Origin of the sequence: Geomesophilobacter sediminis (genome assembly GCF_016458275.1) — a bacterium.
GTDB classification, from domain to species: domain Bacteria; phylum Desulfobacterota; class Desulfuromonadia; order Geobacterales; family Geobacteraceae; genus Geomesophilobacter; species Geomesophilobacter sediminis.
This window is the reverse complement of sequence record NZ_JAEMHM010000007.1, coordinates 172,552-230,222: the sequence shown is the minus strand read 5'-3', so window position 1 is coordinate 230,222 and position 57,671 is coordinate 172,552. Positions and strand designations below refer to the sequence as shown.

The window sequence follows — 57,671 nt, the reverse complement described above, 5'->3', positions numbered from 1 at the left end:
GACCCCGCCTGAAGGTCTATCCCTGCGGCGGCCACCTGGGAAACATGGAATACCGCGACAACATGGCCTTTCTCATCGACCGTCTGCGGTCGTCGACGTGGTAGGAGGCAAGACATGCGTGACCGCGTGATCAAAACGATCCTGATCCTGGTGCTGGCCCTGAACTTCTCCGGCTGCGCCGCGCGCCCAGCGCTCCTCCCCGGTGAGGAGCGGCCGATGCACACGGTGGACGAATTCCGCGACGACGAGATGGTGTCGCGGACCCCCGACCCGTGGGAAGGGTTCAACCGGAGCATGTACAAGTTCAACTACGAGGCGGACCGCTACGTCCTCCTCCCGGTGGTGGGCGCCTACGAGACGGCGGTCCCCGGTTTCGCCCGGACCGGCGTCAGCAACTTTTTCGCCAACCTCCGCGAGATCCGGACCTTCTACAACTGCGTGCTGCAGGCGAAGGGAAAGAAATCGCTGGTGACCTTGGGGCGCTTCGTGACCAACGCGACCATCGGTATCGGCGGTCTATTCGACCCCGCTACCTCCTTGGGCATGCGGCGCGAAAACGAGGACTTCGACCACACCCTCGAAACGTGGGGGGTGGGGACTGGGCCCTACTTGGTGTTGCCGATCCTGGGGCCCAACACGGTCCGCAGTGCAACAGGCTTTGCGGCCGATGGCGCGGTGCGTTGGGCGATCGCCAATGCCGCCGATCCGTTCGGCGGGACTGGTGCTCGAACCGAGATCGAGGCGGGTACGACCGGCTTGGAGACCATAGATCTCCGTTACCGGGAAAGCTTCCGCTATTTCGAAAGCGACTACCCGTTCGAATACTACATGGTCCGCTATCTCTCCAGTCAGCAGCGGGAGTTGAGAACTATCAGGTGAGACGTTCCCGTCCCCCTCCATTGGCAGTCGAAGGTAGTTTCAGTTTGGAAACGCTCGACTTCTACCTCGTTAATAATGATGAAGATCGAGCACCCGGTCTGATTCAACGTTTCCTGGGTGCTTGGCGGGGAAAGGGAATGCCCAGCTTTTCCATCCGCGTGCGGAGCGTGTTGGCGTTGATGCCCATCAGTTCCGCCGCACCTCCCGGCCCGTGGATCTTCCCCTGGGTCACCTTGAGTACCTCGGTGATGTGCACCGCCATCGCCTCGTCCAGGTTGAACGGATAGAGTGAACCCGCGCCGGGGGCGGGGGCGGAGCAGCTCTTTTGCTCCTGACGCGGCAGGGCCAGGTCGAAGGTCAACGGCCCGCGATGGTGCAGGATCAGCTCGCGCTCCACCAGGTTCTCCAACTCCCGGACGTTTCCGGGCCAGTCGTACTCGGTCAGCCGCAAAAGCGCCCCCGGTGCGATGGTTGGGGGGGCCAGGATACCCAGTTCCCGGCTCTTGACCTCGACGAAGTGGCGCGTCAGCGCGGGGACGTCCTCCTTGCGCAGCCGCAGCGGCGGGACCATGATCGGGAAGCTGCTCAGCCGGTACCAGAGGTCCTCGCGAAACCTACCCTCGGCCACCATATCCCGCAGGTTGCGATGCGTCGCCGCGACGACACGAAGGTCGACCGGGATGGTCCGTTTTCCCCCGACCCGCTCGATCTCGTGGGTCTGCAGCACGCGCAGCAGCCGTACCTGTGCCGTCGGCGGGAGCTCACCGATCTCATCGAGGAAGATGGTCCCCCCGTTCGCCCGCTCGAACCGCCCCCTGCTTTCGGCGTGGGCCCCCGTGAAAGCCCCCTTTTCGTGCCCAAACAACTCGCTGTCGATCAGGTTCTCCGGAAGGGCGCCGCAGTTCACCTTGATGAACGGGCCGTTTTTGCGCGACGAGGAGAAGTGGATGGCGTTGGCGATCACCTCCTTGCCGGTCCCGGTTTCCCCCAACAAAAGGATCGTGTTGTTGAGCGGTGCCACCTGGCTCACCATCTCCATCACGTTGCGCAGCCCGGTGCTGCCGCCGATGATCTGGTCCGAATCGGCCGGGTTGAGCTCCCGGTTCAGGAAGCGCTTGTCGTCCAAAAGGACCGCCTGATACCGGAGCACCTCCTCGTGGGCCAGCGCATTGCCCAGGGCTACCGCGAAGGGCTGGGCGAGGCTTCCCACCAGCGCCCGGTGCTCACTGCGGTACTGGTCCTCACCTTGGGCACGCAGGATCAATCCCCCGACCAGCTTCCCGTTGATGCGCAGCGGCACCAGCAGATCGGTAATCCCCTCCGGCTGGACCTTCGGTGCCAGAGCCCGGAATAGGTCATCCCGATAATCGATGACCAGAGGGTTGGAAAAATTGCGCGCAGCGAGCTTTTCCAGCATCCCTTCCGGCAACGGGAGAATCTCGTCCGGCGGGGGTTGGCCGGTGTCGAACGCTTCACCGATCCGCCGCAACGCCCCGAGCCGCTCGTCGACGAAGATGAGGCTGAGCAAGTCGAGGGGAACGAGCTCCTTCAGGTAATTGAACGCGCTCCGCAGCGACTCCTTTATGTCAAGGCTGGAGCAGATCCTGAGCGAGACCTCCCGGACGAAGTCCTCATGACTTACCATCGCCTCCTCTCCAGCCCCCCTCCGTTTCTCTCCTGCTTTCTCTTGCGTTTCCATCAGTTGCAGCTCCCCCTTCCCCGCCATTACGGCATGCCGTAGCATACTCCAGTTTACCGGCATACCACAATCGAAAATTACGTAATACAGTACCACACACGACGCCAGCCCCCTAACATGCTTAATTTACAGGCAATAGAGCGGTGGCACGGATGTCGCTATAAGGAAGGCAAGATCGCTCTTGAGGAGGATTTCGATGACCAATTTACTCTATGTCACCTGCAATCTCAGCTCCCAAAACCGATCCTGCACCCTCTCTCTCGGTCAGGAGTTCCTGGACGAATACCTGAGCTGGCATCCCCAGGACGAGGTGCAAGTGCTCGACCTGTACCGCGACATCGTGCAGCGGACCGACGAGGACGTGATGAACGTCTGGAGGCGGACCTTGCGGGAGGAGGAATCGGTCGCCCTTTCGGACGAGGAGCGGCGGAAGGTCACGCGGATCTGGCGCCTGGCGGACCAGTTCGCCCGGTGCGAGAAGTACGTCTTTGTCACCCACAGCATCAACCTCTGGTTTCCGGCGGAATTCAAGATGTACGTCGACGCGGTCTGCGTTCCCAACCGTACCTACCGTCACACCCCCGAAGGGATGGAAGGCATCCTTCCGAAGCTGCAGCGTCGGTCACTGCACCTGCATGCGGGTCCGCCGGTTCCCTTCGGCAGCGAGCAGGACCTAAGCGTTCCGTACCTCCGCGCCATCCTGAAAGTTCTCGGAGTGACGGACCAGGAGACGGTGCTTCTCCATGACGACGCCCCCGAGAAAGGCCCGGAAGCCGAACAGGAAGCGGCCCGCCAGAGGCTGTTGAAACTGGCACGCAGTTTTTGAAGGGAGAGGACACCATGGAATTTTTAGTTGCGGCTACCGTGGTCGTTTGGGTCGTGGTTGCGGTCGTCGCACTGACACCCAGGAAAAAGTGAGCGCGGCGCGCGGCGTCACTCAATGACCCTCAAAACCATTTTCGAAGCGCCACCGCCGGGCACAGGACATAAAGCCAAGACGCCAACTAACAGAAAAGGAGTATCTGCAATGTCAAAGAGCTTCCGATCCGCAATCCGGGCCGCGTGCCTTTCCGTACTGGGAATGGCACTGGCCGCCTGCAGCGAGTCTCAGAAGAAGGCATCGAACAGCGATCCCGTCCCCGTGACGGTAGGAAGGGTGCAGAAGGCCCAGGAGCAGGAAACCATTTCGGTGAGCGGCACCGTCACCACCCCCAACGCGCCGGCCAACGTCTCCTTCCTGGTTTCCGGGAAGGTGGTCTTCGTCGGCCCCCGCGAGGGGGACTTCGTGAAGAAGGGAGAGGTCCTGGCGCGCATTGACCCCACCGACTTCAACCTGTCGGTGCAGGGTGCGGCGGCACAGGTGGCTAACGCGCAGGCGGCCATGGGAAAAGCCGTCCATTCGGCGCGGCCGGAGCTTTTGGAACAGGCCCGGATCGTCTTCGAGCGCGCCGAGGACGAGTACCGCCGCATGAAGATGCTCTACGACTCGAAGAGCATGGCGCCCAACGACTTCCTGAAATACAAGGCGGCCTACGAGCGAGCCAAACAGGAGTACGAGCAGGCCAAGATGGGGGGGCAGCAGGAGGACAAGGAGCTGGCGCGGGCGGCCTACAGCGGAGCGATGGCCCACCTCCAGGTCGCCCGGAAGGCCCTCTCCGACGCCACCCTGGTCGCCCCTACCAGCGGGTACATCGCCAAGCGGGCGATCGAGCCGGGTGACACCGCCGCCGCCGGTCGGCCGGTCTTCGAGATCGTCCAGATGGACCCGGTGGAGGTGAACGTAGGGGTGCCCGAGACTGACGTGCACCGGGTTCGGGTGGGGCAGCAGGCGGACGTGGCGGTCCCGGCCCTCCCTCAGAAATCGTTCTCCGGCAAGCTCCGGGTCATCAACGTTTCCGCCGACCCGAGCACCCGCACCTACATGACCAGGATCGTCGTGCCCAACCCCGACCACGCCCTGCGGGTGGGTATGGTGGCCGAGGCGACCATACGCGGCGACCGGACGGTAAACATGGTGACCCTCCCCGGGGATGCGGTGATCCGCGATCCGCAAGGGGCGACCCAGGTGTTCGTCTACTATCCCGACCAAAAGCGCGTCTACGCGAAGCGGGTCGAGGTGGGAGCGGTGGTCAACCGGAACGTCGAGATCAAAAGCGGCCTCTCCGGCAACGAGTCCATCGTCCTGGCCGGGCAATCCAAGCTGAGAAACGGGCTGATCGTGTCGGCAACGGAACAGCAGACCGACCGCAAATGACGGCCGTTTAACGAGAGGAAGATCCCATGTCACCAATAAAGTTTTCCCTGCGCTATCCCCCCGTCACCCTCATCCTTACGGCAATGGTCGTACTCATCGGGATCCATGCCTTCCTGAAGATGCAGCGGACCGAGGACCCGACCATCACCATCCGGACCGGCCTGGTGGCCGCGCTCTATCCCGGAGCGACCTCGGAGCAGGTCGAAAAGCAGGTAACCAAGACCCTGGAGAAGCACATCTTCAAGTTTCCCGAAGTGCGCAAGGAAAAGACCTATTCCACGAGCCGCCCCGGCCTGGTCATCATCAATGTGGAACTGGAGGACAGCGTCAAGAACGCGGACGTTTTCTGGGCCAAGCTCCGCCATGAGCTGAATCTGGTGAAGGCGACCGAGCTCCCCGAGGGAGTCCGAGGCCCGGTGGTCGATTCCGATTTCGGCGATACCGTCGCCATGCTGCTCGCCGTCCACGGAAAACGATACGGCTACCGCGAACTGAGGGACTACGCCGACAAGATCCACGACGAGATGCGCACCGTCCGCGAGGTCGGCAAGCTCTCCACCTACGGGAACCAGCAGGAAGAGATCTGGATCACCAGCAGCCTGGAAAGGATGGCGCAGTACTTCGCGGAACCGCGCCAGGTGGCGAACGCGCTCAGGGAACGCAACGTCATCCAGAGCGGGGGGAATTTCGACGGCGACCAATCCAAGATACCCATGAGAAGCACGGGGATCTTCAATACCGAAAACGACATCCGCAACGTGCTCGTGGACGTCTCCAAGGACGGCCACCCCGCCTACATCAAGGACTTCGCCAACGTGGAGCGCCGCTACCAGGATCCCTCCTTTATGGTGCGCTACGACGGGGACCCGTGCCTGCTCCTGTCGGTGGAGATGCAGAAGGGGAAGAACATCGTCGAGCTGGGCGAGAAGCTGGACAAGGTGATGCAGCGCCTCAAGGTGCTCCTCCCCCCTGACGTGCAGTTGGACCTGGTCGCCAACCAGCCGGGAGTGGTCAAGGAGCGGGTGGAGAAGCTCTCCCACGAGTTTCTCCTCGCCATCATCTCGGTCGTCCTGGTGACCATCGTGCTCCTCCCCTTGCGGGTGGCGCTCATCGCCGCCCTGGCGATACCGGTGACCCTGTGTGGCACGCTGGGGGTCATGGACGCGATGGGGATTGCCCTGCACCAGGTCTCCATCGCCGGGCTGATCATGGTCTTGGGGATCGTCGTCGACGACGCCATCGTCATCGCCGACAACTACGTCGAGCTTCTGGACCACAAGGTACCCAAGACGGAGGCCGCCTGGCGGTGCGCCAGCGACGTCCTGGTCCCGGTGCTCACCGCGACCATCACCATCATCGCCTCGTTCCTGCCGCTTTTGATCATCACCGGTTCGGTCGGCGAATTCATCATGGCGCTGCCGGTCACCGTGGCCATCGCGCTGGCCGTCTCTTTCGTGGTGGCGGTCATGCTGACCCCGATGCTCTGCCGGTTCTTCATCAAGAAAGGGCTGCACGATCACGACGCAGCCGCGGAGGCCCACGGCAAGAAGAAACGGAGTCTTTTGGACCTGCTCCAGGACCAGTACGGAGTCGCGATCGCCCGGTTCATGAAACGCAAGTGGCTCGCCTACGCCCTCGGCGGAGCGGCCTTTGTCTTCGGCGTGCTCCTCTTCGCCGTAGTGCCGCAGCAGTTCTTCCCCTCCGCCGAGCGCAACCAGTTCGTGATCGACGTCTGGATGCCCCAGGGAACCAGGATCGAGGCGACCGACTCCGTCATGGGGCGGATCGAAAAATCCCTCGCCTCCCGCAAGGGGGTCGCCCACTACGCCACCTTTGTCGGCCAGAGCGCACCGAGGTTCTACTACAACGTCAACCCCCAGCAGCCCGACGGCGCCTACGGCCAGTTCATCGTCAACACGACCTCCATCGCGGAGACCTCGCGGCTGGTGAAGGAGCTCCGCCCGTCCCTGGCCGCACTGGCGCCCGAGGCGACGGTGATCGTGAAGGAGCTCCAGCAGGGAGCCCAGATGGAGGCCCCGGTCGAGGTGCGGATCTCCGGCGACGACGTGACGGAGCTGAAACGCCTTGGGGAAAAGGTTCAGGCAATCCTGGAGAACGTCCCGTACTCCCAGTACGTCTACCGGGATTACTTCAACGACTCGTACATGGTGGACGTGAAGGTGAACGACGAGCTCTCCAACCGTCTCGGCATCACCGACGCCGCGGTCTCCCAGACCCTCGCCGGCGCCTTCGACGGCGCCTCGGTCTCCACTTTCTGGGAAGGGGACCGTCCGGTCAACATCAAGCTGCGGCTGGATCAGTCCTCGCGCTCGCATTTTGCCGACATCGGCAACACCTATCTAAGCTCCGGGCTGACCCAGGCACGGGTACCGCTCCGGGCGGTCGCCACCCTGGCGCCGGAGTGGCAGACCAGCAGGATCGTGCGCAGAAACGGGGTGCGGACCCTTACCATCCGCTCCTTCGTGAAGCCCGGCCACTACGCCTCGGAGCTCCTGGAGCAGGTGAAGCCCAAGATCAAGGCGCTGGAGCTGCCGGCCGGATACCGGATCGACTACGGTGGCGAATTTGAGAACCAGGGGGAGACCTTCCCGCAGATGCTCGTTGCGCTGGGGATCAGCCTCGTGGCGATCTTTCTGGTCCTCCTCGTGCAGTTCCGGAGCATCTTCGAGCCGCTGGTGGTCATGGCCTCGATCCCGCTCACCCTCTTCGGGGCGATCCTGGGGCTGGTCATCACCCACAACCCCTTCGGCTTTACCGCCTTCATGGGGCTGATCAGCCTGTGCGGCATCGTGGTGAGAAATGGCATCATCCTGGTTGACTACTGCAACGAACGGCTCGCCGAAGGCTCGTCCCTGGAAGATGCGGCGTGCGAAGCAGGAGCACGGCGGCTGCGTCCGATTTTCCTCACCACCATGGCCGCCGCCGTCGGGGTCACCCCGATGATCCTCTCCGGGTCGAGCCTGTGGAGCCCGCTGGCGAGCGTCATCGCCTTCGGCCTCATCTTCTCGATGTTCTTCACCCTGCTCGTCGTCCCGGTCCTCTTCGTGGTCGTCAAGGGGCGCTCTTTGAAGGGCTCGCTCAAGGAGGCCTCCGGTAATCCGAAGGTGGCCCTGGCCGCCGGGGTTGCGGTACTGCTTTTTGCCGGAGGGAAAAACGCGTCCGCGGAGCCGGTTACCTACCGACTCACCCTCTCCGAGGCGGTGGAAACCGCCCTGAAGCAGAACCCCGGGCTCAAAATCGCCCGGAGCAGAGTTGGGGAGAATGAGCAGAGGATGCTCTCGGCGCGCTCCCAGTACTTCCCGCAACTTTCCAACAGCACCAAGTACCTGGCGCTCTCCGACCGGCAACTGGTCACCATACCGGGGGGAAGCCTGGGGAACATCGGCGGAGGCCCCTTCCCCGACCACGACGTCAAGATCAACCAGAGCTCCTCCACCGTCCTGTACAGCGAGACGACGCTGGCCCAACCCGTGACGCAGCTACTCAAGATCCGGGAAGCCAACGAGATCGCCCGGAGCGAGCGGGGGATCGCCCAGGCGGAGGTAAACCGCTCCGAGAACGACACCGTCATTGCCGTGCACCAGCTCTACTACGCGCTCCTTATCTCGTACCAGGAGCGTGAGGCCGCCCAGGCAGCGCTCAAGGCGGCCCAGGAGAACCTGCACGAAAGCGAGGAAGGGGTGAAGAGCGGCAACGTCCTCGACGTCGCGGTCACCGGGGCGCGGGCGAAGCTCCTCCAGGGGCGCCACGCCCTGCTCGCCGCGGAAACCCACGTCTCGGACGTCACCTCGGAGCTCGACGACCTCCTCGGCCTCCCCAGCGACTCGATCATCGAGGTGAGCGAGGCCGGGTTTCCGAACCTGGCCGAAACGCCCAAGGAGGAGTCCTATGACGAAGCCCGGGCCCGAAACGGCGAACTGATCGCGGCCCGGGTGACGGTGGAGAAGTCCCGGCACGCGGTGCAAGCCGCCCGGTACGACTACATCCCCGACCTCACCCTTTTCGCCAAGCACGGCTACCAGGACGGCGCGCCGCTTTTGCCCAGGAACGTCGGTATCTTCGGCGCAGAGCTGACCTGGAACATCTTCGACTGGGGCAAACGCAAAGGGGAGATCGGAGCGCGGGCTGCGCAGCAGTCGCAGGCCGAGGAGAACCTGGCCCGGATCGACAAGCGAATCGGGATCGACCTGGACAAGGCGTACCGCAAGCTGGAGCGGTGCCGAAAGATGGTGGAAGTGGCATGCGAGGCGCTGCTCCTTGCCAGGGAGAACGCGCGGCTCAGCGAAAACGGCCTGAAGGCAGGAACGGTGACCGCGGCGAAGCACGCCGACACCGTTGCCGCCCTGAAGAGGGCGGAGATGGAGGAACTGCAGGCATCGCTGGAGTTCCGGCTGGCCCGGGACGAGATCGACCGGCTCCGCGGGGTCCTTTCGTCGAGCCGGTAAGGGAGAAAAGAATGGCCAACCTGCTGTACATAACCTGCAGTATCGCCCCCCCAGAGGCGTCGCGCACCCAGACACTCGGGCAGGAGTTTTTGAACGAGTATCTGCGCTGGAATCCCCGGGACGTGGTGCGCGTTCTCGGCCTCTACCGCGACCCGATCCCGCGCCTCGACTTGGACGTGCACAACGCCTTTCACCGGATGGCGCGCGGCGACGACCTGATCGACCTGAGCGACGACGAAAGACGCAAGGTAATCCGGCTCTGGCGACTGGCAGACCAGTTCGAGGCCTGCGACAAGTACGTCTTCGTGACGCAAAGCCTCAACCTCTGGTTCCCGGCAGAATTTAAGATGTACGTCGATGCTATCTGGGTCCCCAACCGTAGCTACCGCCTCGCCACTGGCCGGCGTCCGGAGACTCTGCCTGGCGAGACCAAGCGATCGCTTCATATTCACGCCCCCTCTTACCGCCACGGCAAAAGCACCGATTTCAGCGTGAACTACCTCAGTACCGTGCTCGGCAATCTGGGGGTGGCTGACCAGGAAGTGGCGCTTCTGGATCAAGACGAGGTGGAAGAGGGGCACGATGCGCAGTACGAAAAAGTCCTCCGCAAACTGATGGACCTCGCCCTCCGCTTCTAAGGGATGAGAGAAATCACCATAGAGATCGCGATAGGCATCCTGACCGTGGTTACTGTCGCGGCGTGGCTTTTGGCCGCCTGCATCGCTTTTGGGCCCGGGAAATCCGGCCGGGAGGAGACAGGTTGCGACAAGGGAGAGGCCGGAGCGACGCAGCAGCGGACCCGACGCGGATAAAACAGCGATCAGCGCCAATCGGGCCATCTTGCTGGTCCGGACGACCCGATTCGCCTGAACCCACAAAACGTGAAGGAGGCAGAGGTATCCCATGACAGGAAACGTCCTACCGTCGACACAGTGGAAACGAGGGCTGCTGGGATCCAACGAGAAACATCTGGTGGCATTGGTGAAGGCGTCGCCTTTGGGAATCATCGCTTTCGATCTTGAGGGGAAGATCATCCTTTGGAACCACGCCGCGGAGGACATCACCGGATGGCTGGAAGCAGAGGTGCTGGACCTGCCGATTCAGATTCTTGCCGGTCCCAACTGGGAGGAGTACGAGGCCCTGCGCCGGCGTACCCTGAACCGGGAGGTCTTTCATTCCCTCCCGATGGAGGCTGCGACAAAAGACGGCCGGACCATGGTTATCAGCTATTCCTCGGCTCCCGTCTTCGACAGTAAAAACCGGGTCGTGGCAACCATGGCAGTCATTTACGACATGACGGAGAAGATAGCGAAGATGAAGTTGGAGTCGCAGCTCAAGGAGAGCCTGGGGAAGATGAACCGCATCCTGGGCGAGACCGTCCAGGCACTGAGCTACGCGGTGGAGAAACGGGATCCCTACACTGCGGGGCACCAGCACCGGGTGGCGCAGCTTGCCTGCGCCCTGGCGGAAGAGCTCGGCGGGGAGGCGGTCCAGAGCCTGGACGCCATTTGGACCGCGGCGATTCTCCACGATGTCGGGAAGTTGTACGTGCCGGCGGAGATCCTCACCCGGCCGGGGCAACTCACCCGGATCGAGATGGAGTTGATTAAGAGCCACGCCGAGGTCGGCTACGAGATGTTGAAGAACATCGAATTCCCTTGGCCGGTTCCCCTCATCGTCCACCAGCATCACGAGCGCCTGGACGGCAGCGGCTACCCCGCCGGTGTCATGGCGAGCCAGATCCTGCTTGAGTCACGGATTCTGGCGGTCGCCGACGTCGTCGAGGCGATGTCGTCGCACCGTCCCTACCGACTTGGGAAGGGACTGGCATCCGCCCGGGATGAGATATGGCAAGCCCGCGGGACGGCATACGATCCCGCCGTGGTAGATGCCTGTATCCGACTCATCGACACAGGATTCGTCTTTTGCGACCACAATCCCCGCAACACCGCAGACAACGACTCCCCCAACTACATTTGAGGATAAGAAGCATGATCACCCATGAAAGCATCGACACCTTTTTCAAGAAACACGTCACTATCCCGGGGGGAACTGTCCTTTCTCAGGACGGATTCACCGCCCTTGCCGACTGGAGCGAACGCCAAACGTGGTGGCGGGACTTTTCCGAGGCCCATTCCCTTTCCCCCGAATGGCGCTCCACCGTCAATGGCGACAGCCACCTGTTTGCAGTGAACCTTTTCGCCTTTCTCAACTTCCGGCTACGCTCCCGCTCGTACGCCCCCTCTGTCGCCCCGGCCCCCTGATGATGACACGCAAGCAGGCACTGCCGGCAGCCCCCCCCCTAAAAATGCCCCGTCTTCACGGGTTCTTCCTACATCCGGAACTAGCGATTAGATGTTGAGTGCCACGACATCGTGGACGAAATTTTGTGCCAGAACATCGTAGACTAGCAGCATTTCTGCACCATGAGGCCAAGGAGACAGGTGAGGCCGTAAGGGAGTCAACGTGCTGGAAAAGTGATGCTATTCCTCGGCCGGCGACATCCGCCATTCGCTGATTCTCACTAGCCCGTCCACGATGTCGTGGCACTCAAAACTGTCCACGATGTGCTGGCACTTAACAATTAGACAACTGGACATTTCGCCAAATTTTCTTCATCATCAGCCTATTTTTGGTCACTTTTGGGGACAAGACCAACCAGACTTCAGAACCTAACCAAAAGTTTTTACGTTACATTCTCTCAAGGAACCAGATTTATCTTCTACTTACACCCACGGATTCGATTCCCATGTGCTTCAGCCAACCCTTCTCCGACAATTCCCGAACGTAATCCTGTGTAATCCTGCCAGCAGCGTAATCCCCCCTTCCCTTTTCGCTAACCTTTTTTTGATACCGGGGCCGGAGGCACGACCTTTCCGACCGGTGCGGCGGAACCAAGGTGCCGATCCTTCGGAGATCCCGTCCTGAATAACGTGCGGCTCCTCCGGCGCAACCGGGCATCGCCCTGGAACGGGAGGCCCCTCCGGTTGACCGGCTTCGAGTCTGAATGAAGGCGGAACAACCGTCCGGATACTCTGCACGCGGACCTGGCATAGCACCATTTTTAACTTGAAAGCAAATTGACCAGGGCAGTTTGCCTGATAGTATTCCGAAGTTCGATCGTCAGTGGGCGCGGGGTTGTGCTCGTAGCGTAAGGCTCCCATGGAACGTCCGCTTCATCCAGTAACCAACGTCTTTTGAGACATTACTGGCTTACTCTTGTCGTCATCTTATCTCGTGTCTGCCGGGCCGAAGAGCCGGGAATCCGGCGCGCGGTCCTCCTCACTTTGCCGGGGAGGCTTTTTCCGCGCGGCAGCGACTTCATCACCTTATGCAGGAGGTTCAATGCCATTTCCAGCAGCCGATTCCCTTACCGTCGCCGGTTCCACCTACCGCTACTTCCCCCTTGCCGGCGTCGCCGGCAGCGAGCGGCTCCCCTATTCCCTGAAGGTTCTCCTGGAAAACCTGCTCCGGCACGGAAACGAGGAAGGGGTGGTAGCCCTTCAGAACTGGGACCCCGCCGAGGAGCCCACGACGGAGATCTCCTTCACCCCGGCACGGGTTCTGATGCAGGATTTCACCGGGGTCCCCTGCATGGTCGACCTGGCCACCATGCGTGACGCGATGCAGGCCTGGGGCGGGGATCCGGGGGTGGTGAACCCTTTGGCGCCGGTGGAGCTGATCATCGACCATTCCATCATCGCGGAACGGTTCGGCACTCCCGACGCCTTCCGCATCAATGCCGACATCGAGTTTGACCGGAACCAGGAGCGCTACCGGTTTCTGCGCTGGGCGCAACAGGCGTTCGCCAACGTCGTGGTGGTCCCCCCCAATACCGGGATCTGTCATCAGGTGAACCTGGAGTACCTGGCGCGCGGGGTCATGGTAAAGGATGGGGTTGCCTTTCCCGACACCCTGGTCGGAACCGATAGCCACACCACCATGATCAACGGGCTGGGGGTGCTCGGTTGGGGGGTGGGGGGCATCGAGGCGGAAGCGGCGATGCTGGGCCAGCCCGTGGCGATGCTCATCCCCAAGGTGGTCGGCTTCAAACTGCACGGCGCCCTTCCCGCCGGCACCACCGCGACCGATCTCGTGCTCACGGTGACCGAGATGCTGCGCCGGCACGGGGTGGTAGGAAAGTTCGTGGAATTCTACGGCCCCGGCATCGCCTCGATAGCGGTCGCCGATCGCGCCACCATCGGCAACATGAGCCCCGAATACGGCTCCACCGCGGCCATCTTCCCGGTCGACGAGGAGACCACCAAGTACCTGAGGCTCACCGGGCGCAGCGAGGAGCAGATCCGGCTGGTGGAGGCCTACTACCGGGCCCAGGGGATGTGGCACGACCCGGCGCGGGAGCCTCTTTTCACCGAGAAGCTCGAACTGGACCTGGCATCGGTGCAACCGGCCCTGGCCGGGCCGAGGCGGCCCCAGGACCGCGTCCCCCTGGCTGAGAGCAAGAAAGCCTGGCGCTGTGCCATCTCCTCGTACGTGGCGCCTCCGCCGCCCGAGACGGCGCCGGCCGCAGAACTCGAGCCGGGGGGGATCGACGAGGCGAGCGCGGAGTCCTTTCCGGCCTCGGATGCGGCAGCCGCCATCGGGGAGAAGCGATCGGACCTGCCGCATCCCGCGCTCGAGCCGGCGGAGGGGCTCTGGCCGCACCAGCGGGTCCGGGCCCGTATCGACGGGACCGAGGTCGAGCTCGACCACGGCAGCGTGGTCATCGCCGCCATCACCTCCTGCACCAACACCTCCAATCCGGACGTGATGCTGGCGGCGGCCCTGCTGGCCCGCAATGCGGTGCGCCGGGGGCTGCAGCGGAAACCCTGGGTGAAGACCACGCTCGCTCCCGGTTCCAAGGTGGTGATGGAGTACTACGAGAAGGGGGGGGTGCGTGCCGACCTGGAGCGGCTCGGCTTCAACCTCGTCGGCTATGGATGCACCACCTGCATCGGCAACTCCGGCCCCCTGATCCCCGAGGTGAGCGAGGCGGTGAAGTCCGGTGAACTCGCGGTGGTCTCGGTGCTGTCCGGCAACCGTAACTTCGAGGGGAGGATCAATCCGGAGGTGAAGATGAACTATCTCGCCTCTCCCCCCCTCGTCGTCGCCTATGCCCTGGCCGGAACCATGGATTTCGATTTCGCGACCGAACCGCTGGGTGAAGATGCCGAAGGAAAGCCGGTCTACCTGGCCGAGCTGTGGCCCACCGCGGAGGAAGTGCGCCGGTTGGTCTCGGACGTGGTGGCGCCGGAGCTGTTTTCGCAGGCCTACGGGGATCTCTACCTCGGGGAAGAGCGCTGGAGGGACCTCGCGGTTCCGGAAGGGAGGCAGTACCAGTGGGGGACGGAGTCGACCTACATCCGCCGCCCCCCCTACTTCGACGGGGTCGGCGCCGAACCGGCGGCGATCGGGGATATCGTCGGCGGGAGGGTGCTCGCGCGCCTGGGGGACTCGGTGACCACCGACCACATCAGCCCGGCCGGTTCCATCAAGCCTGATTCTCCGGCGGGGCGGTACCTGAGCGAAAGGGGGGTGCCGCGGGAGGACTTCAACAGCTACGGCTCCCGGCGCGGAAACCACGAGGTAATGATCCGCGGCACCTTCGCCAACATCAGGCTGCGCAACGCGCTCGCATCCGGCCAGGAAGGGGGTGTCACGAGGTACCTGCCGGACGGCTCCGTCATCTCCATCTTCGACGCCGCGGAAAGGTACCGGGCCGACGGGGTGCCGCTGCTCATCATCGCCGGAAAGGAGTACGGCTCCGGCTCCTCGCGCGACTGGGCGGCAAAAGGGACCATGCTGCTCGGGGTAAGGGCGGTGCTGGCCGAATCCTTCGAAAGAATCCACCGCTCCAACCTGATCGGGATGGGGATCCTCCCGCTGCAGTTTCTCCCCGGGGAAAGCGCGGCGTCGCTTGGGCTGACCGGAGAGGAGACGTATACCATCCGGGAGGTTGCGAACGTCGAGGCCGGGAGCCGCGTCAACGTCCAGGCCGATGCCAAGACGTTCCAAGTCCAGGTTCGCATCGACACCCCCACCGAGACCCGCTATTTCCGAAACGGCGGAATTCTGCCCTACGTGCTGCGTAACCTCCGCGCCGCCAGGTGAGGGAAACCCATGAGCAGGTCCCGGGTTCGATTCCCACCTGCGTCGACCACCAACAAAGAGGGCCGGCGATCCGCCGGCCCTCTTTTGTGACAAACACCATGGCGCCGGTTACCGTCGCCAGCCGGCCCAGACCGGGAAGCCGCTGTCATCCCTCAATTTCAGCAGGGCGTCCCCCTTCTTGATCTCCGAGGCGATGATCGCCGGTTTGCCCTGGAAGCTCACCCGCGATCCTTTGACCTCGATGGAGTCCCCCTTCTCGATCTTGGTATCGAGCCGCTCCAGATACCACGCGGGACCGACCTGCACGGGGATCGTCTCCTGGTCCGTTTTCAACTTGAGATGGACTCCCTGGTTCATCCCCTTCATCGGCCTCATCCGTTCGACGCTGACCACCTGCCCGGACACCGTTTCCACGGTTGCCGGATTGAACATCCGCTGGTAGGAGCCTCCCATCCCCCAGCCGCCGCTGCCGCGCCCCGCGCCCGGGCCCGCCAGAGCCGGTGTCGCCACGAGTGTTGCCACGACCAAAGCCACCGCCGACGTACGCATCCACTTCCGATCTTCCATGCCAACCTCCGTTTCACGCGTAGTGCGGTCCCTCCCTCCGCCGGCACCGTACCGGGGAGAGAGGCCGCCGATGCATTGGTGCCCGCTGCCTGCCGAACGCCAATGATGCAATTATTTGAATATATCACTGGGGGGCGCGGAAGCGAGGATTCCGCGCCCCCTGCCGCAAAAAAGGTCCCGTTGGGCGCCCGGTCGTCGGCTAGAAGGCATACTCCGCCGTGACGTAGCAGAAACGTCCCGTCTCGGGAACCCGGACCCCGCTCTGGAACGGGTCACGGGCGTAGGAGAGGTGGCTGTAGTACTGCTTGTCGAGCAGGTTGTTCACCCCCGCGATCAGCGAGAGCCCGCCGAACTTGTATCCCCCCTTCAGGTCGGTGGTCGCCCAGCCGGCTGTGGTTGTCTCCTGCAGCGCCGGATCGACCCGGTCCTGCTCCCGGGCCAGATTCTCCACCGCCTCGACAAAGAGCTTTCCGTCGTCGTAGCGGATCGAGACCGAACCGCGCAGCGGCGGCATTTCGGCGAGCGGCCGGTTCCCGGTCTCGTTCTCCCCCTCCTGGTAGGAAAGGGTCCCCCTGAGGTAGAGGTCGTAGCCGAGCGCGATCTGGCTCCCCAGCTCCGCCCCCCAGATGGTGGCATGGACGTTCTGGTAGCTCTTCTCGAAGCTGCCGGCCACCGGTGCGAAGTTGATGTAGTCCTCAAGGTCGCTGTAGAAAAGCGCCCCCTTCACGTAAAGACGCTCGTTGGAGTATTTGAGCCCGAGGTCGGCCTGGTTGTTGACCGTGGACCGGAGCCCGGGGTTGCCATGCCAGTAGTTCGAGGCGGCGGAGAGGGTCGTTACCGGCACATCGAGAAAGAGCTCCTGCGGGTCCGGGGTGCGGTTCCCCCGCGCAAGCCCGGTGAAAAGGTCGATCCCCTTGACCGGGGTGTAGGTGAGCTGGAGGTTCGCGCTCACGGTGGTGAAGTCCCGGCTTTTTCCCGCGGAAACGAGCGTGTTCCCCTTGCCCGCCTCGATCTGGGTCAGGTCGGCGCGCACCCCACCCTTCAGGGTCACCTTCTCGCCGAGCGGCAGCTCGTACTCCGCGAAGAGCCCCTCATTGTCGACCGAGACGTCCGGGACGATGGCCGTGGGACGGTAGGCGAAGTAACCCGCGCGCTGGTTGATGACCTCCCAGTTGCGGTTGTAGTAGTCGACGCCGGTTACCAGGGTTCCCGGCCCCGCCGCCAGCGTTGACTTGAGCTTCGCGCCGTACACCTGGGTGGTGGCGTCGCTTTGCATGGAATAGAACCGGGGGGAGGTCTGGGAACTGGCGCGCAGCCGGTCGTCCATCAGGTGGCGCACCCGGTCCCAGTACCCCTGCAGGTAAAGTTCGCGCACCAGGGGCGAGACCTCGCGGACCCGGTAGTTCCAGTTGAGCCGGTGGGTGTCGTCATAGTCGGCGTCCATCTTGAGATAGGGGTAGAGGACGTGGTCGGCGTCCTGGTAGGAATACGCGATCTCGCTGCGGGCATGCTCGGAGGGATTGACGCCGAACTTGAGCCACCCGCTGTTGATTTCGTACGCCTTCGAATCGACCGCGCTGGCCCGGTAACGGTTCGGACTGGTTGCCGGATAGATTTCGGTCAGCCGCTTGCCGTTCCCCGATTCGGGAACGTCGGAATATTTGTAGGCATAGCCAAGCAGCCCGTCGTACCGCTCCGCCCCGTACCAGGCGGTGGCGGATGCGGCGGCGTCGTTCCAGCTCCCGTAGGTCGCATTCAGCGCACCCCCGGCCCCTTTTCCGGGTCTTTTGGTCTCGACGTCGATCGTCCCCCCGAGCCCTCCCGGGTTGGAAAGATCGTAGGGCCCCCTGATCACCCGGACCCGCTCGATCTCGGCGAAGTCGTAATGAAACGAGGGGGGATCCATCCGCGACGGGCAGGCGCCGTGCAGCCGTACCCCGTCCACCAGGACGTTGATGTTGTCCCGCTGCAGGCCGCGCAATACCACGTCGTTGGCAATCGCCCCCTTGCGCACAAAGGACAGCCCTTCCAGCTGGCTCAGGGCCTCCCCCACGTCCCGGGCCGGGCTTTCCCTGACCTCGCGGATGGAGAGGGTCTCCTCGTTGGCCGCCTCCTTTTCCGCGCGGACGGTGATCTCTTCCAGCATCTGGTTTTCGGCGCCGGCCGGTTGGCTGGCAAGCGCCAGCAGAAATCCGGCACCAATGATACTCAGATTGGCGGTTCTCATATCCATACGTTCTCCTTAGGTTTTTAATAGTTTTTGTGAGTTCTTGCCGCTGGAGCTACTTCAGCTCAAAGCCGACCGGCAGGACAATCTCGGCCGGCCGGACCGGTTTTCGAAACGGCGCCGCCTTTCGGACCGCCTGCGTCGCGCATTGGTCCAAAACCGCGTGCCCGGAACTCTCCACGACCCGAACCTTGTCGACGTTGCCGTCGGTCCCGACGGTGAAGGAAACCACGACCCGGCCGCTCCACCGCATGCGTCGGGCAAGAGGGGGGTATTCCAGGTGTTTCTGGACGCGGTCCCTGAGGTAGCCGTAATTCTCCTCCTGGTAGCGCTGCGGTTCCCCGGCCGCAGCAGGCGGGGCCGGAGCCGCAGCGTGCCGAGGTGCGCCTCGCCCCGCTTCTCTGGAGGAGGCCCGGGCCGATTCCTTTCCGGGGACCACGGCGGCCGAGATTTCGGTTGCGCGGCCAAGTGCCGCGGACACCTCGGCAGGCGATGCGGCCGGCTGCGGTGCCTCCGGAAGGTTCGGCGGCACCCGGGCCGGCCGGGCATGGCTAACGGGTACCACGGCCGGTTCTTCCGAAACCGCCTGGCGCGGCCCGACCGTCTGCCTTCCGTTGCGGACCGGATCGGGACCCGTTGCCCGGGGCGTTGCCGGGCGCACCTTGGCCGGCGTGGTCGCAGGGACCGATCGTCCCGGCCTCACCTCCGTGGGCAGGGAGCTTTCCAGCACTACCAGGACCGGATCGGGTCTGCGCTCCGGGCTCCGGGAGACGAGAAGCGGGATGAACGCCACCGCGACGGCGTGTAGCATCAGCGACAGGCCAAGACATTTGACCGGCTGGGACATGTCGTTTTTCTCCGAGAAAAGACACAGACGCACCGCTACGGTGCGCTGCGCCGGTCAAAGGAGCAGTGCCGCTGATATGTGTCAGTGCAGCACGGAAAACGGTTGTGGGGGAAGGTCAGGCAAGATCGGGAGGGGGATCGGGGGGCTCGCCGTAGCGCGAGGTCATGCGGTGCGGATGGTCGGTGAAGTCGGTTACCCCTTGGCGGGTACCGAAGTTCCCCGGGAAGTAAAAGGGAAGGAGCTCGGATCCTTCCGAGGATACGAGGAGCTTGGACTTGCCGCCCCCCAGGGGGCAGGCGCAGGAAATGACGGTTTGCGACGACTTCTTCTTTTTGCAGCAGTCCGGTTTATCGTCCAGGTCCTGGTCCTGGATCTGCTGCGTTTCCAGGGCGTGCCGTTTCTTGGCGCAACAGCAGCTCCCCGAGGCCCGCATTTCCGGCGAACAGCCGCAGATGTCGCAGTCACCGCTGCATTCGCTCACCAGGGGCGTGCCGCCCGGCAACCCCACCGGGACCAGCGGCGCGAGGAAGATGCAGAGGTAGAGAACGGCCAGCAAAGCGGCGAAGGTGCGGCGTCGCGAGTTTTTGACCTTGACCGGAGTGGGCATCTCTCACCAGGAAACGGGTTGGCAGGTGCAACATAACCGGCAGTGCGGCCGCGTGGACCTGGCATGCGGCGCCGCCCTGGGGGCGCCGCCGACTCAACTAATTGCCCCGGAATGTACTGGGAAACAGCGACAAAACCAACCAAAAAATAACTAATCGTTTTTCACGCAGCCCCCCCGGGATAGACTCAGCACCCTTTTGTGCAGCACACCCTTCTTTCTGCTTAAAGATCGCCTTCCTCACGGCCGTGCCAGGACATGCCCTGGTCCGGCCGTGTGCTTTCCAGCCGCCAACGCGGCTTGACCGTCATCCGCCGGCGCGATCTTACTACCTCTCATAACGTCAGCTTGCGGAAAGACCGCGCCTCCGCTCCCACTGGTTTGCATTTGGTCGCTTCCTGCCATTGTCTGTCCCTGGCAAAAAATCGGGCCGCCCCGGTCGAATCGCACTCGACTGGGACGGCCCGTTCACACTTCGGACCGTGAGTTTCCTTACGGGGTGTAGTTCACGGTGTAGCCGGAAGATCCCGTACCGGAGGTCTGCTGGGTCCAGTTGATCCCTTCACCCTGGTTGGACGCAAGGCACCAGCTGAAAACGTTGAAGGACGCGGTGGTGCTCAGATCGGTGAAGGCATAGTCGACCTTCACCGCGCCCTGATCGATGTAGCTGCCGGAAATGTTACCGGCGCCGAGATCGATGAACATGTAGTACTCGGCGGTGGAGGAGTCCCCGGTATTCTGGCCGTAGAAAAGCGGCAGGGTCCACGTGGTGCCGGGGCCGGGTTTGTAGACGCTTGCCGCATAGATAAGGTCCGACTTGTAGAAGGTCTGGCTCAAGGTCTGCTGGTGATCGCTGGCGCTCGGAGTCGGCACCGAGGTGCTCGGAGTCCAGGTGTAGCCGGTCGCGGTGATGGTGACGGCAAAATCGTCAGGCACCGGCCCCTTCACCGACACCATCAGGATCACGTCGTCATTGTACCCACGCCCCCCGGTGGTCGGCAGGTAAAAGGTCCCCGAGGGGGTGGTGGTCGGTGAGTTCAGCGTCGTCACCTGCCCACTGAGATTGGAGGTGTCGGTGGTGATGTGCAGCTGGTTGAGCCCGCCGCCGTCCGCCTTGAGGTAGTAGGTACCCTGCGGATTTCCGTAGAGGAGGTAGTCGTAGTCGAACTTGATCCCCGCATCGTTGGAAACCTGGAGGGGTACGTGGTGGTTAGCCGACAGGGTCAGGGCGCCAAAACTTGCCCAGGCAGCGGTCCCTGCCGTAAGAACCAGCAGAGCGAAAAACAAAGCCATCAGCTTTCTCATCTTCTTCTCCTTTGTCAGTTAACTTCCTGATCTTCCATTGCAAAACAGGTCCGAAGCAAAAGCGATATATAGCAACGCATATAACGATAGACCGTCGAAAACCTCCCGTTCTCAATCGTGAAGGATCCAGCAACCAGCAACCGGGCCGTCACCGGCTCCCTCCGGCCAGTGCCTTGCCAGTCCCATCTTCAGGTGAAGAGATTGCGGCCTCTTTTCCTGGATCGACCGTCCCCGTCCCTGCGGCCCGTTGGGCGAGGTAATTGGCGGTGAAGATGTAGTCATCCAGGTAATCGCGCCGACCGTCTCCGTTCAGGTCGTGAGCCGGGTGTTCAGCCGTCCCGCGCTCGCTGAGAAACAGCTCGAAATCCGCCTCCGTCACCTTCCCCGGCGTAATCAGATCCACCCGCACCGCCGGTGCCGCCACCAGCGGGACCTGGCGTTGTCGTTCACCCTCGAAAACGGTGATTTCGGCACGAAGTGCCCCCTTATCCGGAACCGCCTCCACCAGCCAGGCATCGTCGGCGAGCTTTCGGTGCGAACGGTACCGTGCCGAGTTGAAGGTGAACCGAGGGGCCAGGCCCGGGGAGACGCCGGTTACCGTCACCCGCACCGGAGTGCTTCCATCGGCGATCGCGACCGCGGGATTTTGGGTAAACCGCGCGGAGGATTCGGGTTGGAAGAGCGCGATCAGGCTTTGCACGGTCCGCTCGCCGGCAAAGCGATGCAAGCGTTCCAGGACACTTACGGGATGGCCATCCCCCGGCTGGCCACCATCCCGCGCTGCGGCTTGGCCCGGAGATGGCGCCGGATCGAGGGACGCACCACCTGCGGCCGCGGTTTCGGTCGCTGCCGAAGCGCCGTCCGGCCCGGAGCCTTGCGGCGCGGCCGCCGCTTCGGGCGGAACGTAGGAGACGCCCCCTCCCCGCGCCGTCTCCCCTTTGCGTTCCCGCTCCCGGATCATCGGTTCATCGTCGGGATCGTTCGGGTCAAGCTGCGGGGTCGGGTTGGTCACCGAGAAGAAAACCGGAAGACGTTCGCCGTTAGCGGAAAAAACCTTCCCGTTCAGGGCGGTGATCGCCCCGGACGAGTCTCCGGCCGCGTCGAAGGCGATGGTGCCCAACGGGCCGGAGCCGGTCATCGGCTGGTCCGACACGACCGTCAGTCCGACGTTTCCTCCGGCGTCGTCCCCTTGAGTCAGGCTCGCCCCGGGAAAGGTAGCCTTGGGAGTCGCCCGGGGGTTGGTCAACAGCGCGGTATCGTAGGCGAAGGAGAGCTCGACCCGCCCGACCCTCTCGAAATTGGCACCGCTCAGGACGAAGGTGTTGTTCCCCACGAAGGTGAGACGCACCGCGGGAGTGGCGAAGGCTGGCCCCGAAGCCAACAGCAAGGCAGCCCAGAGGGGAAAGCCTGAAAACAGTTGCCGGATATGCATCGAAATCACCTCACCATCAGCTGCCGAAACGGTACTCGAAGCCGCCGTAGATAAGCCGGCCCGGCCGGGGCACGCCGTAGCTCTGTTCGTATTCGACGTTGAAAAGGTTGTCCGCCCCCACGTAGATCTGGAGTTTGTCCTTGTAGAGCTTCTGGGTCAGCTTCACGCTCACCACGGCGTAGTCGGCGAGCTTCGCTTTGGTCACGGTGGCGATCTGCTGCTTGGAGTAGACGTACGAATTGGCGACGTAGACCAGGGATACGAAGGGGGTCAGCCCGGAGTCGAAATCGTACTTGCCGGTAAAAACGGCCTTGTCCCGCGGAACGTACTGCACCTCGTCCCGCCCCACTCCGGATAGGTCCTGGGACCGGTTGAAGGTGTAGCTCCCCCGCAGGGCCAGTTTGGGGAGGAGCCGGCTCTCCAGCGAGGTTTCGAACCCGGTGAAGCGGTACAGGGAAAAATTCTCGTTGCGCGCCGGGACCACGTTCTGATCGATGACGATCACGTTATGCAGGTCGCTGCGGAACCCCTCGAAGCTGAACTGGCTCTCGCCGGGGAGCTTTTGCTCCATCCCCAGCTGGTAATGGTAGACCACCTCCTGGCGCAGGTTGGGGTTGTCGGTGTCCCTCAGGTAGAGCTGGCTTAAGGAGGGGAACCGGATGTTGCGCATGAAAGCCGCCTTCAGGCGGGTGGATTGGGTGGCGTCGTAATAGGAGCTGACTGAGACGCTGTAGTCGTCCAAAAGAGCCTGCGCCTGCTGCGCCGGCCGGGCGGCCAGGTCGTTCTGGCTGGCGAGCTGGGACACCGAGCCCCCTTGCTGCTGCCAGTGATGGGCGTAGCCGGCCGTGAATCCCGAGCGAGCGGTCGGCAGGACCGAGTATTCAAGCGCCGCGGAGTAGAGGTAGACGTCGGCACTGTCGTGCACCGGGTTCAAGAGGTACGGCGGGCTTCCTCCGCCGACCCCGTAACCGCCCTGGGACCCGCCGCCGTTGCCCCCCTGCCCTCCCGGCTTCACCAACCCGCGCCCGTCCCAGGAATCCCACTCCGCGGAGAGCCCCAGCGTCACCGTCCCGGAGTGCCCCAGATCGTATTTCGGCTGCAGGGAAATCCCGCGGGTGATGCCCCGGTTGCGGAGCTTGAAGGAATTGGGGACGTTCGGATTGGTCGGATCGATCAGCCAGGGCTGCTGGGCGTCCGGGCGACCGGTCGAGATCTCCCCGTAGTTGTCGTCGTCGTACTGGTTGTTGTCCTGGTCGATCTGGTTGTAGAAGATGCTCGACCGGACCGTGAGGGCGGGTGAGATGGCGTAGTCGGCGGCGAGCTGCAGGGTGTATCCCTCGTACCAGTCGACCCGGCCGAAACGGGCCGGCGGCGCGTAGGGATCGAACTTGTTGTTGATGGCGCTGGCGGGCTTGCCGTATCCCCCCTGGACCCAACTGCCGGTCAGGGCGATGGTCAGGTCGCTGTTCGGGGTAAACCCGACGTTGAAGAAGGCATTATCGCGGGTGTTGTCGCTGTTTTTGCGATACCCCGCCGCCTCCTCCGGGCTGGCCGAAAAACTACGCGCCAAGGGAAAATGGTCCCGATGAAAGACGCTGCCGCTTGCGAAGAAGTCGAACATCCCCCTGCCGCCGGATACGCTCCCCTTGGCGAGGTAGGGCTGGCCGTCCCCCGACTCGAACGAGGTCATCCCGCTCACCCCCTCCTTCCCCTTCTTGGTGATGATGTTGATCACCCCGCCCAGCCCCCCCTGGCCGTACAGCACCGAGCTGGCACCGGCGGTTACCTTGATCTTGGCGATGTTCTCGACGGGAATGGTGGAGGGATCGAACTGCTGGTCGAAGCTCGAGTTCATCGGCACGCCGTCCAAAAGGAGCAGGACGTGCCGGGTACGGAAGCCACGGATGTCCACCCGGGGCACCCCTTCGTTCCCCACCTGCACGCCGACGTCGGACAGGAGGTTCAGCGCCTCGTCCAGGGTCCTCGATCCGGCTTTCCGGATTTCCTCGGCGGTGATGACGTGGACCGTCTGGGCCGCCTCCACCGCGTCGAGTTTCCCGGAGACCACGACCTCACCGAGGGTGAAGATGTCCTCGCTCTGGTCCTCGGGAGTCCCCATCGCATGGGCGTCCCCGCCGGGCCAGGCAAGCAGGGCAACCATGATGGCCGTCAGCATGACGCCGCTCCCCGGGAATCGAAAACCTCTTAGTGAACCGCTACGACCTTTCCTCAAAATCAGCTGTTCTCCTTCAGGGCACTTCCACATGGAAAGCGGCGGCGAGCCCCGAAATGGCATTACCGGCCAGATCGAAGGCGGCGAAGTCGGTGATGTCGAAGCCGGCGCTGGCCGGGGAGGCTCCCGGGGCAACGTCGCAGGTGACCGTGGCGAACTCCCCCGGCGGGAAACCGTCGGACTTGACGATCTGCAGGGTCACCAGTCCGGTCACGGCGGAGTACTTAGCCAAGGCGACGGTGTTGGGCGCCGCCGCCGTTCCGCTGACCGCAACCACCCCCTCCGCGGTCTGGCCGGAGCCGTCGGAAGCCACGGCGACCGAGACTCCCGGCGGCAACGTGAGCTGGAGGGCGAGGTCCCCGATGGTCGGTACCGCGCCGGCCCCGGCACTCCCGGTGCTCAGTTTCAAAACCACCCGGTTCGGCGGGGAACTCGCAGCACTGCCGCAGCCTGCGCAGGACAACGCGAGGAGAAACAGTGCGCCGAGCAGCATCCATCTCATATTCCGACTCCTTTTCCGGCCTAAGGCCCGGTTCCCGCGGCTACCAGTTATCCAGTCCCACGGCCCTTCTGAGGATCACGATCACATCGCCGCCGTCCACCTTCCCGTCCGGACTCGGCTTCCCCCCCGCCAGCGGCGCCACGTCGCACGCCGCCCGCTGGTAGGCGGTCGGCACCTGCAGACCGACGGCAATGCGCAGGGCCAAAAGGGCATCGGCCACGGTGGGGACTCCGCCGCTGCCGTCCAGGTCGCCGTAGAGCGGCTGTGTCGTGAAGCTCCAGGTCAAGGGCGCCAGCGCGTTGCCGGCGAGGTCGCGGATCCCGCCGGTGAGGCGGGCGGTGTAGGCCCCGTAGTAGGAAAGCGACCCGCTCGGGATGAATTGGGCCGTGTTGCTGGCCGCAAGGTAGGCGACGGTGCCGTCGACGCTCTGTCCGGCGGGATCCTGCAGGGTAAAGGTCGTGCCGTTCACGGTGGCGGGATCGAGCGCCTCGCTGAAGGCGACGCTCAGCGCTCCTTTCACCCCGGCCCCGCGGCTTCCGTTCCCCGGCGAAAGGGACAGGACCGTCGGGGCGTTGAGGTCCGGGGCGGGCATCGTGGTAAAGCTCCAGGAGCGGGCCGCGCTTAGGGACTGGCCATCGATTCCCGTAATGCCGGCGGCGAGGGTCGCGGTGAACTGCGTCCCGTAGGGGAGCGGCGTTGCCGGGGCGAAGGTAGCGGTGCGGCTGGTCGCGTCGTAGCTCACGGTGCCGGCGACCCCGCCGACGGTAAAGGTGGCGGCGTTTATCGTGGCCGGATCGAGGTCACTGGAGAAGGTTGCCGTGAGGAAGGTGCCCGGCACCACCGCGGTGGCCCCGTCGGCGGGAAAGGTGGCAACCACGGCCGGCGGCGCTGGCGGAGGGGTGTCGCTTGCCGTCGTGGTGGTGAAACTCCACACCCGCCCCGTCGCCATGGCATTGCCGAAGAGATCCTTCACCCCGGAAGCTAAGGTCACGGTGTAGGCGGTGCCGGTCATAAGGGGAGTTGACGGGGTGAAGGTGGCGCTCCGGCTGGTCGCGTCGTAGCTCACCGTGCCGGGGACCTTCACCTGGTTCGCCACCGTGAGGCTCGCGGCGGTCACCGTGGCCGGATCGACCGGCTCGCTGAAGGTGATGGTGATCGCCGTTGCCAGCGGTACGCCGGTGGCGCCGTCCGCCGGGGCCGTCGACAGCAGGGCCGGCGGAATGTTGTCCCCCGGCACCGGGATCCAGCCGCTCTGGTTGGTTCCGAGGACGAAGGGGGGACGGACCGCGGTGTCGTACTCCCGGTTGTAGGCCATCAGCCAGCCGTTGTTGGAGGTCCAGTCGCCGCCGTCCAGGTAGAAGCGTCCCCACATCGGGGCGGCCATGGTCTTCAGCACCACCTGGTACGAGGTGCCGCCCGCGTTGTATCCGGTGACGAGCCCGGGCTGGGAGGGACCGTTGGTCATCCCGTAGGTCCGGCTGGGCAGAGCCAGTTGCAGCCCGTTCAGCACCGTATTCACGTGGACCGGGAGCGCGCTCGCTCCAGAGCCGAGCCAGGCTTCGTAGCCGTACGGCTCGGCCCCGGTCAGCGGGTCGAGCGCCGGGACGTGGGTGTTGCTGGCGGCGACGGCGACGTTTCGGTTGATCCGGTAGTCGATGTTCACGTCCTGGGTGAACTGGGGCGAGGTCGGGGTGAGCGTGGCGAGGACCCCCGCGCCGGGCACCGTGCCGCCGTAGGCAAACGACGGCGCCAGGTCCCCGATGCCGGGGGCGGTCTCGATGCTGATGAAGGCGGGGCCCCGGTTGCTTCCCGACGGAGTGAAGGAATAGCTGTAGGTCCAGCCGGCCGCGGCGTCGCCGTCGAGGCTCCAGGTGAAGGCGTTGCCGTTGAAGGCGTTGATGGCGATCAGGTCGCTGTTGAGCGTCCCCATGAAGGAGAGACTCCCCGACATGAGGGCGCCGTAGGCGTTGCCGGCCGCCAGGGCCAGTGCGGCCACCAGGGCCACGAGAAATTTCCTCACCACCGCTCCTCCGGAAAAACATGCAGTGCTGCCGGCTCTCCCCGGTGCCGACCGGCAAATCGCTCCGAACCGATCATTTCAGCCCCACCAGCATGCCGTAGCCGGACGCATCGGTTCGGGTCATCACGAAGAGATCGCGGTTGTAGGAGAGCGAACCGTGTTCGTTGTAATACCTGGTGCCGGTGTCTTCCAGGCGCCAGGTCGAGGGGACGGCGACCGTGCTCCCGTAGGAAGCAAAATCGTAGTAGCGGCGCAGCGGGGTGCCGTCGGTGCCGTAGTAATGGGGACGCCCGTCCTGCGCCGGCGTCGTGAAGTTGGCGAAATCGGTATAGCTTTTCTGGTCCGGGTTGGGATCCGGGTAGAGCGCCAGGGTGAAGGTATCGCTAAGCTGGCTCGATCCGCCGCTGTCGGCGTAACTGGTGAAGTTCGCCGCACCGGAGCTGCCGACCGAGAAGGTGCCGTAGGCCCACGAGGCGGTGCCGGCGCCGACGGCGGGGGTCGTTGCGGCAAGCCGGGCGAACTTGTAGCTGCCGGCCAGGTCGTTCACCCCCGGCTGGGGGAGCGCCTGGTCGGTGGGGATAAAGCAGAGCTGCATGATCCGGAGGAAGTAGCGCGGGTTGTTGCCGAGGGCGTCGGTGGTGGTCCCGACCCCGATCACCACGGTCCGGTCCGCGGTCATTCGCCCGGTGAAGACGACCTCGTGCGGGGACCGGGGGACCAGCGTGTTGAAGCTCGGAATCGTCACCGGGTCCACGATGTCGGTGAAGTTCCAGTACTCGCTTACCAGGCCGTCCGGGTCGATCCCGACGCTGGTCACCTTCCACAGGTAGTCGTAGTTGACGGTCTTGGAAGCCGGGGTGGAAAAATCCCAGTAGATGACGTCCTTGTATTGGTCCAGCCAGATGTTGCCGTGCTGGCCGACCTTGGCGTTGCAGTACTCCCACTCGTTTGAAGCACCGCTGTAGAGCTGGTGGTAGACGAAACGGGTGGGGCCGTTTCCCTGCAGGTAGGGATTGGAGGGGTTCTGCCCCGATCCGGTCCCGCTGATGTCGTCGATGGTGTAGTCGGGGTCGGTAGCGGCCTTTTTCTTCTGGAAGATGGTGATGGCCCGGGACTGCAACGTGGGGGACCAGGTTGCCGTCATCAGGTTTTTCCGCGCCCCCATGGCGCCGTGGAAATCCACCCAGGCACCGGAACCCGACTGGGCCAGGGCACCGGTGCCGTCCACCGTGAGCGCGAACCCCGGCGGCGCCTGGGTCGAGCCGGAACTGTCCGAGAATGCCGAGACGACCGCGGTGTGGTCCGCATCTACGGTGAGCGTCCCCTGCTCCCATTTCGCCTCCGGCCCGGTCACCAGCGTGTGGAAGTACCACACCCCGGTCAGGTCGGCATCGGCAATGGGGCCGGGCGCGACGGAGACCTGGACCGAATCGACGCTTTCCCCGTCCCGGTTCAAAGCGGTGACCATGAAGTGGTAGACCGTGTGGTTGTCCAGGGAGCCGATCACCAGGGAGCTCATCGGGGTGTTGATCCGGTAGCCGTTTCCCCGGGTGACCTGCTGCGCCCCGATTTCGGAGACGAAATAGACGTTGTAGGAGGTCGCCGTGGGGTTTCCGGTCCAGCTCAGGGTGACCAGCCGGTCGCCGGATTCGGCCTTCAACCCGGAGACTTGGGCCGGAATGCCGGGATCGTAGCGCCAGGCGTCCCCTTGGGCCGCGTTGCACCCGGAGAGCGCGAGCAGGGCCAGCAGCAGCGCGGCGGCCAGTTTCAGCGTGAGAGTCAAATCGGGACCTCGAACGGCGCCAGGAAGAACCTTCACTGGTCGAGCCGGTAGGAAAGGGACATCTGCAGTTCGGCCTTGACCGGTGGCCTGGGAAAAGGGGCGGCTTCCTGGATGGTCCGGACCAGGTTCAAGTCGAGGAGCTGATGCCCGGTCTTGCGGAGCAGCCGGATCTCGCGCACCGACCCGTCTTCCTGCACCACGAAAGAGACCTGGGCCCGACCGGTCCACCCTTCGCGCCGGGCCCTCTCCGGGTAGATCAGCTGCGCCTGGATGATCTTCAGGATGTAGGCGAACTGTTCGCTGCGGTATTTCTGGCGCTGTTGTTCCGCGCTCGTCGCCGCGCCGGCATCCCCCGCCTCCCGTGCCGCCCCCCCGGCGGTTCCCGGCTCCGCTCCGGCTCCCGAACCGGCCTTCGGGCCAAGGATTCTCCCTCCCGCCAGGCGAGGCCCCGGCGCCGGATGCGGGCCGGCAGCGGGCCGGGCCGAAACCGCCGGCGCCGACACGGTCGCACCCGGTCCCGCCGCAGCCGGCAACGCCACCGGGTGCCTGGTGACTGCTATGGCATTGGGGATCGGCTCGACCACCGGAGACGGCTGGGAGGACACGGCCTTCGGCGCGCTCCGGGGGGGGTGGGGCTCGGCATGCCGGGACGCCTCCGCTCCCTGCGGCAGGGCCGCCTGAGTAGCCGGCCGCGGAGTTACCGCCCGATGGCTTCCTGCCGCGGCCGGAACCGCGCGCCCTCCCCCGCCGTCATTTCCGGCAAGGGTGCCGGGAGCCTGGACGGTTCCCAGCGCCGGAATGAGCGAAAGATCCACCACGACCGGGCGCTCCTTCCCCTTCCCCCCGATCCCTGCCCACCAGAGGCAGACGGCGCCGTGCAGCAGCAGCGACACCGCGAAGGCGCGCGATAACGACTCCATGGTCCGCATCACTCCCCCTGCCGTTTCCGTCCCATGCCCCCGACGCTACAGCGTCGCCGTTACGATGACCGCGGCGCCGCTCGTCCCCCCGGAGGAGGTCGTGACCGCCTGGGCACCGGATTCCACCAGCGAACTGCCGAAGGAAGGGGTCACCCCCGGGGCGACGGCGCAGGAAAGGGTCAGGAAGTTGCCGCCCGGAAAGCCGTTGGCGTTGGAGAGCACCAGGTGCACCTTTGCGGGAAGGTCTCCCGAGGCCGGGGTGTACTTGGCGACGGTAAAGGAGCCGGCCGCGGCAGAGAGCAGGCTCAGGACCGCCGGGGCCACCGCGCCGTCCGCGCCGGCCACGACGGTAACACCCGGCGGCAGGTCGAATACCAGGTCCACCCCGTAGATCGTCCCGGCGGGAACCCCGAAGGTGACCACCGCGGTCCGGGCCCCGACGTTCACCAGGGCAGCCGGCAGGGTATCCGCAGTCACGCCGGTCTTGTTGTTGCCGTTGGCCGCGAAATCCTCCAGGGCCTGCACCAGCTGCGGTGCGGTCTGGGTCAGGGCGTTGTTCTGATCCAGATCGTTCTTCATGCTGTCGATCACCGCATAGACCGCGTCGACGCTGCCGCTGTTGGCCATCTGGGAGATCCCGGCCAAGGCCAGGGTGTACTGCTTCTGCTGCGCGGTGGCGCCGCTGAGCGCCCCCGCCTCGGCATCCACCGGCTTGGTGGCGATGATGTCCAGGTTGAACTGGGTACTGACCGTGGCGTTGGCGGCCTGGATCGCATCCTTGGTGAGAGCGCTCCCCGCCTTCTCCACGGCAAGCTCGGTGAGCGGGGTCACCGCGACGGTCACGGTGCCGGCGGCATTTTCGACTGCCGCGCGCATCGGCTTGTCGGGGGAGATGGTCACCGGCTGCCCGGTCGCCTCGTCGGTATAGGTTCCGCTCACCTCCACCAGGACCGGACCGGCATAGCCCAGGTCGGCCGAGTAATCGCCGTTGGGGCCGGTGGAGGTGGTGGCCAGGAGATTTCCCTTGGTCCCGTCCGCCTTCAGCGCAAAGATCTTTACGTTGTCGGTGCCGTTTTTGACCAACCCCTTGGAAGCGACACCGCTCACCTTGGTGTGGCCCGAATCGCTGCCGCCGCAGCCGGAGAGGGAAAAGAGCAGCGCCGTCGACGCCATCATGAGCCAGAGCAGGCTTCTCGTTTTCATAAAGCTTCACCGCCTTTTGTTTATTTGTTTGGTGGGGCCCGCCGGGGACCGTCCCCCGGCGGGCTCCGAAGTTACCAACTCTCCAGGCCAACGGCCTTGCGCAGGATCACCACCACATCCCCGATGTCGACTTTGCCGTCCGAGGCGGGCTTGCCGTCGACCAGCGGGCTCACGTCGGCGCGACGGAGTTCCTGAGCCGTCGGGGTATAGAGCCCCGCCACGGTGCGCAGCGCCATGAGGGCATCCGAAACGGTGACCCCGCTGCCGCCGGCCATGTCGCCGATGGGGAGCACCTTGAGGGGGACGGTGGCACCGGCCGTGGTGTAGTTCGTCGCGTCGGCCGGGATGAAGGTGACCGTCAGGTTCTGGCTCCCCGGCTCGAGGAGTTGTCCGGCCGCCGGACTGTAGACATAGGAGCCGGCAACCGTGGTGGCTGCGTTGAGCTGGCTCCCTCCCAGGGGAATGTTGCTGTCGAGCTCCGCGGGGGTGGTCCAGGCGAGAATCGGCGTCGCCTTGTTGATGACCAGCGTGGTGGTGGCATTTCCTTGGTAGTTGGGGTCGGTAACCGTAGCCGCGACCGCGTAGCTTCCGGCGTTGGCCGGGGCCGTGCCGGCGTTGTTGTAGGTCACCGCGACGCTCAGGCCCGGAGGGGTCGTGGTGACCGTGGCGCTCTTGGCCGTGCCGTCGTAGGTAGAGCTTGCCGCGGTGACGACCACGGTGGCCGGGGCTGGGGTGACCGCAAGGGAGCCGTCCACGAAGGCGAAGCTGTAGTTGGCGGCGGCCAGCGATCCCAAGGCAGCGGTGATCGGATAGCTCCCGACCGGGCTTGCCTGGGCGGCACCGGTGGCAAGCACCGGCGCCCCGGTGAGCACGGCCGCCGTCTCGTTGTTGACGAAGCCGGTGAAGCTCGCGGTGAGGCCCGGATTTCCCGTGTTGTAGACCCGGCTTTGGTTATCCGCCTGCACCGTCAGGACCGCCTTGTTGATGGTGAGGCTATTCCCGGTAAAGGCGATCTGGTAGTTGCCCCCGGCGCTGAGAGACCCCTGCCCGATGGCGTAGCTCCCGGCGTTCTCGCCCGGATCGCGGGCCACCCCCCCGGTAAGGGCATCGCCGTCGTAGAGCGTGCCGCCGGTGATCCGGTAGGTAACGGTCGGGTCGGCGCTGCCGTAGCTCTTCGCTGCGGCATCCACGGTCACCCCGAGTGCCGCCGGAGCGATGGTGAGGGTCCCGGTGGCGCTCCCCCAGAAGGTGTCCTCGTTGACCGTCGCCAGGACGGTGTAGGTCCCCGCAGCCGTCGGTGCGGTTGCCGAGCCGTTGTAGGTAACCGTGACGGGATGGCCGTCCGGGCTGGTGGTCGCGGTGATCGTCTTGGCAGTGCGGTCGTAACTGACGCTGAGGCCGGCCGGAAGGGTGACCTGGACCGGCTGCCGGGTCACCGTCACCGTGGCGGTGGCGGCCGCCGAAACGGTGCCGAGGCTGTCTTTGACCCAGGCGTAGGCGGTCATCGGGCCGTCTCCTCCTTGACCGGAGAAGGTGAAGCCGGCGGGGACGGTGGCGCTCCACCCGGGGTCGCTTGCGGACGGGACGTTCGGGCTCTCGGTCACCAGGTATCCTCCGATCCCGGCAAAAGCGGTGGCGGTGATCGTCGTGACGGCAACCGAGCGCGAGGCCGCACTGGCCGGCAGGCTGAAGGCGGTGACTACCGGCGCCGGAGGCTGTACCAGGAGCACCTGCTGGTTGCTGGCCGCAGAGACGTTGCCGGCGGTGTCCTTGACCCAGGCGTAGGCGGTACGGTTGCCGTAATCCTGGAAGGTGAAGCTTACCGGGACGGTGGCGCTCCACCCGGCATCGGTTGCGGCGGGAGGGGTCGCGCTTTCGGTCACCAGGTAACCGGCGATGGGATAGGTCCCCGCCGCCGCGGTCAGGGCCACGATCGGCGCGCTCTTGGATGGAGTCCCCGCCGCCGCGCGGGTCGGGGTAAGCAAGAGCGCATGGTTGTAGCCGGGAAGGAAGGTCGAGTCGCTGTCGGTCCCGTACCCGACGATCTGCCCGTTGTCGTTGATCCCCGCTGCGGAGGCGATGGTGAAGCCGGAGGCGGGATCGATCAGCTGGTTCAGGTCGAACATCTGGCCGTTGAGGTAGATGAACCCCTTGCCGTTGGTGCTGCTGCTTGTGCTGACGAACGTGTAGGACTCGCCGACGACCATCCCGGCGCTATTGATCCCGCGCGCCTTGCTGGTGTCGGTGCCGACCAGGACGCCCAGGTCGGTCATGGTGGAGCCGTTGTAGAGGAAGGCGTGGCTCGCCCCGGCGGCGGTGGTGGAATATCCCGCCACCATGCCGGCATCGTTGACCGCGTAACCGTTGCTGGTCGTCCCGCCCAGGGTCCCCAGGGTCGCGAAGGCATCGGTGGCGGCGTCGTACAGGAAGGCGCGCGCAGGGGTCCCGGTAGTGCCGGCGACTTTGCCGGAGAGACTGATGGCGTCGGCGCGCGAGGTGCCGCTGCCGGCCCCAGGGATGTACTTCACGCTCCCGACGCCGCTCCAGATGAAGGCGGTGCCGATGGTGAACTCGCCGGTCCCCGGGTTGGTGGTGGTGGAGAAGCCGACGACCCGGCCGGCATCGTTGATGGCCTGGGCGTAGCCGGACACGGCGCCGGTGGGGAGGTCCAAGAGGATGGTCGTGCCGTCGGTGAGGGAATAGCGAAACGGCTTGTTGACCGCCGAGCCGGCCCGGGTGACTCCGACCACCTGCCCGTTGCCGTTGGCTCCGAACGCCTGGGACTTGCCGGTGGTGTAGGTGGGATACGGGTAGTTGGGGTAACCCAGGTCCAGGGCGGTGCCGTTGTTCCAGTAGATCGAGTCGTTGCGGTTGGAGCCGGTGCCGATCTTGGTGTAGCCGATCCCGGCGATGAGGCCGGAGCTGCCGATGCCGTTGGCCAGGGAGTAGGATTTCAGGCCGTTGACCCCGGTCTGGTTGGTCGCGGTGAGGACCGGATAGGGCGCGTTGGCGGCGAGGCTGGTCTTCAGGGTCTTGCCGAGGTCGGTGACGGTCCAGGCGCCGTTGCTCCCGCCGCCGCCAAAGGCGAGCCCGCGCATGGAGAAGGCGGTGACGCTCGGGGGGATGACCACGGTGACGTTGGCGCTGGTGGCGGCGGATACGTAGCCCGCGCCGTCCTTGACCCAGGCGTAGGCGGTGCGGGCACCGTCACCGGAAAAGGTGAAGCTTGCCGGCGCGGTGGCGCTCCACCCGGCGTTGCTGACCGCGGGGGGGGTGGCGCTCTCGGTCACCAGGTAGCCGGTGATGCCGGCCCGGCTGAAGCCGGTGAACCGGTTGATGGCAACGGTACGCGAGGCGGCGGAGGCCGGCATGGAGAACCAGCCGATCACCGGAAGGGTGTTGCGGATCACGTTGACCTGGCTGCAGGCCCCGGGGGAGACGTTACCGGCCCCGTCCTTCACGAAGGCGCAGAGGGTCTTGACGCCGTACCCGCTGAAGGCATAGCTGCCCGGGGCGCTGGCGCTCCACCCCGCGGCATTGGCTCCCGGGGTGACGTTCCCCTCCTGGAGCAGGTAACCGGTTGCCCCGGCAGAACCGGTGAAGGCGGTTACCGGCACGGTGATAGTCGAGCCGAATACCGGGGAGAGGCGGAAATGACGGGCCTCCATGCTCCCGGCGACCGCCATGCTCCCCACGATGTCGCCGTTGTCGTTGATGCCGTCGGCGTGCCAAAGGGTGTAGCCGGTGGCGGGATCGATCAGGGTGTTGAGGTCGATCGCGCTCCCCTGGTTCCAAAGAACCGCGTGGTCGGTGGCCGAACTCTGGCCGGACAGGCTCCTCCAGCCGACGATCTGGCCCAGGTTGTTGATCGCGGCCGGGTGGCTGCTCTGGCTGCCGTCGAGGAGCGGCAGCGCGGTCGGCACGCCGTTGATCCAGGCGGTCCCGCCCAACTGGTTGTTGTAGTCGCCGACGACCACCCCGGCGTTGTTGATGGCGTAGGCGACGGAGCCGCAGGCGGGGCCGGGGGTGCAGCTGCCGGAAAGGTCGATCAGCGCCCCCTTGCTCCAGAGGACGGCGCGGTTGTTCCCCCAATCCTGGCCCGCCACGCGCCCCACCACCTTGTAGCCGACCGCGTCGCCGCCGTCGTTGATGCCGAGCGCCTCCCCGTAAGCGGGGGAGCCGTCCCGGTCGGGAAGCGCGCTCGCCACCGGCTCGTTGGTGCCGGTGAAGCTCCAAAGGGTGGCCCTGGTTTCCGGCATGTCGGTCGCGGCCAGGGAGGAGCCCGCGATCTGGCCGTTGTTGTTGATGGCGTGGGCGGCGGCCATCGGGTAGTTCCCGAACGGGGTCAGCTTGGTCAGGGTCCCCGCACGGTAGAGGTAGGCGTACGAGGTGTCGTACCCGGGGGTGAACCCGACCACCTGCCCGGCCTCGTTGATCGCCGTGGCGTTCACCATGTCGAGGTCGGTGCGCCCCCTCCAGTCCCAAAGAAATGCGGTGTAGTCGGCCCCGACGATCTGGCCGGAGCTGTTGATCCCGTAGGTCTGCGTGCTGTTGACGTTGTAGGTGCTCCCCCCGACGTCGGCCAGGGACCAGCCGGTGACCGGCTGGTCACCGCCGAAGAGCTGGGACGGGACGGTAAAGGTGGTCACCCTCGGGCCGGTGCCTGCGGTCGGGGCGAGTTGGAAATCGACCGTCTTGAACGCGTCGTAGGCCACGGCGGAATTGGCCCCGCGGACCTGGACGGTGACCGTGTAGCTCCCCGCGGGGATGGTGCCCGGCAGCGTCCAGCTGGCGACCGACGAGTAGCCCTGCACCTGGGTAGCCACCCCGCCCTGGTTCAGCAGGAAGCGGTATTCGAAGACCGTCGAAAGCGAGGTGCCGTTGGCTTGGGCGGTGAAGGTGACCGGCGTGCCGACCGGTTGCGGCGAGCTCTTGTCGGGGGTCAGGGTAACGCTGGTCGCCTGGGCCCCGGCGACCCGTACCGTCATCGAAGCCGAGGCGTCTCCGTCCGATGCCGAGCCGCGCCCCCGGACGTCCACCTTTACCGTATAGCCCCCAAGCTGGGGATTGAGGTAGTTCCAGAAGTGGTTGATGGACCAGGGCTGGACCTCGGTCCAGGTGCCGGTCGCGTTGTCGTACATCTTGAACCGGTATTCGTAGGCATCGGAGCCGCTGCCGGCCGCCGCAAACTGGTGAATGCCGCCGCCGTTCTGGTATTCGACGGCAAGCTCCTGCCCGGGCTGCCAGCCGGTTTCGTTGATGAAGGCGACCCCGGTGGCGGGAGCCGCGCAGAGCACGTAATTGACGCTGTTGGTCGCCTCGCTGTCCGCAACCGATCCGGCGCCGCGCACGTCCACTTTGACCACGTAGCTGCCGCGGGGGGCGTCGGGCGGCAGGGTCCAGGTGGCCGTCGGCGCGTACTGCTGAACCACCTTCCATGCGCCGAATCGATACAGCGAAAACCGGTATTCGTAGGCGGTAGAGCCTGCCCCCTGGGCGGTGAAGGTGACCGGCGTCCCGACCGGATGCGGCGCGGCGGCGCTGGCGCCGATGGTAACGCCGGTAGCGGGGACGGCCGGGGCGGTATCGTTTACCCGGTAGGAGAGCGCCGCGGTGGCGTCACGGGCGACCGAGGCCCCGGCGGTGCGGGCATCGACGGTGACGGTGTAGCTCCCGGCAGCGGTCGCCGGCAAAGACCAGGTAGACGCCGCCTGGTAGCTTCCGGTCTGGGTGGTGGTTCCGTCGGAGAAGGTGAAGCGGTACTCGTAGTTTCCGCCGCCGCTAAGCTGCGCGGTGAAGGTCACCGGGGTCCCCGAAAGATGCGGACTGGGCTGGTCGGGAGTCAGGGTGAGCGCGGGGGGCGTGACCGTCACCGCCGCCACCGCATCGGCCGAGATGACCCCCATGGCATCCTTGGCCCAGGCATGGGCGGTGCGGGCTCCCGGGCCGGAAAAGGTGTACGCGGCGGGAGCGCTGCTGCTCCACCCCGGATCGCCCGCGGCCGGGACGTCGGCGCTCTCGGTGATGAGGTAGCTGACCGGACCGTCGGGATCGGCGGCCTGGAAGGTGACCGGCACGGTCAGGGAAGCCGATGCGGCAGGGAGGGTGAACGCGGTGACCCGGACCGTCGGGGTGAGGAGGAAACCATGGGGGGTGCCGTTGTAGGTGCCGATGCCGGCGATCTGCCCCTTCTCGTTTACCTTGTGGGCTTCATTGAGCACCCATCCCGAGTTCGCCGGCAGCGTCCCGTTCAAGTCGACCATGCCGGTGTCGTCGGCATAGAGGAAGGCCCGGCTGACCCCGTCCCCTCCGACGCGGTAACCGACCACCCGTCCGCCGTCACTCACGTCGGTGGCGGCGCTCCCCTTGCCGGCGCCGTTGTCGATATTTTTCAGCTGCCAGCCGGAATAGACGAAGGCGCGCTCGACCGGAATCGCGCTGCCGTCATCGGCGTAGCCGACGACCTTGCCGCTGTTGTTGATCTTGGCGGCCTGGCTGTTGGGGCCGCCGAAGGTCCCCAGGTCCACCAGCCAGCCGTTGTTGTAGAAAAAGGCATGGTCTCCCCCGGTGTAGCCGGGGACGCTGCCGAGCACCTCCGAGCTGCCGATTACCTGCCCGGTGTTGTTGATGCCGCTGGCGTCGCTGCGGTTTCCCCCCAGGTTGCCGAGGTCGGTCACCGATCCGTCGGTCTCGAAACGGACCGCCCGGTGGAGATCGTTGTACTGCTGGAAGCCGACCCGGGAGGATCCGGCCGCCTGCCCGGCATCGTTGAGCGCCGAGGCGTCGCTTAACGAGCCGTAGCCGCCGGCACCGGGAAGCGCGCCCAAGTTCTGCAGTTTCCCCCCCTGGTAGCGGAAGGCGTAGTACCCCAGGGTATCCTGGGTGGTCCCCAGTTGCCGCTGCGCCTTCCCCGCCACCGCGCCGCTGCGGTTGATGGCGTAAGCGTAGCTGTTCACGCCGCCGTCGAAGGTGCCGGGCTCGGTGTCGGTGCCGTCCTTCCAGGTGAAGGCACCCACCGCACCGAAGACCCCGCCGAACCGGGCCCATCCCGCCGTGGTCCCGTCGTCGCTCATGCCGTAGGTGAACGAGGTCAGCGCGGGGAAGACGTTCTGCCTCCCCTTGGTCTTGCTGTAGGAAAAGCTCTGGTAGAACTGGTTTCCGGGGTCGGCAAAGTAGTAGCCGGTCGCCTGTCCGGCGTCGTTGAGCCCGCTGATCGCAGTTGCGTCACCGATGTCCTCTACCGTGTAGCCGGCTCCCAAAGATGCGCCGGCGTAGCCTAAAAGAAGGGACACCACCGCCAACCCGAGTAAGAACATCCGACCGAAAACGGAACCCATACCAACCTCCTGTTTCAATAGAAAACTGCCTAACGTTATATTTTCAGTTACATATCGACATGCGCGGCAAGACCCAGGACGTACCAGCCCCTACCGCGGCCTACACCGCTCACCTGCCCCGTTGCGCATCGATGGTCGCCATTCCAGCCAGCCCATCAGCCACTATCATGGCACCAGCGCCATGATAGTGGCCACCCAGGACAAACCAATCCCTCCGCGGGGCGCTCTACAGCGGCGCTTCACGGTCAATTGCGGACATCATGCCCCCCAGCAGGACGGCTCGGTTCCCGGTTCGGCAGGGAACCGTCCCGCGGGGGCTCTTATTCGTTGGCGGCCCGGACCGTTACCGGGTTGCTGTCGCCGGTGACGCTCCCGTCGTAACCGGGGAGTTCCCGGAGCAGGTGTCGGAACGACTTCGACCGGACCACGTCGAACAGCGCCTGAACCCGGGGGTCGTCGGCGTGCGACTCGGGAATGCAGAGATCGTACGCTTCCTCGCGCACCGAGATGAAGTCGAGCCCCGCCTCTTCCGACACCAGGCGAAGCGAGATCCCGGCCTCCGCCCATCCGGAGCGCACCGCCTCGGCTACCCCGCGATGGTCTTTCGCGGTCAGGGCCGGAGGGGGAGCGCCCTTGAGCACTTCATCCAGGACCTGGCGTGCTCCCGACCCCGGTTCCCGCCCGACCCAGCGCACCCCGGAAGCGGTGAGGTTGGCGATGGTCTTCAATCCCAGCCCGGGTGCGAGCATCACCCCCGACTGCCAGTTGGCCACCCGGAGCAGGGTCGCGGGAGCGTTCAGGATTTCCCGGACCACCGCGGCATTGGCGTCCGGCGCCTTGCTTTCCGCCAGGTGCAGCCCGGCAATGTGTACCACCCCTTCCCTCAGCAGCTGCAATCCCTGCCGGCTGGAACGGGAAAGGACCAGCATCCGAAACGGCGTCATCCGGGCGTATTCCGCGGCGAGCAGTCCGATCGCCGGGTCGCAGCAGGCGACGACCAAGGTCCGGAACGGGTCCGACGAAGTACTAGCAAAGGTCTTGCCATCTTCAAACACCCCGTCGTGGGGCACCATCCCCAGAGGCGATGGCTCGACCGGAATCAGCAGATGCTTTCCCCCCACGACGACCTGCCAGTAGCGCCACGGGCTTTTCGCTGGGGGCCACGCCCACCGGATCAGGGGAGCGTTCAACTGGAATAACTCCTCGACTTTGCAGCCAAATACCCGGGAGAGCATGAGCGCCGCCACCGTGGAGGGGACCAGTTTCCCCATTTCGATGGCGCTGATGCCGGTACGGGACAGGCCGGTCCGGTCGGCAAGTTCCTGCTGGGACCACCCCCGCCCCTCGCGGAATTCTTTTACCCGGTTGCGGATCTGGGTCGCCTCTTCTGCCATGATACTGTCTCCGTTGTTATCATGATGTCTAAATAAATGGCATGATAGCACAAGAGATGGGCATGGATGGGGATAATTTGCTGGCCGTCCCCCTCCAGCCGGCTAGTAGTTCTGGAAAATCTCCCGGTCGGCAGCGATCCACGATGCTCCCGCCACCCCGTCGGTTTCCGAAACCAGTACCACGATGTCGTGGTCCAGAAGGACCGGTTTGACCCACTTGCCCACCAGAACCCGCTCCGCGTCGGCCAGGACGTCCCCCTGGACGGTCCGTACCTGTCCGATGCCACAGCCGCAGATCTCCCGAACCGTGGCGATCCCGTGTACCGAGCGGATTGGGAGTTTCCCCTTCAACCTGCCGTCGTTACCGGTCAGCCTCAGTGCGGCGCCGGCCAGGGCGCCGATCACCCCCTGTCCGGTTCCACCATGCTCGGAGAGATGGATCCCCTGCGCCGCGGCGGTCTTATAGGCCTCTTCCTTGCCGAGCACCACTTTCTTGGCCCGGTAGCCGTACTCGATGAGGGCCGCCGGTTGCGGCAACCTTTCCGGCACCAGCACGCACAGGCCCGGGTCGGCGACCGGCGCGCTTTGAGCGAGCAGGACCGAGACACAGTAATCGGTGACCGCCTCCAAAAGGTGATCGGAGATCTGCGCGGGAAAGCACATGGCGCTGTTGTGGGACGTAAAGGGGACCTCGGGGTGGATCAGCAGTTGATGCCGGGACACCGCCCCGCAGGTTCCCCACCCGGCCGCCGTGATCCCTGCGGCGATCGACTCGGCCAGTTCTCCGGTTCCCGGGGTATCAAGATCATCCGTATCATCAATGCAAATGAGTAGGTTCATGATGCGCGACTATTCCTCCTGAGTGGGGTTTCCCGGCGTGAGGCGGCCCCCTTCCCTGGGGCGGGACCGTACCCTACCGCACCTTCCGGGGGCGTGCCGCCGGGACTTACTTTTGATGCAGGATCTTCCGGACCTCCCCGGAGTCCAGGTTCACCTTGAAGAAGAGCTGGTAGAACTCCCGGGTATCGGCCGAGAGATCGGCCCGATACGAGCGCGGGTAGAGAACGCTGGCCAGCCATTTGGCCCCCAGGAGCCGCAAAAAGGTCGGGGGGCGGTCCATCCATTCAAACGGGGCATCCGGAATCAGATATACCCGCCGGTTGCGCACCGCGCGGATGCCGGACCAGCGGGGGTCCCGGTAGACCCGCTCGAAGAAGGTCTCGTCCTGGGCGATGATCACCTCGGGATCGTAGGCGAGCACCTGCTCCAGGGAGATCTTCTCCTTGAAGCGCCCGCCGCCAGATGCGCCCCGATGTACGTTGCGCCCCCCGGCGAGTTGTACCGCCTCGCCGTGCACCGATCCCGCGCTAACGGTGGTGAGGCCGTCGGCCTCCTCGGCGAAGTAGACCGGCACCCGCTGGCGGGCCGGAATCCGGGCCGAGAATCGCTCCAGTTTCTTCACCTCCTTGCGGAAGTAGTTGGCCAGCATCCGGGCCCGCTCCGGCCGGCCCAAAATGGCCCCGAGGTACTCGTAGGCAGCCGGGTAGTCGGACATCCGGTCCAAGGTGAGAAAGAGGTAGGGAATCCCCGATGAGGCGAGGGTCTTTTCCGCCCTCGGGTTCAGCCCCTTGGGGGCCGGCCCCCAGGCGAGCACCAGGTCCGGCCGGGCGGCCAGCAGCACCTCGGGGTTGAAGTTTCTGCCCTGTCCCCCGAACCCGCCGATCACCGGAAGCTTCATCGTCTCCGGGCGCAGGAACCTGCGCTGCGCTTCATCCGGAGGCAGATTAAGCCCCACCAGCAGCGAGGGGTCGATGGAATACACCAGAAAGGTGACCGGTGCCGAGGCACCGAGAACCTTCGACACCTTGCCCGGCAGCGTCACCGTCCGCCCCTGCTGATCGTGCACCGGCACCGCCTCGGCCCGGGTCAGACCAAACACCGCCAGAAGTACCAGGGCCATGGCCAGCCGTTTCATGCGTTTCCTCCCGTATGCAGAAATTCCGCGAGATCCACCACCTGGATCCGTTTTTTCGCATTCCCCTCGCCGGCGGCCCGCTCCAGCGTCGTGCGGCAGTAGGGACAGCCGGTGACCACGACTTCCGCACCCGCCTTCCCCGCCTCCTTCAGGCGGACCCGGGCGGTCGCCAGCGCCGTTTCCTCACCGACGGTGCCGCCTCCCGAGCCGCAACAGAGACTCTTCATCCGGGTGTGCTTCATCTCCACAGGGAGCCGCCCGGTTGCGGCTTCGATCAGTTTTCGGGGCGCGGCGAACTCCCCGTGGTACCGCCCCAGAAAGCAGGGGTCGTGGTACGTTACCGGGGGTGCCGTCTGGTGGGGAAAGACAACCTCCCCCCAAGCCGCGAGCTCGGCCAAAAGCTGCGTGTGGTGCAGCACCGTCACATCGGTTCCCAGCGAACCGTACTCGTTTCTAAGGGTGTTGAAGCAGTGCGGGCAGCGGGTGACCACCAGCTCCACCCCCTGCTCCCGAAGATAACGGTGGTTCTCGCGCGCCTGCTCCTGGAAAAGCGCCTCGTCACCGAGCCGCCGCGCGGCTCCGCCACAACAGTGCGGCGGCTGGAGCATCCGAAGCACCACTCCGGCCCGTTCCATGATTTTGAGCAGCGCGGAGAAGCCGGCATCCTCTCCCTGCGCATCGGAACAGCCGGGCCAGTAATAGATACCCCGGGTGCCCGATGGGATGCCCCGCCCCGCTTCCGCCGGCAGGGTGCGCGCGCCCCGCAGCTTTTGGAGACGCTCGGCCACCGGCTCCGGAATCCGGCCGGAGGTTATCGCCCCACGCCGGAGTTGGACGATTCCCGCGGCGTGCTCCCCACGCATAGGACAGCGCTCCTCGCAGGCGCGGCAGCCGGTGCAACTCCACAACGAGGCGGCGTCGATAACCGCCCCGGGTTGAGCCGAGCCACGGTTTCGGCCGTGGGTCAACCGCTTGAGGTTATCCATCATCGTTATGGGGGCGGTCCGGTTCTCGGTGAGGTACATCGAACAGAGCTTCTTGCACCGACCGCACCGGACGCAGGCATCGGCCTCGACGAGTCGTTTACGAGCCAGGTCGGCGAGGGTACCGGTCGTCTCTCTCCCCGCGGCAGCTTCCGGGAGAGCGGCCCGATCGGCCCACGGGACGGAGAGAAAGTGGCTGAGGGGGACCGCCAGCAGGTGCAGGTACTTGGACCAGGGCAAAAGCGCAAGACCGGTGAACGCCGCTCCGGCATGGGCATACCAGAGGAGGTGATGCAGGGAGACGGCATTCCCGGAGCCGGCGGCCTTCCCCAAAAGCCAGGCAACCGAGCCCCCCACCGGGGACCACCCGCTCCAAGGACCGCCGGTGGCCAGGATCCGGGCCCCCTTCACCCAAAAACCGCTGGCAATCACCAGGGCCAGGCCAAGGAGCGCGGCGGCGTCCTGAGGCCGGCTTTCCAGGCGGTCCGGCCGCACGAGGTAGCGCTTGTATGCGGCCAGCGCAATGCCGATCAGCACGGCGATCCCGGCCAGCTCCAGGACCAGGGTGAACAGCAGGTAGCCCCAGCCGTGGAGAAGCCTTACCCCCAAGTGAGCCTCCACCCCGACGATGGCGCTTCCGATCGAAAGGAACAGCAGCCCGTAAAAAATGGCGAGATGCAGGGGGAGATAGACGTCGCCGCGCATCATCTCCCTTTGGACCACCACCGCCCGGAAGGCCGCGGCAAAGCCGCCGCGGGGCTTTCGTCCCGGCGTCCGCCGCGTCTCGCGGTACCCGATCGTCCACCCGCCGATGCTCCGGCAGACGCCGGCCAGCAGCACCGTCACCGCCCCCAGCGAAGCGCCCAGCAGGAAGAGGCGGCTCCCGGCATTCCACAGTATCTGACGCGAAGCTTCCATCGGTCCCCTCGTTCAATCCGATAGCAATCAAGGGCGGCCGGGGGAGTCGTGCCCCTCCGGTGCCGAATGATTCAGCTGCCGTTTCACCTGCCGTCGGCTTGGTCACCGGCTGGCGGCAGAAACGATCCAGCCCGCCCCCTTTCACATAACGGGCCAAACCTCCGCAAGCCCGTTGCCAGCCACCCCTCTGCTTCGTCCGGAGGAATCGGCTGGGCATGCTCCTTGAACCCTGGACGGAGGTGGGCCTTGGGGACCGGCTAACCCTCCTCCAGCCGGAAGAGTTCTCCGACTTCACAGCCCAGTGCCGCGGCAATGAGGAGCGCGGCCACCGTTGACGGCACCGTGGCGCCGCCTTCAATGGCGCAGACTTCGGCGAATGTGAGCCCCGCTTCCCGGGCCAAGTCCCGCTGGGACCAACCGCGCCCCACCCGGAAATCGGTTATCCGATTGTGAAAAAATGTGCTATCGTCCGCCACGATCATGTCTGCACCGCCATTATCTTGTCAAAATTTTAGGCACCCTAGCACAAAGATGCGGCAAAAGGAACCCGGCCGTTGCCGTACCCGCGTAGGTCACGCCGCCTCGGAGCTTATCCGGACGGCATTCCGGGTCCGGTGGGCCCGCGTGGCAAGCCGGGCACACCGCACGAGCAAACTTCATGACCATCGTCTGCGAGACGAAGAGGAGGGGGTATCAAAGCTGCCACCATCGGTTTATTTCTGGTAACGCTCACCGTTGCGGCTCTTGCCTCCCTGTGCCTGGGGAAATACCCTCTGTCGCTCCATGAAGTGACCGGGTATCTCCTCTACCAGGCCGGGGCAGGAACCATGGCGCCGGATCGGCTCCCGATCCTGCGCAACATCATCCTGGAAATCCGGCTGCCGCGCATCGCAACGGCGATCCTGGTTGGGAGCGCCCTCTCCGCTTCCGGGGCGACCTACCAGGCGCTGTTCGTCAATCCCTTGGTGTCCCCCGGCCTTCTGGGGGTTCTGGCCGGGGCATCCTTCGGATCGGCGCTGGGCCTGGTCCTCTTCAAGGGATGGTTCGCGATCCAGGTCGCCACCTTCCTCGGCGGGGTTACCGCGGTCGCCCTGGCGCTTTTTCTCGCCGGCGCCCAGCGCAACGCCAACGTGACCATGCTTCTTTTGGGGGGCATCGTCAGCGGCGCGCTCTTTACTTCCCTCGTCTCGGTGATCAAATACCTGGCCGATCCGTACAACCAGTTGCCGGCCATCACCTACTGGCTGATGGGGAACCTCGCCATGGCAGACCGGACTACCGCGTTCGCAACCGGGATCCCGATCGGCGCCGGGGTACTGGTCCTGATGTTGCTGTCCCGCCCGTTGAACGTTCTGAGCATGGGGGATGACGAGGCGCGCTCCCTGGGGATCGACGTGCAACGGGTGCGGATGACGGCGATCGTCTGCGCCACCCTGGTCAGCGCCCTCACCGTGGTGCTCGCGGGCATCATCGGCTGGGTCGGGATGATCATCCCGCACATCGCCCGCATGATCGTCGGCCCCGACAACGAGACCCTCATTCCGGTGGCGGCGCTTTTGGGGGCGACCTATCTCCTGATGGTGGACAACATCTCGCGCCTGCTCTTCTCCTTCGAACTCCCGATCGGGATCGCGACCGCCGTCGTCGGTATCCCGTTCTTCATGGCGGTGCTCAAACGCACCCGGAAAGGATGGTACTGATGTCCCTGCTGGCACTGGACACGGTTTCGTTTTCCTTCGGCGCTCGTACCGTCCTGGATGGTATCTCCCTCTCCGTCGGGCAGGGCGAGGTCGCGGCGTTGCTCGGCCCCAACGGAAGCGGCAAGACCACCCTGCTCCGGTTGATGCTCGGCCTGCTCTCCCCCGACGCCGGGACCGTCACCCTGGGGGGGACCGACCTCAGGCGGCTCCACCGGCCGGAATTGGCCCGGCAGATGGCGTACGTGCCGCAGGCGCACCGGGAAACCTTCGCCTACCGGGTGCGCGACATCGTGCTGATGGGGCGGCAACCGCACCGTCCCTTTCTGGGTCCGGCGGGTGCCGAGGATCGGAGGATCGTCGCAGAAGCGCTGGAGCGGCTCGGCATCAGCCACCTGGCCGAGCGGAGCTATACGGAAATCAGCGGCGGCGAGCGTCAGCTGGCGCTGATCGCCCGAGCCATGGCGCAGCAGGCCCGCATCGTGGTGATGGACGAGCCGACCAACGGACTGGATTACGGAAACCAGGTGCGGCTGCTGGAAAGGATCAAAGCGTTGGCCCGGGAGGGGAATACCTTCATCTTCTCCACGCACCATCCCGATCACGCGCTCGCGGTGGCGAGCCGGGTGGTGACGATGCGGCACGGGGGGATCGTCAGCGACGGTCCCCCCGGCACCTTGGACGAAGCGACCTTGGGGATCATCTATCAGGTAAAAGTTCACCTGGTACCGGTCGTCGAGGGGGTGAGAGTCTGTGTCCCGGCCCTGCACATGGAGCAGTAGCATTACCTACCCGCTCCGAGCGGCGCGGCCGCACGAGCTCCTCCATTTGCCACCGGCGTTTTAGCGGCTACTTCAGGACGAAGCCGTATTTCTTGAGGACCGCCTTCGCCTCCTTCCCCTGCAGGTACTGGAAAAAGGCGGCGGCCTCCTTGTTACGGGCTCCGGTAGCGGTCAGCGCCATCGGGTACACCACCTCGGGGTAAAGGTTTTGCGGCACGGTGAAAAGGATCTTCGCCTGACGGGCCTGCAGCGCGTCGGTCCGGTACACGAAGGCGCCGTCCACCTCGCCCCGCTCGGCGTACATCAGGCAATCCCGGACGTCTCGCGCCAGCACGAGCTTTTTCTCCAGCTGTTTCTCCAGGCCGGACCTCTTGATGGCCAGGGTGGCATATTCGCCCGCCGGGACGCTCTTGGGGCTCCCGATGGCGATCTTCTGCAGCCGGGTCAGATCGTGCATCCCGGTCACCCTCTGCGCGGGACTGCCGGCAAAGACCAGGGAGTTGTAGGTAAAGACCCCGATACTGGCCGTGTCGGCCAGGCTCTTGTTCTTGAGGTAATCCATCCACTCCTGGTTCGCCGAGATGAAGAGGTCCGCGGGTGCGCCGTTTTCGATCTGCTTGGCGAGCGCGCCGGAGGCGCCGTAGTTCTTCAGGAACTTCACCCCGGGAGTCTTGCGGGCGAAGGTGTCGGAGAGTTCGTTGATGACCTCCTTGAGGCTTGCGGCAACGGAAAGATGGACCTCTCCCGCCGACGCCGGCACCGCGGAAATTGCCAGCAGGATCAGCATGAGGGGGAGCCGGACGAACAGTTTTTTCATGGGCACGATTCTCCTTGTAGTTGGGATGGTTATGGCGTTTCGGATGGTGTCATGGACGCCGCGATGTCGGCAGGCTTTCCGAAGTAGACCGAGGAGAGGACGATCAGGTCCACGCCGGCCGCAGCGTACGACCCGATGTTCCCCTCGTTCACCCCGCCGGCGGCAGAGATCTTGATGGCGGGATTGATCGCCCTGATCTGGGGGACCAGCCCGGCCAGCTCCGCAGGGGAAAGTTTGTCGAGCTGCACGATATCGGCTCCGGAGCCGGCGATGGCCAGCGCTTCGGCCATCGATTCGGCCTCGACGATGATCCGCTGCTCGGGGGCCTGCCGGCGCAAGGTGTCGACGGATTCCAGAAAAACGGCAAGCCCCCCCACAAAGGCGGTGTGCTGTTTGAAGACCAGGATCGATTCGGACAGGCCGAGACGGTGCGGCAGCGCCCTGCCGGCGACGATCGCCTTGATCGAGACCTTCTTCGCACCGGGGAAGGATTTCCGGGTGGTCACGACGCAGATCGAAGGGTTGGCGGCCCGTGCGTTGTCCACGAGCCTGCGGGTGCGCGTGGCGATGCCCGAGGCATACTCCAGGAGGTTCAGGGCGACTTTCCACCCATGATGCAGGGCCCGGGCGCTGCCGTGCGCCACGAGGAATTCCCGGCCGGGGGGAAGGCGGGTGCCGCTCGGGGTGCAGCGGACCACGCTGGCCCCGCATTTTTCGAGGAGCCGCGCCGCTTCTTCGCAGCAGCAGAGGGTGGTTTCTTCGCGGGTGGTAAAGGTGAGACTCCCGGGCCGGTCCCCGATTCCCAGCAGCGTGGTGGTTAGGTCCCCGTAGGGGACGTCTTCTTCGAGAAAACGTTCGATATCGCTATCCGGCAGGCAATGCAGCATGGCTACCCCTTTTCCTTGCACCGTTATATGTATTACTTCATAACGCATCGCACGAAAAAGGGAGCAGCGGCACTGGTGCTCCCTTTTCTAGCGTCAGCTTACGCCCAGAATGACGCTCGAGGCCTTGAAGAGGGCACAGGCATGGGCACCGGTTTTCAAACCGAGCGTGGTCGCGCTGGCGTGGGTGATGACGGCGCTGACGACGTTGCCGCCGCCGATTTCCACGTCAACTTCGGTGTTCACCGGGCCTTCGACGATCTTGGTCACCGTGCCGCAGAAGATGTTGCGGGCGCTCACCTTGGCATCGTGGAGGTCGGTGCCGATGATGATGGAACTCGCCTTGATGATGGCAAAGGCATCCATCCCTTCCTTGAGCCCCAGGTTTTCCACGGCACCGTTGGTGACCGTTGCGGTGAGCGGCGCCCCACCCTTGAGGGTGAGGGTGACCTCAGCGTTGACGGCCCCTTTGATGATCTTGCTGACGCTTCCCGAAAATACGTTACGTGCGCTTACTCTCATCGATATCCTCCCTAAGAATTTTTCGAGACCTTCGATATTCCCGAGTCTCTCCTGCAGGTTCGCCAGGTATTTCCGGTGCTCCTCCTGAATGACGCGGAACTGACTGACGATCTTTTTCCCCTCCGGGGTGAGGGTCGTGCCCCCTCCTCCTTTCCCGCCGGTCAACCGTTCGACGAGCGCAGTATCGGCCAGGTTGTTGATGGTGTTCACCGTGTCCCACGCCGTTTTGTAGCTTATGCCCAGAGCTTTGGCCGCTTTGACCATGGAACCGAGTTCATCGATCCTTTCCAGCAGCGCGATGCGGTCGGCGCCAAGGTACCGGCGATCGGACTTCTGAATCCACAGGCTTCCTTCAAGCTCAGTCGAAATCTTTTTTCTCTTCATCGGAGGTACCTGTCCTCTTGAACCTAAATAATCATGAGAGCGGGAGTCACTTTCAACTGTAGCAAGTACCATGCACTAGGAGTTAAAGTAAAGAATAGCCCACTCACCCGGGGCTCTCTGAGTTCGCAGGCATACCACGGCTGTTCAATCGAAAACATTATCCGGATATATGTACCATCTGGACCCCAAAAACAACAACTTTGTCCGTTTACAAAATCGCTGAGCGGATCCTGCCGATTAACGCTTGCACCGCACTCCCCTTTCTGCTAAAAAACCGTCTTCCTCAGCACCGGTTGTAACCTTCGCGGCATCCCCTCTCATGGCAGTCCCAAGGTAGCTTCCCTCATTGAATACGTGCTGGTCACTTTCGGCGCCCTGACCTCGGGGCGGGCCCAGGCCCGGCTTTTGCCATTTTCCCAGGAGTACCCATGCAAACAGTTTTCGGTATCGACTTCGGCACCACCAACTCGGCCCTTTCCATCTACCGGGACGGCAAGGTGGAGATCGCCGACATCGACGCATTCAACGGCAATGCCTCGCTCATGCGCTCGGTTCTCTATTTCAACGAGGACGAGGAGATCTTCACCGGCCAGGAGGCGATCGACAACTACGTGAGCGACGGGGCCGCCGGGCGCTTCATGCAGTCGATAAAGAACTTCCTCCCCAACCGGAGTTTCGAGGGGACGGAGGTGTTCGGGAAGAAGTACCTGATCGAGGACCTGGTCGCCATCATCCTGAAAAAGATCAAGGCGCAGGGGGAAGCGTGGGTGGGTAGCCCGGTGGACAGCGTGGTCCTCGGGCGTCCGGTCGTTTTCTCGGAGGATCCGGAAAAGGACGCGCTGGCCCAGAGCCGGCTGGAAAAGGCGGCGCGCAAGGCGGGGTTTCGGAACATCTTCTTTCAATTCGAGCCGGTGGCCGCGGCCCTTTCCTACGAGGAATCGCTTCCCGCGGGGGCCGAGAAGTTGGTCCTCATTGGCGACTTCGGCGGCGGCACCTCCGATTTCACCGTGATCCGGGTCAAAGGGGGCGCCTTCGGCCGGTCCGACCGGCGCAGCGACGTCCTCTCCCTGGGCGGGGTCTACACCGCGGGGGATAAGTTCGATTCGCAGATCATGTGGGAGAAGATCGCCAAGTACTTCGGCCGCGGGGTCAAATACAAGGGGATGGGCAAGGACGAGGAGTTCGACATACCGCACAGCATCATCTACACCCTCTGCCAGTGGCACCGGATTCCGCTGCTTAGGGCCAGGAAGACCCGGGAACAGATCCGGCTGATCAAGAACGCGGCCACCGACCGCAAAGCCATCGAGAACCTGGAGCACCTGATCGGCGACAATTTCGGGTTCTTCCTCTTCCGCTGCATCGAGAAGGCGAAGTGCGAACTGTCGCAGGCAGATTTGACGGAAGTGGTCTTCAGGGAACGGGATCTCTCGATAACCGAGGCGGTAAGCAGGGAGGAGTTTGAGACGATGAATGCCGGCAACGTCGCCCGGATCGCCGGCTGCATCGACGAGGTCGTGGCCAACTCCGGCATCACCCACGGCGGGATCGACACCGTCTTTCTGACCGGAGGGACCTCGCGGATCCCGTTCATCCGCAGGCTTTTCGAGGAACGCTTCGGCGCCGACAAGCTGGAAAACCGGAATGCCTTCACCAGCGTGGTGCACGGGTTGGGAGCGAGCGTGCCGCTCTTTACGTAGGGTGGGAGGATGGCAGGGGGACAGGCACCTGTGTGCCAGTCCCCGGCCCGAAACCTCGTTCCCCAGTTGGAGGTTGGGGGCGAGACAAGGTACTGAACCCCATCCTCACCCTGTCCCTCTCCTTGAAGGAGAGGGGACTCCCGGTTGGGATTGGTCCTTTTGGGATTGGTCCTTTTGGGATTGGAGGGTGCTGATACCTTCGGCTTCAAACTGCTTTATCACCGCGAGCTTCTTCTCCCGGGGGAGCTTCTTTACCTGCCATTCCAGCTTCCGCGCCTCGGTCGGGTCGGCAAACTCTTTGGCGGCGAGAAAGCGGACCGGCGGGTTGGCCCGGGTGTACTTCGCTCCCTTCCCCTGAACATGCTTTTGGTAGCGTTCCGCGACATCCTCGGCAATGCCGGTGTAGATCGCCCCGCCCCGGCACTCGATGAAATACAGCCACATCCGGTTACTTCCTCTCCAACTTATTTCCAGCCTGATGGGTCGGCACCTCGTGCCCACCCTACGGATCAATCTCCTGCGTTACTCATCCCTCACCCCCTGCCCTCTCCCGGAGGGAGAGGGGGTCAGAGGTATTTCCACCGTCAACAGAGCAGATACTGACCGTCGTCATCGGCATCGTATGCCCTATCCTCACCGGCCGGAACCGGCGCAGCGGGAATCGGTGCGATCGGCGGCGGAAGGACTTTTTCTACCGTAACGACCTCGACCGGCGTTTCAGCCGGCACGACGGCGCGCATCCCCTCCTCGGCCGCCCGTTTGGCCATCTTGTCGCACCGCTCGTTGAAGTGGTGCCCCGCATGGCCGGGAATCCATTCCCAGGTGAGCTCGTGCTTTCCGGACAGCACGGAAAGTTGCTGCCAGAGATCCTGGTTCTTGAGCGCGTCAGGGGTCTCCAGCCGCCCGTTGCGGATCCAGCCGCGCAGCCATTCGTTCATTCCCCGCACCAGGTACTGCGAATCGCTGTAGACGTGGACCCGTTTTGGGGTGTGCAGCGCTTCCAGCCCCCGGATCGCCGCAATCAGTTCCATCCGCTGCGAGGTGGCGACCGGCTCGAAGCCGCTCAGTTCCTTTTCGTGCGCCCCGTAGCGCAGGATCACGCCGTATCCCCCCGGGCCCGACTCCCGACCTGAGCCGTCGCAATAGATCTGCACCAGCCCCGGCGGAGGGGGAGTGAGGGCGACCTCCAAGGCGGCCAGGTTCAACTCGCGCAGCAGGGGAATCAGCGCCGGAAGATCCGGCGACCGCACCTGCAGCTCGGCAAGCGAGGTTTCCAGCGGAACGTCATAACGGACGGTCGCCAATACCTTCGAGAGCCGCGCCTGATCGGCGTGCCGGCGCAGGTTTTCCCGGCGTGACTTTCCATTGACGAGATCGGTCCACTGCAGCACCCCCTCCAGGGAGCCGAACTGCTGCACCAGCGTCGACGCTGTCTTCTCCCCGATTCCCGGCACGCCGGGGATGTTGTCCGCGGTGTCGCCCGCCAAACCGAGGACGTCGGTCACCAGCTCGGGAGTAACGCCGAAACGGTCGAGCACTTCTTGCCGCCCCGAGCGCTTGTCCTTCATGGTGTCCAGAAGAGCGACCCGGTCGTTGACGATCTGCAGCAGGTCCTTGTCGCCGGTGACGACCGTGACGTCGATTTCTTCGGCGGCGAACCGCTGCGCCAAGGTGGCGATGACATCGTCGGCCTCGAACCCGGGAGCTTCCAGGACCGGAATGTTGAAGGCATCCAGGACCTTCCTGATGAAGGGAATCTGGGGGACCAGGTCCTCGGGCATGGCGTCCCGGTGGGCCTTGTAGGCGGGGTAGATTTCGCGGCGGAAGGTATCTTCCCGGGGGGGATCGAAGACGACGGCAAAATAGTCGGGACGGTGCTCCTGCAGGAGGGTGCAGAGCATCCGGGTGAAACCGGAAACCGCGTTGGTCGGCATAGCGCCGGCGGCCTCCGCTTCGCGAAACCCGTAATAGGCGCGATAGATGTAACTGGATCCATCCAGCAAATAGAGCTGCGGCGACGCTTTCACATTTTCTCCCCAACCATGAATTTCGCGCCGGATTCTACTATTTGCCGCTCAGCTTTACAATCGGATAACAGCGCCCGGGGCAGCTTGGTTGCTCGTCCTCAGCCACAGGGGTCCGGGGCATGGCGTCTGCCCCCCTCTCCTTCTCGTCTTCTTTAATGAAGGAGCCCAATCAGGGAGCCAAATGGTTAACCGCCTGCGGCGGATCGCGCCGGGAAAGACGCTCCCAGAGTGCGCCATCCTACCTCTCCCGGGCGCCCTCCCACCGCATCGCGGGTATCGGTTTGCGTCTCGTGCCTGCAGCAAGGGGTTGATGTTCCGCGGCAAACCGGCTATGTTACTTTCTTTTTCACGACCACCAGTTTCAAAAGGACCACCGGACTGTGACCAGAAAAACCGATGCCATCTATGCTGCACCGCTTAAGGAAATGATCGACTTCAAGTTCGACGAACGGGTCGTGGCAGTCTTTCCTGACATGATCCAACGCTCGGTCCCCGGGTATGGCTTGATCATCTCCAACATCGGCATCCTCGCCGCAAAATACGCCCAGGCCGGGAGCCACTGCTATGATCTCGGCTGTTCGCTCGGGGCGGCCACCCTTGCCATGCGCCAGCGGATCACTCAGCCGGACTGCGACATCATCGCGGTTGACAACTCCCCGGCGATGATCGAGCGCGGCCGCGAGCTCCTGGCTCGCGATACGGAACCGAGCGTTCCGGTGACGATGGTCTGTGCCGATCTCCAGGAGGTCGCTATCGAGAACGCCTCGGTGGTGGTGCTGAACTTCACCCTGCAGTTCGTCCCCCCGGCACAGCGCCTGGCGCTGATCCAGCGGATCTACGCGGGGCTCCGTCCGGGCGGCATCCTGATCCTCTCCGAGAAGATCGCTTTCAGTGAGCCGGAGCGGCAACACTTTCATGTAGAGGTGCATCACGACTTCAAACGGGCCAACGGCTACAGCGATCTCGAGATCAGCCAGAAGCGGTCCGCGCTGGAAAATGTGATGATCCCCGAGACCCTCTCCTGCCATCAAGAACGGCTGCAGGCGGCTGGATTCTCTTTCTCCGAGCTTTGGTTCCAGTGCTTCAACTTTGCCTCCCTGGTCGCGATCAAATGAACTTCTACGATTCCCTCTATGCACAACTCGCCGCCATGGGCCAGGAGCGCTGGGGAGAGCAGTTGCAGGCAACGCTGTCGGAGCGACTGGCCCTGGACGGTCATGGCAAGATGGAAGGCTGGCTGGAGGCCCTTCAGGCGCTGCCGGAGCTACGCCCGTCCGTGGTTTCGCTGCAGGACGATGTCACCATCGGCTCAGGCTCCGATCTGGGCGAACTCGACCGGGAACAGCTGATCGCCCAACTCCAGGCCTTTCACCCCTGGCGCAAAGGCCCCTACCATTTTTTCGGCATCGACATCGACACCGAGTGGCGGTCCGACTGGAAATGGGAGCGCGTCCTGCCGCACATCCAGCCGCTGGACGGGCGCAGGGTCCTCGATGTCGGCTGCGGCAACGGCTACCACGGCTGGCGCATGCGCGGCGCCGGCGCCGACTTCGTCCTCGGCATCGAGCCCTTCCTCCTTTCGGTGCAACAGTTCCAGGTAATGCAACGCTACCTTCGTGACCCCAAGCACCATGTCATCCCCATCGGCATCGAGGATGTTCCCGCCGATCTCGCCTGTTTCGACAGCGTCTTCTCCATGGGGGTGCTCTACCACCGTCGTTCCCCCCTGGACCATCTTTTCGAACTCAAGGGGTGCCTGCGCCGGGGCGGCCAATTGATTCTGGAGACCCTGATTGTCGAAGGGGATCAGGAGAAGGTCTTCATGCCGCCCGGACGCTACGCCAAGATGCGCAACGTCTGGTTCCTGCCGTCGGTTGCGGCGCTGACCTTGTGGCTCAAGCGCTGCGGGTTCACCGACATTGCCTGCGTCGACATCAACCGCACCAGCCGCGAGGAACAGCGCTCGACACAGTGGATGCACTTCGAGTCGCTGGCCGATTTCCTGGATCCGGATGATCCGGAGCAGACGATCGAAGGCCACCCGGCGCCGCTACGGGCGATTTTCACGGCGACGAAGCCGTAGTCGCTCTCTTTGCTTTTTTGACGTGGGTCAAAGCCCCCCGCAGCAATGGTGCTAGGATCAGCTCCACTTGCGGGAACGTTCGGTAGTGTTGCCGGACTTCCCCAGCATGAGGAGGGGAAATCCATGTCAGTCGTCGTCATCGCCGTCGGTTTAAGCTGGTTACTCATCGCCGCAGTGGCGTTCTGCCCGTTCCGGGCCAGAAGATAGACCAGGCGGAAATGGTTCGTGGGGTTGAGGCGGGAAAAAACTCGGCATCGTGCCGGGTGGGCACGGAATGCCCGCCCTAGGGAATCGATGCTCGCGGCAGGACGCCGCTTTACCGGGGAGAAGGAGAAGGGAATTTGGTGGGCGCGACAGGCTTCGAACCTGCGACCGGCCGATTAAGAGTCGGCTGCTCTACCAACTGAGCTACGCGCCCCTTTATCACTGTGACTTGCTTTGACTCTGGAACTCAGCCCTTAACTTGAACTCGCAGTTCTCGCAATCAAGGCACAAATAGTACCCCTTTGGCTTGTGCGGACAGGAGTACTTCAATATTTTCATTAAAGAGTCGCCGATATAGAAGAACAATACCGTCCCGGTCAACCCCACAAAAAGAACCAGAAGAACATCGATCAGGATCTCCACTCCAGCCCCCCCTCTTTCATAGCAAAGCCAGCAAAAAACAAAAATGCAGTGCGTAATGAGCACCAGCGCGGAACTGTCAGAAAAAAATTAAATGCAATCAATATTCGTGCCATCACGCCCCCCCTGTCAAATCCAACAAATCTCACCACTTACCAGCCGATTCATCGCCGTGAGCAAAAGACGGGAGTGTCCATTATTTTACAGATACGGCATTAACCCATTGATTTAACGTAGATTGTCACATTTTGGACATGTCCATTTTGTTACACCTCGATAATCCGGCGACCACCCTCTTTCTTTGCTGCAGCACAGCCCCTTATACGCACCCCGGCAGCGCTTCGCTCCCCTGCCTGATGTTTCCGCGCAGATAACTTGATGTAAGTCAAAGACTCCGGCGACTCCCTGCGTTATCCCTAAAGTTACCTAGCGGTAACCTCAGGAGGGAAACGATGAAACAACTGGGCATCGAACCGGAATCGACGGTGTATGGCGAAATCCTCGCCAGCATGGGGGAAGGGATTATCTTCGCCGACCAGGACAACCGCATTGTCCTGGTCAACCAGGCAGCGGAACAGATCCGGGGGATCAAGGCGGGGAACTTCCTCGGCCGGGATATTCTGGAAATGCACTCGCCGATGGCCCGGGAACGGATCGGTGAGATCCTGGCCGCACTCCGCAGCGGCGCCCTCCCCTCGCACACCCGTCCCCTGCATACCAAGGGAAAGGTCTACGAAAACATCTATTACCCGATCCGGGCCGACGCCGGCGCCTTCGTCGGCACCCTCATGATCAGCCGCGACATCACCGAAAAAGAGCAGCTCAAGGAGGAAAACTCCGCCCTGCGCGAGCAGATCAGCGCCGAAAACGCCCGTGGCGAGATGGTCGCCCGCAGCGCCGCGATGCAACCGGTATTCCAGGTGATCCGCACCACGGCGCCGCTCGATTCCACCATCCTGATCGGCGGCGAGTCGGGCACCGGGAAGGAACTGGTCGCCCGCGCCATCCACCGGGAGAGCCGCCGCGCGCGCCACCCGATGGTCAAGGTGAACTGCGCCGCGCTCCCGGAAAACCTCCTCGAGTCCGAGCTCTTCGGCTACGAAAAGGGTGCCTTCACCGGCGCGCTGCGGGAACGCAAGGGAAAATTCGAGCAGGCCAACGGCGGCACCATCTTCCTCGACGAGATCGGGGAGATCCCGCTGCCGGCGCAGGCGAAACTGCTTCGGGTGCTCCAGGAAAGGACCGTGGAGCGGATCGGCGGCAACCGGGAGATCAGCGTGGACGTCCGGATCATCGCGGCAACCAACCGTGACCTCTCCCTGGAGGTCGCCAAGGGACGCTTCCGGGAGGATCTCTACTACCGCCTCAACGTAATCCCGGTCCACCTGCCGCCGCTTCGGGAGCGGCGCGAAGACATCATCCCGCTCACCCGGCGTTTTCTCGCCATCTTCTCGGAGCAGATGGGCAAACCGGCCCTGGAACTCGCGCCCGAGGCGGCGCGGCTGCTGCTTGCCTACAACTATCCCGGCAACGTGCGGGAGCTGAAAAACGCCGTGGAGCGGGCCGTGGCGCTGAGCGCCGGTGATCGGATCACCGGAGAGGATCTCCCCCCCAACTTCACCACCCAGTCGGCCCCGGCGGCGACCCGCCTCCCCCACCCGTCCCGCATGCCCGAAGGTGCGGCGCTGGCGGCCAACCTGAACGGCTTCGAAGACGTCCTGATCGACCAGGCGCTGGAACGCGCGGGCAACAACAAGGGCGAGGCGGCCCGCCTGCTGGGTGTCTCCCGGAAAACACTCTGGAAAAAACTGAAGCAACGGGAAACACGGGTTACCGATCGGTAACGCCGGCGTTCCCGCAGGTTCCCATCCGCCGAAACGCTCGCCCGACACCCACTGCAAAATCAACCACTTCCGCTCCTGCCGATGGTGGCACGCATACTGCTCATAAGGTTACAACGTCGGTAATTCACCCCAACGTTGCAACGCCACCTCAGCAGGAGTCCTCATGAACCTCAAGAAACCCCAGAAGCCGCTCAAGGTGTTCCTGGTCGCGGCAGTGCTGGCGCTGTCCGCCGCCCTGTTCCTTGCCCTGGGTCCGCCGCAGTTGCTCGCCAAGTCCGAATCCCCCGCGTTCTGTGCCGGCTGCCACGTCATGGAAGAGGAACACACCGCCTGGAGCCACGCGGGAGCGCACCGGCGGCTGCGCTGCGTCGATTGCCATCTCCCCGAGGGTAATCCGGTGGTGCACTACGTCTGGAAAGGGATCGACGGCATGAAGGACGTGATCTGCTTCCACACCGGGCATGTTCCGGAGCGGATCGAATTGAGCGCACACGGGGCCGAGGTGGTCCAGGCGAACTGCGTCCGCTGTCACCAATCGACCCTCGCCGGCATCGACACCACCAGGCGCTGCTGGGGCTGCCATCGGCAGCTGCGCCACCGGCTGACCGGGACCATGGCAACGAGGTAGTCAATGAACAATGAACAATG

39 protein-coding genes, 1 tRNA gene and 2 pseudogenes (1 of these 42 running past the window's edge) are annotated in these 57,671 nt (G+C 64.3%); 16 read left to right on the top strand and 26 right to left on the bottom strand.

The window, feature by feature from the left end; translation table 11 throughout:
* On the top strand, positions 1–104 hold the end of the coding sequence (locus JFN93_RS10265) for an alpha/beta fold hydrolase family protein (protein WP_199383976.1). 1,195 nt of this gene lie to the left of the window's left edge; only the last 104 of its 1,299 coding nucleotides appear in the window; its start codon lies off the left edge, out of view; the stop codon is at positions 102–104.
* A 10-nt stretch (positions 105–114) separates the two neighbouring features.
* Positions 115–879, top strand: a complete 765-nt coding sequence (locus JFN93_RS10260) for an MlaA family lipoprotein (RefSeq protein WP_199383975.1) — start codon at positions 115–117, stop codon at positions 877–879.
* 103 nt (positions 880–982) lie between these two features.
* Here the strand turns inward: JFN93_RS10260 and JFN93_RS10255 are convergent, their stop codons facing one another.
* Complete coding sequence (locus JFN93_RS10255; RefSeq protein WP_199383974.1) at positions 983–2,524, bottom strand: sigma 54-interacting transcriptional regulator; 1,542 nt, start codon at positions 2,522–2,524, stop codon at positions 983–985.
* 250 nt (positions 2,525–2,774) lie between these two features.
* Here JFN93_RS10255 and JFN93_RS10250 point away from each other — a divergent pair, with 250 nt between their 5' ends.
* From JFN93_RS10250 to JFN93_RS10220, 7 genes are all read left to right on the top strand, one after another.
* Positions 2,775–3,404 (top strand): NAD(P)H-dependent oxidoreductase, encoded by a 630-nt coding sequence (locus tag JFN93_RS10250; protein WP_199383973.1) that lies wholly within the window; start codon positions 2,775–2,777, stop codon positions 3,402–3,404.
* A 201-nt stretch (positions 3,405–3,605) separates the two neighbouring features.
* Positions 3,606–4,832 carry an efflux RND transporter periplasmic adaptor subunit gene (locus JFN93_RS10245; RefSeq protein ID WP_199383972.1) on the top strand — a complete coding sequence of 409 codons (1,227 nt, stop codon included), beginning with the start codon at positions 3,606–3,608 and terminating at the stop codon, positions 4,830–4,832.
* 26 nt (positions 4,833–4,858) lie between these two features.
* A complete protein-coding gene (locus JFN93_RS10240) occupies positions 4,859–9,298 on the top strand; it encodes an efflux RND transporter permease subunit (protein WP_199383971.1) in 4,440 nt (1,479 codons plus the stop codon).
* An 11-nt stretch (positions 9,299–9,309) separates the two neighbouring features.
* Positions 9,310–9,936 (top strand): NAD(P)H-dependent oxidoreductase, encoded by a 627-nt coding sequence (locus JFN93_RS10235; protein ID WP_199383970.1) that lies wholly within the window; start codon positions 9,310–9,312, stop codon positions 9,934–9,936.
* Between the two features lie 265 nt (positions 9,937–10,201).
* Complete coding sequence (locus JFN93_RS10230; RefSeq protein WP_199383969.1) at positions 10,202–11,278, top strand: HD-GYP domain-containing protein; 1,077 nt, start codon at positions 10,202–10,204, stop codon at positions 11,276–11,278.
* An 11-nt stretch (positions 11,279–11,289) separates the two neighbouring features.
* On the top strand, positions 11,290–11,562 hold the full coding sequence (locus JFN93_RS10225; protein WP_199383968.1) for a hypothetical protein: 273 nt from the start codon (positions 11,290–11,292) through the stop codon (positions 11,560–11,562).
* Between the two features lie 1,081 nt (positions 11,563–12,643).
* Positions 12,644–15,409: an aconitate hydratase gene (locus JFN93_RS10220; RefSeq protein ID WP_199383967.1), complete on the top strand. Its 2,766-nt coding sequence runs from the start codon at positions 12,644–12,646 to the stop codon at positions 15,407–15,409.
* 108 nt (positions 15,410–15,517) lie between these two features.
* On the opposite strand, the gene JFN93_RS10215 is transcribed toward JFN93_RS10220, so the two are convergent.
* From JFN93_RS10215 to JFN93_RS10130, 18 genes are all read right to left on the bottom strand, one after another.
* Entirely contained in the window at positions 15,518–15,976 is a 459-nt protein-coding gene (locus tag JFN93_RS10215) for a DNA-binding protein (protein ID WP_236021629.1), read from the bottom strand.
* 199 nt (positions 15,977–16,175) lie between these two features.
* Complete coding sequence (locus tag JFN93_RS10210) at positions 16,176–18,209, bottom strand: TonB-dependent receptor (RefSeq protein WP_236021628.1); 2,034 nt, start codon at positions 18,207–18,209, stop codon at positions 16,176–16,178.
* A 49-nt stretch (positions 18,210–18,258) separates the two neighbouring features.
* Positions 18,259–19,050, bottom strand: a complete 792-nt coding sequence (locus JFN93_RS10205; protein ID WP_199383966.1) for an energy transducer TonB — start codon at positions 19,048–19,050, stop codon at positions 18,259–18,261.
* A 115-nt stretch (positions 19,051–19,165) separates the two neighbouring features.
* Positions 19,166–19,657 carry a hypothetical protein gene (locus tag JFN93_RS10200; RefSeq protein WP_199383965.1) on the bottom strand — a complete coding sequence of 164 codons (492 nt, stop codon included), beginning with the start codon at positions 19,655–19,657 and terminating at the stop codon, positions 19,166–19,168.
* 489 nt (positions 19,658–20,146) lie between these two features.
* The gene (locus JFN93_RS10195; RefSeq protein WP_199383964.1) at positions 20,147–20,959 is read right to left on the bottom strand and encodes a hypothetical protein; all 813 of its coding nucleotides are present in this window, start codon (positions 20,957–20,959) and stop codon (positions 20,147–20,149) included.
* 148 nt (positions 20,960–21,107) lie between these two features.
* The gene (locus tag JFN93_RS10190; RefSeq protein ID WP_199383963.1) at positions 21,108–22,391 is read right to left on the bottom strand and encodes a cohesin domain-containing protein; all 1,284 of its coding nucleotides are present in this window, start codon (positions 22,389–22,391) and stop codon (positions 21,108–21,110) included.
* 16 nt (positions 22,392–22,407) lie between these two features.
* Positions 22,408–24,567, bottom strand: a complete 2,160-nt coding sequence (locus tag JFN93_RS10185) for a TonB-dependent receptor (protein WP_199383962.1) — start codon at positions 24,565–24,567, stop codon at positions 22,408–22,410.
* Between the two features lie 73 nt (positions 24,568–24,640).
* Positions 24,641–25,126, bottom strand: coding sequence for a hypothetical protein (locus JFN93_RS10180; protein ID WP_199383961.1), 486 nt, complete (start codon positions 25,124–25,126; stop codon positions 24,641–24,643).
* 40 nt (positions 25,127–25,166) lie between these two features.
* The gene (locus tag JFN93_RS25925; RefSeq protein WP_199383960.1) at positions 25,167–27,146 is read right to left on the bottom strand and encodes an Ig-like domain-containing protein; all 1,980 of its coding nucleotides are present in this window, start codon (positions 27,144–27,146) and stop codon (positions 25,167–25,169) included.
* Positions 27,147–27,219: 73 nt separating this feature from the next.
* On the bottom strand, positions 27,220–28,929 hold the full coding sequence (locus JFN93_RS10170) for a fibronectin type III domain-containing protein (protein ID WP_199383959.1): 1,710 nt from the start codon (positions 28,927–28,929) through the stop codon (positions 27,220–27,222).
* Between the two features lie 32 nt (positions 28,930–28,961).
* Complete coding sequence (locus JFN93_RS10165; RefSeq protein WP_199383958.1) at positions 28,962–29,849, bottom strand: energy transducer TonB; 888 nt, start codon at positions 29,847–29,849, stop codon at positions 28,962–28,964.
* Positions 29,850–29,894: 45 nt separating this feature from the next.
* Positions 29,895–31,052, bottom strand: a complete 1,158-nt coding sequence (locus JFN93_RS10160; RefSeq protein WP_199383957.1) for a hypothetical protein — start codon at positions 31,050–31,052, stop codon at positions 29,895–29,897.
* A gap of 71 nt (positions 31,053–31,123) precedes the next feature.
* Complete coding sequence (locus JFN93_RS10155; protein WP_199383956.1) at positions 31,124–38,389, bottom strand: MBG domain-containing protein; 7,266 nt, start codon at positions 38,387–38,389, stop codon at positions 31,124–31,126.
* 320 nt (positions 38,390–38,709) lie between these two features.
* Positions 38,710–39,783 (bottom strand): substrate-binding domain-containing protein, encoded by a 1,074-nt coding sequence (locus tag JFN93_RS10150; protein WP_199383955.1) that lies wholly within the window; start codon positions 39,781–39,783, stop codon positions 38,710–38,712.
* Positions 39,784–39,885: 102 nt separating this feature from the next.
* The gene (locus JFN93_RS10145) at positions 39,886–40,623 is read right to left on the bottom strand and encodes a hypothetical protein (protein WP_199383954.1); all 738 of its coding nucleotides are present in this window, start codon (positions 40,621–40,623) and stop codon (positions 39,886–39,888) included.
* 106 nt (positions 40,624–40,729) lie between these two features.
* Positions 40,730–41,758 (bottom strand): ABC transporter substrate-binding protein, encoded by a 1,029-nt coding sequence (locus tag JFN93_RS10140; RefSeq protein WP_199383953.1) that lies wholly within the window; start codon positions 41,756–41,758, stop codon positions 40,730–40,732.
* Positions 41,755–43,659: a heterodisulfide reductase-related iron-sulfur binding cluster gene (locus tag JFN93_RS10135; protein ID WP_199383952.1), complete on the bottom strand. Its 1,905-nt coding sequence runs from the start codon at positions 43,657–43,659 to the stop codon at positions 41,755–41,757. The genes JFN93_RS10140 and JFN93_RS10135 overlap by 4 nt, the downstream gene beginning before the upstream one ends.
* Positions 43,660–43,916: 257 nt before the next feature.
* A complete protein-coding gene (locus JFN93_RS10130) occupies positions 43,917–44,141 on the bottom strand; it encodes a helix-turn-helix transcriptional regulator (RefSeq protein WP_199383951.1) in 225 nt (74 codons plus the stop codon).
* A 210-nt stretch (positions 44,142–44,351) separates the two neighbouring features.
* Between JFN93_RS10130 and JFN93_RS10125 the strand changes: the two genes are divergently transcribed.
* Together JFN93_RS10125 and JFN93_RS10120 are read left to right on the top strand one after the other, a co-directional pair.
* Positions 44,352–45,359, top strand: a complete 1,008-nt coding sequence (locus JFN93_RS10125; protein ID WP_199384030.1) for a FecCD family ABC transporter permease — start codon at positions 44,352–44,354, stop codon at positions 45,357–45,359.
* The gene (locus JFN93_RS10120; RefSeq protein WP_199383950.1) at positions 45,359–46,138 is read left to right on the top strand and encodes an ABC transporter ATP-binding protein; all 780 of its coding nucleotides are present in this window, start codon (positions 45,359–45,361) and stop codon (positions 46,136–46,138) included. Before JFN93_RS10125 ends, JFN93_RS10120 begins: the two co-directional genes overlap by 1 nt.
* Before the next feature lie 67 nt (positions 46,139–46,205).
* On the opposite strand, the gene modA is transcribed toward JFN93_RS10120, so the two are convergent.
* The 3 genes from modA to JFN93_RS10105 all read right to left on the bottom strand — a co-directional run bounded on the left by modA (position 46,206) and on the right by JFN93_RS10105 (position 48,745).
* A complete protein-coding gene (gene modA, locus JFN93_RS10115) occupies positions 46,206–46,955 on the bottom strand; it encodes a molybdate ABC transporter substrate-binding protein (protein ID WP_199383949.1) in 750 nt (249 codons plus the stop codon).
* A gap of 29 nt (positions 46,956–46,984) precedes the next feature.
* Positions 46,985–47,842 (bottom strand): ModD protein, encoded by an 858-nt coding sequence (gene modD / locus JFN93_RS10110; protein ID WP_199383948.1) that lies wholly within the window; start codon positions 47,840–47,842, stop codon positions 46,985–46,987.
* A gap of 93 nt (positions 47,843–47,935) precedes the next feature.
* On the bottom strand, positions 47,936–48,745 hold the full coding sequence (locus JFN93_RS10105) for a TOBE domain-containing protein (protein WP_199383947.1): 810 nt from the start codon (positions 48,743–48,745) through the stop codon (positions 47,936–47,938).
* Between the two features lie 428 nt (positions 48,746–49,173).
* Between JFN93_RS10105 and JFN93_RS10100 the strand changes: the two genes are divergently transcribed.
* A complete protein-coding gene (locus tag JFN93_RS10100; RefSeq protein WP_199383946.1) occupies positions 49,174–50,445 on the top strand; it encodes an Hsp70 family protein in 1,272 nt (423 codons plus the stop codon).
* Positions 50,446–50,550: 105 nt separating this feature from the next.
* Here the strand turns inward: JFN93_RS10100 and JFN93_RS10095 are convergent, their stop codons facing one another.
* The 3 genes and pseudogenes from JFN93_RS10095 to JFN93_RS26210 form a co-directional block, all read right to left on the bottom strand.
* Positions 50,551–50,889: a GIY-YIG nuclease family protein gene (locus tag JFN93_RS10095; RefSeq protein ID WP_199383945.1), complete on the bottom strand. Its 339-nt coding sequence runs from the start codon at positions 50,887–50,889 to the stop codon at positions 50,551–50,553.
* A 299-nt stretch (positions 50,890–51,188) separates the two neighbouring features.
* A pseudogene (rnhA, locus tag JFN93_RS26215) lies at positions 51,189–51,602 on the bottom strand (ribonuclease HI); the annotation flags it as partial.
* Between the two features lie 138 nt (positions 51,603–51,740).
* A pseudogene (locus JFN93_RS26210) lies at positions 51,741–52,472 on the bottom strand (5'-3' exonuclease); the annotation flags it as partial.
* Between the two features lie 380 nt (positions 52,473–52,852).
* Between JFN93_RS26210 and cmoA the strand changes: the two are divergent.
* On the top strand, positions 52,853–53,587 hold the full coding sequence (cmoA, locus tag JFN93_RS10085; protein WP_199383943.1) for a carboxy-S-adenosyl-L-methionine synthase CmoA: 735 nt from the start codon (positions 52,853–52,855) through the stop codon (positions 53,585–53,587).
* Complete coding sequence (gene cmoB / locus JFN93_RS10080; RefSeq protein WP_199383942.1) at positions 53,584–54,555, top strand: tRNA 5-methoxyuridine(34)/uridine 5-oxyacetic acid(34) synthase CmoB; 972 nt, start codon at positions 53,584–53,586, stop codon at positions 54,553–54,555. The genes cmoA and cmoB overlap by 4 nt, the downstream gene beginning before the upstream one ends.
* A gap of 342 nt (positions 54,556–54,897) precedes the next feature.
* On the opposite strand, the gene JFN93_RS10075 is transcribed toward cmoB, so the two are convergent.
* A tRNA-Lys gene (locus JFN93_RS10075) sits at positions 54,898–54,973 on the bottom strand.
* A gap of 658 nt (positions 54,974–55,631) precedes the next feature.
* Between JFN93_RS10075 and JFN93_RS10070 the strand changes: the two genes are divergently transcribed.
* Both JFN93_RS10070 and nrfH read left to right on the top strand, forming a co-directional pair.
* Positions 55,632–57,023: a sigma-54 interaction domain-containing protein gene (locus JFN93_RS10070; RefSeq protein WP_199383941.1), complete on the top strand. Its 1,392-nt coding sequence runs from the start codon at positions 55,632–55,634 to the stop codon at positions 57,021–57,023.
* A gap of 163 nt (positions 57,024–57,186) precedes the next feature.
* Positions 57,187–57,651, top strand: coding sequence for a cytochrome c nitrite reductase small subunit (gene nrfH, locus JFN93_RS10065; RefSeq protein ID WP_199383940.1), 465 nt, complete (start codon positions 57,187–57,189; stop codon positions 57,649–57,651).
* Positions 57,652–57,671: the final 20 nt, after the last annotated feature.

Bases quoted from the DNA above. Each gene is read 5' to 3' on its own strand.
- JFN93_RS10130 (WP_199383951.1), bottom strand. From the start codon at position 44,141: ATGATCGTGGCGGACGATAGCACATTTTTTCACAATCGGATAACCGAT.
- JFN93_RS10100 (WP_199383946.1), top strand. From the start codon at position 49,174: ATGCAAACAGTTTTCGGTATCGACTTCGGCACCACCAACTCGGCCCTT.
- modD (WP_199383948.1), bottom strand. From the start codon at position 47,842: ATGCTGCATTGCCTGCCGGATAGCGATATCGAACGTTTTCTCGAAGAA.
- JFN93_RS10105 (WP_199383947.1), bottom strand. From the start codon at position 48,745: ATGAAGAGAAAAAAGATTTCGACTGAGCTTGAAGGAAGCCTGTGGATT.
- JFN93_RS10160 (WP_199383957.1), bottom strand. From the start codon at position 31,052: ATGAAAACGAGAAGCCTGCTCTGGCTCATGATGGCGTCGACGGCGCTG.
- JFN93_RS10150 (WP_199383955.1), bottom strand. From the start codon at position 39,783: ATGGCAGAAGAGGCGACCCAGATCCGCAACCGGGTAAAAGAATTCCGC.
- JFN93_RS10240 (WP_199383971.1), top strand. From the start codon at position 4,859: ATGTCACCAATAAAGTTTTCCCTGCGCTATCCCCCCGTCACCCTCATC.
- JFN93_RS10230 (WP_199383969.1), top strand. From the start codon at position 10,202: ATGACAGGAAACGTCCTACCGTCGACACAGTGGAAACGAGGGCTGCTG.
- JFN93_RS10245 (WP_199383972.1), top strand. From the start codon at position 3,606: ATGTCAAAGAGCTTCCGATCCGCAATCCGGGCCGCGTGCCTTTCCGTA.
- JFN93_RS10195 (WP_199383964.1), bottom strand. From the start codon at position 20,959: ATGAGAAAGCTGATGGCTTTGTTTTTCGCTCTGCTGGTTCTTACGGCA.
- JFN93_RS10140 (WP_199383953.1), bottom strand. From the start codon at position 41,758: ATGAAACGGCTGGCCATGGCCCTGGTACTTCTGGCGGTGTTTGGTCTG.
- JFN93_RS10145 (WP_199383954.1), bottom strand. From the start codon at position 40,623: ATGAACCTACTCATTTGCATTGATGATACGGATGATCTTGATACCCCG.
- JFN93_RS10190 (WP_199383963.1), bottom strand. From the start codon at position 22,391: ATGCATATCCGGCAACTGTTTTCAGGCTTTCCCCTCTGGGCTGCCTTG.
- modA (WP_199383949.1), bottom strand. From the start codon at position 46,955: ATGAAAAAACTGTTCGTCCGGCTCCCCCTCATGCTGATCCTGCTGGCA.
- JFN93_RS10120 (WP_199383950.1), top strand. From the start codon at position 45,359: ATGTCCCTGCTGGCACTGGACACGGTTTCGTTTTCCTTCGGCGCTCGT.
- JFN93_RS10095 (WP_199383945.1), bottom strand. From the start codon at position 50,889: ATGTGGCTGTATTTCATCGAGTGCCGGGGCGGGGCGATCTACACCGGC.
- JFN93_RS10210 (WP_236021628.1), bottom strand. From the start codon at position 18,209: ATGGATATGAGAACCGCCAATCTGAGTATCATTGGTGCCGGATTTCTG.
- cmoB (WP_199383942.1), top strand. From the start codon at position 53,584: ATGAACTTCTACGATTCCCTCTATGCACAACTCGCCGCCATGGGCCAG.
- JFN93_RS10155 (WP_199383956.1), bottom strand. From the start codon at position 38,389: ATGGGTTCCGTTTTCGGTCGGATGTTCTTACTCGGGTTGGCGGTGGTG.
- JFN93_RS10260 (WP_199383975.1), top strand. From the start codon at position 115: ATGCGTGACCGCGTGATCAAAACGATCCTGATCCTGGTGCTGGCCCTG.
- JFN93_RS10235 (WP_199383970.1), top strand. From the start codon at position 9,310: ATGGCCAACCTGCTGTACATAACCTGCAGTATCGCCCCCCCAGAGGCG.
- JFN93_RS10220 (WP_199383967.1), top strand. From the start codon at position 12,644: ATGCCATTTCCAGCAGCCGATTCCCTTACCGTCGCCGGTTCCACCTAC.
- JFN93_RS10255 (WP_199383974.1), bottom strand. From the start codon at position 2,524: ATGGTAAGTCATGAGGACTTCGTCCGGGAGGTCTCGCTCAGGATCTGC.
- JFN93_RS10250 (WP_199383973.1), top strand. From the start codon at position 2,775: ATGACCAATTTACTCTATGTCACCTGCAATCTCAGCTCCCAAAACCGA.
- JFN93_RS10070 (WP_199383941.1), top strand. From the start codon at position 55,632: ATGAAACAACTGGGCATCGAACCGGAATCGACGGTGTATGGCGAAATC.
- JFN93_RS10200 (WP_199383965.1), bottom strand. From the start codon at position 19,657: ATGCCCACTCCGGTCAAGGTCAAAAACTCGCGACGCCGCACCTTCGCC.
- JFN93_RS10225 (WP_199383968.1), top strand. From the start codon at position 11,290: ATGATCACCCATGAAAGCATCGACACCTTTTTCAAGAAACACGTCACT.
- JFN93_RS10215 (WP_236021629.1), bottom strand. From the start codon at position 15,976: ATGGAAGATCGGAAGTGGATGCGTACGTCGGCGGTGGCTTTGGTCGTG.
- JFN93_RS10185 (WP_199383962.1), bottom strand. From the start codon at position 24,567: ATGCTGACGGCCATCATGGTTGCCCTGCTTGCCTGGCCCGGCGGGGAC.
- JFN93_RS10180 (WP_199383961.1), bottom strand. From the start codon at position 25,126: ATGAGATGGATGCTGCTCGGCGCACTGTTTCTCCTCGCGTTGTCCTGC.
- JFN93_RS10165 (WP_199383958.1), bottom strand. From the start codon at position 29,849: ATGGAGTCGTTATCGCGCGCCTTCGCGGTGTCGCTGCTGCTGCACGGC.
- nrfH (WP_199383940.1), top strand. From the start codon at position 57,187: ATGAACCTCAAGAAACCCCAGAAGCCGCTCAAGGTGTTCCTGGTCGCG.
- JFN93_RS10205 (WP_199383966.1), bottom strand. From the start codon at position 19,050: ATGTCCCAGCCGGTCAAATGTCTTGGCCTGTCGCTGATGCTACACGCC.
- JFN93_RS10135 (WP_199383952.1), bottom strand. From the start codon at position 43,659: ATGGAAGCTTCGCGTCAGATACTGTGGAATGCCGGGAGCCGCCTCTTC.